Origin of the sequence: Rathayibacter sp. VKM Ac-2929, assembly GCF_022815495.1 — a bacterium.
Classification (GTDB): Bacteria; Actinomycetota; Actinomycetes; order Actinomycetales; family Microbacteriaceae; genus Rathayibacter; species Rathayibacter festucae.
This window is the reverse complement of sequence record NZ_JALGRV010000001.1, coordinates 400,541-456,375: the sequence shown is the minus strand read 5'-3', so window position 1 is coordinate 456,375 and position 55,835 is coordinate 400,541. Positions and strand designations below refer to the sequence as shown.

Sequence of the window (55,835 nt, the reverse complement as noted above, 5' to 3'; positions counted from 1 at the left end):
GCGCACTGGCCAGCTGGCCGTAGGCGACGGGAGCACCGAGACCCGCTCCGCCGACGTCCTCGAGGGCGAATTCGACGGCGAGGACGGCGCCGCGTCGACCCTGCTTGACGGCGGAGGTCCGGTAGCCCAACTCGAGCTCGGCGGCGGTCAGTCGCACGGGCTCCTGTGCGCCCTCGTCGAGGAAGTCGACCGCGACGAGGGTGTCGGAGAGCTCCTGGCCGTAGGCGCCGATGTTCTGCACCGGCGACGCGCCGACCGTTCCGGGGATGCCGCTGAGCGCCTCGAGTCCCGCCCAGCCGCGCTCGACGGTCGCGGCGACCAGGCCGTCCCACGACTCGCCCGCCTGCACGCGGAGGTGGACAGCGCCGGGCCGGTCCGTCTCGAGCCGCTCGATCCCGGTCGTGCGCACGCGCACCACGGTCCCCTCGACTCCGTCGTCGCCGACGAGGAGGTTGGAGCCGCCGCCGAGCAGCAGCCAGGGCTCGTCGTCGGCCCACACCTCGCGGAGGGCGGCGACCAGCTCGGCCTCGGTGGCCGGCTCGAGCAGGCGCTCGGGGACTCCCCCGACGCGCAGCGTGGTGAGGGTGGAGAGGGCGGGTGTCGTCATCGGTGCGGGATCAGGCCAGCGAGACGCGCGCCTGCGCCTTGCCGAGCACCGCCTGGCCGCCGTACGTCACGGCGAGGTCGATGCGCGCGATCCCGGCCTCGGCGTCGAGCGCCCCGATCTTCGCGACGACGTCGAGCTCGGCGCCCTCCTTCGGGTCGACGACGACGGGCCGCGTGAAGCGGACCTGGTAGTCGACCACGCGGCCGGGATCGCCGACCCAGTCGACGACGACCTGCACGGCGGTGCCCATCGTCAGCATGCCGTGGGCGAGCACGCCGGGCAGCCCGACCTCGGCCGCGACGTCGTCGCGGTAGTGGATCGGGTTGAAGTCGCCCGACGCACCCGCGTAGCGCACGAGCGAGCCGCGCTCGAGGTGGAAGCTCCGCTCGCCGACGACGTCGCCGACGGTGAGCTCGGACAGGACGGGGCGCTCGGCGCTCATTCGTCTCCCCTGACGACGAGGGTGGACAAGGCGGTCACGACGTGGGCACCGTCTGCGTCGACCATGGTCGACTGCGTGGTGATCATCGAGTGCGCGCCGAGCTGCTTGATGCTCGCGACCGAGAGGGTCGCGGTCAGCTCGTCGCCCGCGACGATGGGGCGCGAGTAGCTGAAGCGCTGGTCGCCGTGGACGACCCGGCTGAAGTCGATGCCGGCGTCCGGAGCGGCGAGCAGCTGGGCGAGTGTGAACTCCTGCACCACCACGGCGAAGGTCGGCGGGGCGACGACGTCGCGGTAGCCGGCGCTGCGCGCGGCCGCGGGGTCGAGGTGGAGAGGGGACTCGGCGGAGACGGCGCGCGCGAACTCGCGCACCTTCTCGCGGCCCACTTGGTAGGGCTCCGTCGGCGCGAACACGCGCTCGGTGAGGTCGGGGTTCACTGGCACCCGGCCATCTTAGGCGCTGGCCTCGGAAGCCTCCGGGGCCCCTGGCGCCCTCCGAGGTCCCTCCCCCTCGACGAGGGTCATGCACGTATGACCATCGACAATTACCCACGCGCGTATGGGTGACCGCGGACGATTCTTCTCCGAAGCTGGCGAGCATGTCCACACCTGACCCCGAACGCGACTGGATGACCTACGCCCGCGAGCTCGGCACGAACCTCCACCGCGCCCGGATGGCCAAGGGCGAGAGCCAGGAGCGCATCGCCCACGCCGCCGGACTGGCGGGCTACACCTACCAGAAGTTCGAGAAGGGCGAGTCGAAGCCGGGCTCGCCCGCGAACCCGCAGCTGAAGACGCTCTTCGCCCTCTGCGAGGCCCTCGACATCGAGCTCTCCGACCTGCTGCCGCCGAACCCGCCCCGCTCATCCGGCTCCGCCGGGACCGAGTAGCCGCAGCGTCGCCTCGACGCCGCGCGCCAGCCGCGCCGCCGCGCTGAGATCGAGGTCCACCGCGCCGAGCCCGTCGGATTCGAGGCGCAGCCGCTCCTCGCCCCGGCCGCCGGGCCGGCACAGCGAGACGTGCACGACGGCGGCGACGGGCTCGCCCGCCGCACCCTCCCCGCACCAGAGCACGAGCGGGAGCGACTGCGCCCGGGAGCGGTGCAGCCGCTCCTCGGGGCACTCGATCTCGTCGTGCTCCCCTGCGCACCAGCGGGGGCACTCGTCGTCGTCTCGCCTGTTCTGTCGTCCGTCCATGTTCCGCACCAATCGTTCGAGGCGCACAGCACACCAGGCGGCACCGACATCGCGGCGGGCCCGCCGACCGGATCCCCCGGGGATGTGGACAGGCACCCGGCACCTCCCCCCTGTGGAGGAATGCTGTCACTGTGCCATACCGGGATGGTGGCCCCGCGGGCCGCGTCAGCGGTGGACGATCAGCCAGGTCGCGACGGCCGTCGTGGCGCCGCGGTTGATCATCCGGTGGCCGCGCTCGCAGGGGAACGTGATCGCGTCCCCCGCTGCGAGGACGACCGTCTCGTCCTCGAACTCGACGGTGAGCTCGCCGAGCGTGACGGTCCCGATCTCGATCCCGTCGTGGCGCAGGAACCGGCGCTGCGCGGTCGAGGTCGCCCCCGGCGGATAGGTCGATTCGAAGAAGTCGACCGCGTCGACGGGCTGCGGCGCCAGCCGGCGGAAGAGCACACCGCCCTCGAGGAGGACGGGAGCGACCTCGCCCGCGCGGACGACGGCCGTCGTCAGCCCCGCGCCCTCTCCGCCGCTCGGCCCGCCCGGCTCACCGACCGCCGCGCCGCCGGCGGCGGTCTCGTCGAAGACGACGGAGAGCGGGACGCCGAGGGCGCCGACCATCGCGATGAGGCGCCCGACCGACGGCTGCATGGCCCCCCGCTCGATCTGCGAGACGGCGCTGGCCGAGATGCCGAGCTCGCGGGCGAGTGCGCGCAGCGACATCCCTGACGCGAGACGCAGCTCGCGCAGGCGCGCGCCGACGCCTTCGCGGACCGCCCCGGGGAGCGCGGCGGCGACGTCCGGAGCCGCGGAGACCGCGGAATCCCGGGCGGTCTCGTCGGTGGGCATGCGGGACGCCGTCCTCTCCTCGGTGATCGTCACACAGCTGTAACGGGGGCGAAACGAACGCGGCCCGGCGGAGCCCTAGGTTCTCCCGTGTGAAGTCATCACTTCACACGATCCGAACGCCCACCGCTCGCGCGGAGGCGGCCGATCGCCACGGCCGACCGCCTCGACCACCCTGACACATCCGCTCCGCGCGCCGACCCGCGCACCCGCCCGAGAGGTGGATCCACCATGACCGACCGCGCCACTGCACCCCGCATCGACCCGTCGACCGCGCCGCCTGCCGAGGGCGCCGGGCTCGCCGGCCCCTCGCTCGTCAAGCCGGGCTACGACGACCGCCTCGCCAACGAGGACCTCGCCCCGCTCGTCAAGCAACGCTGGTCGAGCTACAACATCTTCGCGTTCTGGATGTCGGACGTGCACAGCGTCGGCGGCTACGTCACCGCCGGCTCGCTCTTCGCACTCGGCCTCGCCGGCTGGCAGGTGCTGGTCGCCCTCGTGGTCGGCATCGTGATCGTGCAGATCTTCTGCAACCTCGTCGCGAAGCCCAGCCAGGTCACCGGCGTGCCCTACCCGGTGATCAACCGGGCGATCTTCGGCGTCCGCGGGGCGAACATCCCCGCGATCATCCGCGGGCTGATCGCCATCGCCTGGTACGGCGTGCAGACCTACCTCGCCGCGCAGTCGCTCAACATCGTGTTCCTCAAGTTCTTCCCGGCGATGGCCTCCTGGAACACCCCCGAGGCCTCCTTCCTCGGCCTCTCCGCCCTGGGCTACCTCTCCTACGCGATCCTCTGGGTCGCCCAGGCCGCTCTCTTCTGGCGGGGCATGGAGTCGATCCGCCGCTTCATCGACTGGGCCGGCCCCGCCGTCTACGTGGTGATGCTCGTGCTCGCGATCTACCTCGTCTCGCAGGCCGGCTGGGAGAACATCTCGCTGAACCTCGGCTCGGGCGAGCCCCTCGACCTCGGCGCCTCGATCCCCGTGATGATCTCGGCGGTCGCCCTGGTCGTCTCCTACTTCTCCGGCCCGATGCTGAACTTCGGTGACTTCTCCCGCTACGCCCGCAGCTACCGAGCGGTGAAGAAGGGCAACCTCCTCGGCCTGCCGATCAACTTCCTCTTCTTCTCCCTGCTCACCGTGATCACCGCCTCCGCGACGGTCCCCGTCTTCGGCGAGCTGATCACCGACCCGATCGAGACCGTCGAGCGGATCGACACCTGGTTCGCCGTCCTGCTCGGCGGGCTCACCTTCGTCATCGCGACGATCGGCATCAACATCGTCGCCAACTTCATCTCGCCCGCGTTCGACTTCTCCAACGTCAACCCGAAGAAGATCAGCTGGCGGATGGGCGGCATGATCGCCGCCGTCGGCTCGGTGCTGCTCACCCCGTGGAACTGGTACTCCAACGACACCGCGATCCACTACACGCTCGGCATCCTCGGCGCCCTGATCGGCCCGCTGTTCGGCGTCCTGATCGCCGGCTACTACCTGGTCAGCCGTCAGCGCGTCTGGGTCGACGACCTCTACACGATGAGCGAGAAGGGCCGCTACTGGTTCTCCCGCGGCTTCAACCCCAACGCCGTCTGGGCCACCGTGATCGGCGGCCTCCCCTCCGTCCTCTCCGTACTCGTCCCGCGCTGGATCGAGGAGGCGGGTGGCCCGTCCTTCACCTGGCTCGGCGACTACAGCTGGTTCCTCGGCTGCGGCCTCGGCTTCGTCGCGATGGCCGTCCTCGAGCGCCGCTCCCCGCGGATCGGCCGCCTCGAGGAGGACCTCGCGAACGTCAGCGACGGCAGCACGGTCTGACCCGAGCCCTCCCCCACCCGCCCCTGACCCGGCCTCGCCGTCCACTCCATCCTCCAGAAGTTGCGGTAGTCGCGCATGACTACCGCAACTTTCGAGGACTGGCCGGTGGTGTGGTGGCCGTTCCACCCCCGCAGCATCCCGAGGAGCGCCCGTGCGCATCACCGTCGTCAACCCGAACACCAGCGAGCGCATGACGGAGGCGATCGGCCGCGCCGCGCGGTCCGTCGCCTCGGTCGGCACCGAGATCGTCGCCGTCACCCCGCCGATGGGGCCGGCCTCCATCGAGAGCCACTACGACGAGGCGCTGGCCGTCCCGGGGCTGCTGCACGAGATCGTCCGCGGCGACGCGGCGGGCAGCGACGGCTACGTCGTCGCGTGCTTCGGCGACCCGGGGATCGACGCGGCCCGCGAGCTCGCCCGCGGACCGGTGATCGGCATCGCCGAGGCCGCGATGCACATGGCGTCCCTGGTCGGCCGGCGGTTCAGCGTCGTCACCACGCTCTCGCGCACGAGCGGACGGGCGTGGGACATCGCGCACCGCGCCGGGTTCGACCGGGCCTGCGCGGGAGTGCACGCCTGCGACATCCCGGTGCTCGAGCTCGACGACCCGCACTCCGACGCGCGCCGGGTGATCCTCGAGGAGTGCGCCGCCGCCCTCGCGACGGACGGCTCCGACGTGATCGTGCTCGGCTGCGCCGGGATGGCGGACCTCTGCCGCGACCTCTCCCGCGAGCTCGGGGTCCCGGTGATCGACGGGGTCGCCGCCGCGGTCCGGCTGGTCGAGGGCCTGGTCGCGATGGGAGTCACGACCTCGCGCCGCGACGAGTTCGCGGCACCGCGCCCGAAGGAGATGACGGGGCTGCTCGCCCCGTTCGCGCTGACCTGAGGCGAGCGCACGACGCGGGACGCACGAGAGGGCCCGGGAGCAGATGCTCCCGGGCCCTTCGTGTGCAGCGGCTAGGACTGCTGCGCGCTCCGGCGACGGCGCGTCACGACGAGCGACGCGAGACCGAGCGCCAGCAGCGCGGCCGCACCGGACGCGAGGCCCGCGGTCTCGACGCCGGTCTCGGCGAGCGCCGAGCCACCGCGGGTGCTGCCGCCCGTGGTGGAGACGGTGGTCGTCGTGCCCTCACCGGGCTGCGGGACGTGAGCGCGGTACTGCAGGTACTCGAGACCGCCCTCGAGGACGCCCAGGGTGCCGACGATCGTGACCATGGCGTCGACGTGGCCGGGGGTCACCGGGTAGCTGTAGGTGCCGCCGGCGTAGGAGGAGGAGTCGAGCACGATCTCGTCGAGCTTCACCACGACGAAGGGGTGGTCCTCGGTCGGGCGGTCGTAGTCGGCCGCCCAGATGACGAAGGTGATGCTGTCGAGGCAGTCGACGGTCTCGACCGACGGCAGGACGACGGTCATGACGCCGTTCGTCGTGCTCGCGGTGACGTCGCCGCTCTTGCTCTTCACGATGCGTCCGTCGTTCGGGGCGAGGCACGCGTGGTAGGCGGCCGCGTCGGCCTCGTACTGCTCGGCCGAGACGTCGGGGACGTCGAGGTGGATCTGCTCGCCGATGGTCTCGCGGGTGCTGCCCTGGACGTCGCCGTCGAATCCGTAGATCGCCACGAGGATGTCCTGATCGCCGGCGGGCAGGTCGCCGAGCCCGAGGGTGACGCCGCGGAAGTCGCGGCCCTCGATCGGGATCGTCGTCAGCAGCTCGAGCGAGTAGCCCAGGTCGGTCGGGCGCTCGTAATCGAGGTTCCAGACGCGCAGCTCCGCGCGCTCCCAGCAGGACGTGGTGCGGATCGGCGGGATCGTCACGCTGACCGCGGCGCCGGACAGGGTGGCCGACACGTCGCCCATGACCTCCTCCGCGACCGGCCCGCCGCCGGGGACGTCGCAGATCGGGTCGATGCCGGGGGCCGGCGTCGCGGTGGGGGTCGCAGTGGCCGACGGCTCCGGCGACGGAATCGGCGATGTCGTCGGGACGGCGGTGGGGGTCGCCGTCGGCGTCGCCGTGGGGGTCGGGGTCGCTGTCGGCTCCGTCGTCGCGGTCGGAGTCGCGGTCGGAACAGCCGTCGGCGTCGGGGTGGTCGGAGTCGCGGTCGGGACAGCGGTCGGAGTCGACGTCGCGACGACGGTCGCGGTCGGCTCCGGAGTGCTGGTCGACGCGGCGGCGGCCGGGGCGATCAGGCCGCCGGCGAGGCCGACGACGAGGGTGAGGCACGCGACACGCGAGCGCGAGCGGAGAGAGGTCCCCCGGAGAGACATGGATGTATTCCTTCTCGAGAATGTGGAAGCGGGATCGGCGCCGAAGCTGCCCCCGTGGCGCCTGGCTGATGTCTATCAGCGGCCTGAACATCCGCACATCCCCCGCGAGGTCGCGTTCTGCATCGATCGCGTAACGGCGCTTCCGGCAGGTCTGGACACACCTCTCGGGCGGCTCGACCGACCGACGACCGGACCCTCCCGCGGGCACGCCGAAGGCCTGGAAGCGACGACTCCCGGGCCCCGGCGGTGAAGCGCGCCGGCACCGACAGTGCGATGGTCCCGGGGCCGGTGGCGACCGAGATCTCGCCGTCGAAGGTCACGGTTCCGGGCGCGGCCGTCGGCTCCGGAGTGGGTTCCGGGGACGTCGTCGGGACGGCCGTGGGGGTCGCAGCCGGCGTCGGCGTTGCGGTGCCGGTCGGCTCGGGAGTCGCGGCCGAAGTCGCGGTCGGGACAGCCGTACCTCGCGCCGCGACGAGTTCGCAGCGCCGCGCCCGAAGGAGATGACGGGGCTGCTCGCCCCGTTCGCGCTGACCTGAGGCGAGCGCACGAGACGAGACGCACGAAGGGCCCGGGAGCAGTCGCTCCCGGGCCCTCTCGTGTGCAGCGGCTAGGACTGCTGCGCGCTCCGGCGACGGCGCGTCACGACGAGCGACACGAGGCCGAGCGCCAGCAGCGCGGCCGCACCGGAGGCGAGGCCCGCGGTCTCGACACCGGTCTCGGCGAGCGCCGAGCCACCCGAGGTCGTGGTCACGGCGCCGGACGCGACGGTCAGGTGGATCTGATCGCCGACGTACTCGCGTCCGGTCTCACCGCCGTCCACGAATCCGACGATGGTGACGCGGACGTCGTTGTGACCGGGAGTGGTCGCAAAGGTCCGCGTCGCGCCGGGGAAGTAGCCGCCGTCGAAGGGGATCGTGCCGAGGAGGACTGGCGTGAAGTCATCGAGCTCGTTCGGCCGCTCGTAGTCGAAGGAGAAGATGCGGATCTCGCCGCGCGGGACGCAGGCGATGGTGCCGATCTCGGGCACGGTCACGGTCACGGAGCGGACACCGGCGGTCGCGGTCACCGGGCCCGAGAGCGACTCGACGACGTAGTTGCGGTTCGCGCCGAGGCAGGCTTCGAGGTCGGTGGCGTAGAGCGTCGCGACCTGCGTGTAGGGCTCGAGGATCCACGTCGGGGACCCGTCCACCGACTGGATGACGGTGACGGTGACGGTGTACTCGCGGCTGGTGCGGACCGGGACGGTCAGGGTCCCGCCGGCGTAGCCCTCGTCTCCGACGACGACCTCGGCGCTGGCGATGTCCTCCGTGGTCTCGGTGAGGGTCGGCATGATCGCGAGGATGATCGTCGACCCATCGGTGCAGTCCGCCAGCTCGGAGGGCGGCACGGTCGCCGTCACGGTCCCCGGCTGGGTCAGGTCGACGGTGAGAGCCGCGGCGTCGAAGGGGAGAGCCGGCGGCACGAACGGGTCGCAGCCGGGCGCGGCGGGCTGCGGCTCGGCAGGCGTCGGCTCGGGAGTCGCGGTCGGGGTCGTCGTCGGCTCGGGGGTCGCGGACGGGGTCGTCGTGGGCACGACCGTGGGAGTCACGGTCGGCGTCGCCGACGGCATCGCGGTTCCGGTCGGCTGCGGAGTCGCGGTCGGGACAGCCGTCGGAGTGGGGGTAGCGGTGGGAGTCGACGTCGCGACGGCGGTCGCGGTCGGCTCCGGAGTGCTGGTCGACGCGGCGGCGGCCGGGGCGATCAGGCCGCCGGCGAGGCCGACGACGAGGGTGAGGCACGCGAGACGCGAGCGCGAGCGGAGAGAGGTCCCCCGGAGAGACATGGATGTATTCCTTCTCGAGAATGTGGAAGCGGGATCGGCGCCGAAGCTGCCCCCGTGGCGCCTGGCTGATGTCTATCAGCGGCCTGAACATCCGCACATCCCCCGCGAGGCCGCGCTTTGCATCGATCGCGTAACGGCGCTTCTGGGAGGATCGAGCCATGGCGATCCTCCGCGACCTGGCCCTCGGCGCACGGCTCTTCGGCAGGGGGTTCGGCACCTGGGTCCGCTCGCCCCGGGCGATGCTCCTCGGCGCGATCCCGCCCCTGATCGTCGGCCTCGTCTTCGTCGGCGTCCTGGTGCTCGTGGTCACCCGGATCGACGCCGTAGTGCGCGCGCTGACGCCGTTCGTGGACGGCTGGGACGACGCCTCGGCCGGCACCGTCCGCCTCCTGCTCTCGATCGCCGCGGTCGGGGCGATCGTCGCACTCGGCGTCGTCCTCTTCGCCGCGGTCACCCTGCTCGTCGGCGACCCCTTCTACGAGCGGATCTGGCGCGGCGTCGAGAACGAGCTCGGCGGTGTGCCCGACGAGCACGAGACGGGCTTCTGGCGCGGACTCGGCCGCACACTGCGCGACTCCTCGGTGCTGGTCGGCACCTCGCTGGCGATCGGCGTCGTGCTGGTGCTGCTCGGGATCATCCCGGTCGTCGGGCAGGTGGTCGGGCTGATCGCCGGCGCGCTCGTCGGCGGCCGGGCGCTCGCCCTCGAGCTGACCGGGTTCGCCGGCGATGCCCGCGGACTCGCACTGCGCGATCGCCGCCGGCTCCTCGGCGAGCGCCGCGCGGTGTCGCTCGGCTTCGGCATCGCGGTGTACCTGGCCTTCCTGATCCCGGGCGGCGCGGTGATCGCGACACCCGCGGCGACGGCCGGGGCGACCCTCCTGCTCCGCACTCTCCGCGGCGAGTCGACCGAGCGGATCGACCCGGCGCCCGACGCCGCGACCGCCTGATCGGGTGGCCGCCCGAGCGGCGCCTCCCCTAGACTTCCCCCGTGCTCACGTCGACCCTCCGCCCCTGGTGGCCCGCCTCCTAGGCAGGCCGACGCGCAGACTCCTCTCGCACACGACCGCCTCGACCGGGCGGTCGTTCTGCATGTCGGGGCCCGGGTGAGGGACACCCCGACCCAAGGACCACGATGACCTCGCTCCTCTCCCGCATCCTCGCCTCCGACGGATCGCTGCCGTTCGCGGTCGTCCTCCGGCAGGGCCGGACGGACGTCGACGTCTTCACCGGCGACGTCGTCGACGTCGAGGGCCTCGCCGACATCCCGCTCGACGGCGCCGACGTGCTGACCCTCGTGCCCTACCGCCAGGTGCGCGAGCGCGGCTTCGCGGCGAAGGACGACGGCGCCCCGCTGCGGAACCTCGTCGTCCGGGAGCGCGAGAGCGTGCCGCTCGCCGAGGTGCTGCGGCTGCTGCCCGAGCGCGAGATCCCGGTGGAGGAGCGCGGCTTCGACGTGCCCGACGAGGAGTACGCGGAGATCGTGCGCCGGGTGATCGACGACGAGATCGGCCGCGGCGAGGGCGCGAACTTCGTCATCAACCGCGCCTTCGTGGCTCACACCGACGCCCCCGCGGTCGAGGCGGTGCTGGCCTGGTTCCGGCGGCTGCTGACCGACGAATCGGGCGCCTACTGGACCTTCGCGATGCACACGCCCGGCGCCGACGGCTCGCCGGCCGTCACCGCGGTCGGCGCGACGCCCGAGCGCCACGTCTCCGTGCGCGACGGCGTAGCGATGATGAACCCGATCAGCGGCACCTTCCGCCACCCCGCGGCCGGCCCGACCGGCGCCGAGGTGCTGGCGTTCCTCGCCGACGTCAAGGAGAGCGAGGAGCTCTTCATGGTGGTCGACGAGGAGATGAAGATGATGAGCGCGGTCTGCCCGAACGGCGGCCGGATCCTCGGGCCGTTCCTCAAGCAGATGTCGCGCCTCAGCCACACGGAGTACCTGCTCGAGGGGCGCACCGACCTCGACGTCCGCGAGGTGCTGCGGCTCACAATGTTCGCGCCGACCGTCACCGGCTCGCCGATGGAGAACGCCTGCGCCGTGATCGCGGAGTACGAGAAGGAGCCGCGCGGCTACTACTCCGGTGTCCTCGCCCTGTTCGAGCCGGAGGAGCACGGCTACACGGTCGACGCGCCGATCCTGATCCGCACCGCGTACCTCCGCGAGGACGGCCGGCTCACCGTGCCGGCCGGTGCGACGCTCGTGCGGCACTCGACACCGGAGGGCGAGGTCGCCGAGACCCGCGCGAAGGCGTCCGGGGTGCTCTCCGCACTGGGGCTGCTCCCCCACCGCGACATGCCGCCGGCGATCGACCTCAACGCGCAGCCCGGCGTGCAGGAGGCGCTCGAGGCGCGCAACGAGCGGCTCGCGTCGTTCTGGCTGCGGCCACAGGCGCCGGAGCACATCGAGGGGCTCGCCGGGCACACCGCGCTCATCGTCGACAACGAGGACCAGTTCACGACGATGCTCGCGCACCAGCTGCGCCATCTCGGCATGGACGCCCGGGTCGAGCGCTGGTCGAGCGTCGAGGACGTGCTGAGCGACGACCTCGTGGTGTTCGGCCCCGGCCCCGGCGACCCGCGCGACGACTCCGAGCCGCGGATCGCGCGCCTGCGGGCCCTGATGACGGAGCGGCTCGCCTCGGAGCGGCCGATGCTCGCCGTCTGCCTCAGTCACCAGATGCTCTCGCTGCTCGCGGGGCTGCCGGTCGAGCCGCTGCCCGCGCCCCGGCAGGGCGTGCGGCTCGCGGTCGACGTGTTCGGTGAGGACGCGGCGATCGGCTTCTACAACACCTTCTCCTCGGTCGCCGGCGTGGACGTGTCGAGCACCCCGCTGCTCGACCTCGAGATCTCGCGCGACCCCGCCACCGGGATCGTGGACGCGCTGCGCGGGGAGGGGATCGCCTCCGTGCAGGGGCATCTCGAGTCGGTGCTGTCGTCCGACGGCCTGCGCACGCTCGAGCGACTGGTCCGCACCGCGACCTCGCAGCCGGCGCGCGCGTGAGCGACGTCCGGCTGATCGCGTCGCCGTCCTACTCCGCCGAGCTGCGGGAGGCGGTGGCCGCGAGCGTCCGGGCGGCGGCGGAGGCGGCGCGCGGCTGGTACGGCCGCGGCGACAAGCTCGCCGCCGACGCGGCCTCGGTCGCGGCGATGCGCGCGGTGCTGGCCGAGGCGCCGTTCGCCGGCGTGGTCGTGATAGGCGAGGGCGAGAAGGACGACGCGCCGATGCTCGCGAACGGCGAGCGGCTCGGCCGGGCGGACTCCCCCTCCTGCGACGTCGCGGTCGACCCGCTCGACGGCACGCGGCTGGCGGCGGAGGGGATCCCCGGCTCGGTCTGCGTCATCGCGCTCGCCCCGCGCGGCACGATGCTCGATCCGCGCGACGTCTTCTACATGGACAAGCTGGTCTGCTCCGGCGCGGGGGCAGGGGTCGTCGGGCTGGACCTCCCGCCCGTCGAGAACGCGCGGCGGCTGGCCGACGCCCTTCGCAAGCCGGTCTCCGAGCTGGTGGTCGCCGTGCTGGACAAGCCGCGGCACGCCGGACTGATCGCCGCCCTCCGGGAGGCCGGTGTCGCGCTGTCGCTGCGCGGCGAGGGCGACGTCTCGGTCGCGATCGAGGCGGCGGATCCCTCCGGCAGCGTCGACCTCGTGCTCGGCATCGGCGGCACCCCCGAGGGCGTCGTCGCCGCCTGCGCCGTCCGCGCCCTCGGCGGCGTGATGGAGGGCCGCCTCGCCCCGCAGACCGCCCTCGAGCGCGCGAACGCCCTGGCCGCCGGCCACGACCTGACCCGCCTGCTGACCCTCGACGACCTCGTCTCCTCCCCCGACGTCCTCTTCGCCGGCTGCGAGGTCTGACGCTTCTCCGCGAGATGCCACTTGTGCACGCCTTTCACGGCGTGTCGCTTGCACAAGTGGCATCTCGCGGAGGCGGTGGTCAGGGGGCGGCGACGCCGTGGCGCCAGTAGCCGATGAAGGTGATGGCGCGCTTGTCGACGGCGCGGTCGGCGACGAGGTGGCGGCGGGCGCCGGTGGCGAGGGAGGACTCGCCGACGGCGAAGACGGAGGGGCGGCCCGCAGGCAGGGTCGCGTCGCGGAGGACGGCGAGCGCGTGCTCGCCGGGACGGGCGTGCGCGTCGGCGCGCGGCAGCCAGTGCAGAGTGACGGCGTCGGACGCGACGACGGGCTGGCGGTCCGCCTCGGAGGGCAGCTCGAGGAAGACGTGCGCGGCGCGGTCCTCGGGCAGCGAGGCGAGGATGCCCGCGACCGCCGGCAGACCCGTCTCGTCGGCGACGAGCAGGCACCAGTCGGAGCCGTCGGCCCGGCGGTAGCCGAGCCCCTGGTCGAGGATGCCGACCCGGTCGCCGACCGCGGCGGTGAGGGCGAAGGTCACGGCGGGCCCCGACTCCCCCGGCTCGCCGTGCACGACGAAGTCGACGTCGATCTCGGGTCCGCCGTCGGCGCCCTCGGTCCGGTAGCGGCGGACGGTGTAGTTGCGGACCACCGGCCGCTGCGCCTTCGGCATCGCGAGGTACTGCGCGTACCAGAGCGCGCTCGAGCGAGTCGGCAGCCGCAGCGCCTCCTGCCCGGGCCGCGGCAGGAAGAGGCGGAACCACTGGTCGTGGCCGAGCGGGTGCAGCAGCGCGACCCCGGGCCCGCCGAAGGTGACGCGCTGCATCCCCGGCGTCACGCGCGCGGTGCGGACGACCTCGACGGTGACGACCTGCGGATCGGTGGGGCGGGTCGGGGCGGACGAGCGGGCCATGCGGAGCCTCCGTACTGCGGGCGGACGCACCGCCGGGTTTGGTGAGGCTTACCTTACCCAGCCGCTCCTCGCCTATTGGGGAGCGCGCCGACGATGAGCTCCGCGAGATGCCACTTGTGCACGCCTTTCACGGCGTGTCGCGTGCACAAGTGGCATCTCGCGGGAGGGGGGCAGCGGGGACGACGAAGGCCCCGGCTCGACGTGCGAATCGGGGCCTTCTCGATGTAGCGGGAGCGGGACTTGAACCCGCGACACCACGATTATGAGCCGTGTGCTCTAACCACCTGAGCTACCCCGCCGCACGTTTCCGGAGGCTGGCCTGCCGGGAACGGAGCCCCCTGTGGGAATCGGACCCACTACCTCTTCCTTACCAAGGAAGTGCTCTACCAATGAGCTAAGGGGGCGCACCTGCGGGTCTGACTGCCCCTCTCGGGGCGTGCCCGCGATTTGGCACCGTTAGACGATAGCACCTCCACGGGGCCGTGTTGACCGCGGGGTGGAGGGGGTGGTCCGGGTGGGGTGGATCTCGATACGCCCGCTTCGCGGGCTACTCGATCAACATGAAGGCGCGGGCGGAGCAGCCGCGCAGCGGGGTCTCATGCCGGTCGAGCAGCCGCGTAGCGGCGTATCGAGACCCGCCTACGAGCGGCTCGCCGTGTCGAGCGCGGCCAGCTCCTCCACCGTCAGCTCGAGCGTCGCGGAGGCGAGGAGGGCGGGCAGCTGCTCCATGACGCGGGCGCTCGCGATCGGGGCGGCGACGCCGTCCTGCGAGCGCAGCCAGGCGAGGGCGACGGTCGCGACCTCGGCGTCGTGGGCGGCCGCTGCCGCGTCGAGGGCGGCCAGCACGCGGCGCCCGCGGGCGTCGAGGTACTGCGCGGCGCCCGAGGCGCGCGGGCTGTCCGGCGTCGAGCCGTCGCGGTACTTGCCCGTCAGGAAGCCGGACGCGAGTGCGTAGTACGGGACGACGGCGAGCCCGGCCTCGCGGGCGAGCGGCAGGACGTCCGCCTCGATGCCGCGCTCGACGAGGTTGTAGTGCGGCTGCAGGGCGACCGGCGCGTGCAGGCCCTCCTCCTTCGCGAGGCGCAGCCACTCCGCGATGCGGTCGGCGCTGAAGTTCGAGACTCCGATCGCGCGGACGAGGCCCTCGTCGACGAGCTCGGAGAAGACCCGGACGATGTCCTCGAGCGGGACGGCGTCGTCGTCGAAGTGCGCGTAGTAGAGATCGATCCGGTCGGTGCGCAGGCGCTGGAGCGATGCGCGGGCGGCCCGACGGACGTTGTCGGGCGCGAGGCCGAGGAACTCGGGGTGCCGGCTCACCTTGGTCGCGATCACGACGTCGTCGCGCGAGCCCGAGCGGCGCGAGAGCCACTCGCCGATGATCGTCTCGGACTCGCCGCCGTGGTTGCCGGGGACCCAGGCCGAGTAGGAGTCGGCGGTGTCGATGAAGTCGCCGCCCGCGGCGACGTAGCCGTCGAGGACGTCGAAGGAGGTCTGCTTCCCGGCGGTCCAGCCGAAGACGTTGCCGCCGAGGGAGAGCGGGAAGACCTCGATGCCGGAGTCGCCCAGGGGCGTGCGGGTGAGGGAGTCGTGGGACGGAGCTGCGCTGTCGATCGTCATCCCCCGATTCAACTCGCCGCGGGCCGCACTGCCGATCCCCCGCCGCGCATGCGGAGCAAGCACTCAGCCACGGAACGGGGGGCGGGCGTCAGCCGCCGAGCGGGTAGTCGGCGTAGGCGAAGCGCGCCCCGTCCGGCGACCAGCCCGCGACGTTGATCGTGCCCTGGCCGCCGAACAGCGACTGCACCACCCGGCCCGGAGAGGTGTCGCCGGCCGGGCGCCCCTCGAGCGCGAGCAGCCGCAGCTCGACCGGCAGGTTCTCCGGGTGCCCGGCCGTCCCAGCGGGGTAGGCGAGGTACAGCAGGTGCGCGCCGTCCGGCGACTCGTGCGGGAACCAGTCGACCGTGTCCGACTCCACGGTCCGCTCGACCCCGGAGCCGTCGGGCCGCATCCGGAACAGCTGGGCGACGCCGCCCTCGCGCTCGGAGTTGAAGTGCAGCCACTCGCCGTCGGCGGAGAAGTCGACGCCGTCGTCCGGGTGCTCGTCGTCGGTCAGCGCGGTGAGCGGGCCGCCCTCGGCCGGCATCGTGTAGACGTTGGTGACCCAGCGGCCGGTGGCGTCCTCGCCGCCGCCGATCAGCGCGAGCAGCCGGCCGTCGGGCGAGACGCCGTGCAGGTAGTGCTTGAAGCGCGGACCGGGCCCGGCGGAGGTGACCCGCCGGGCGGGCGCCGAGCCGTCCAGGGCCACCGCGTAGAGGTGACCGTCGCGCGCGGAGACGTACGCCGTCCCGCCCTCGGGAGCGAGCATGTGGTCGTTGTTCAGCTCGTCCGGCACCCCGTCGAGCGGGATCGCCTGGAGCCCGGCGGGACCGACCGGCGCGTCCCCGAGCGGCAGCCGGAACAGCCCGCCGTCCCCGTTGACCACCAGGAACGACCCGTCCGGCGACCAGTTCGGTGCCTCCACGAGGAGCGAGTCGGAGGAGAACACCGTGGTGACCTCGCCGCTCGCGACGTCGAGCACGCGGATCCGGCAGGTCTGGGCGGGGAGCAGTGAGCGGGCCATGCGCACCACGGTAAGGGAACGGGGGTCGTCAAGCCCGTCCGCACTCAGGTTCCCGCCGCCTGCCCTCCCTTATCCTTGTCTGGACAACTGTGCTGAGTGGAACCGGGGAGGACTGTGTGATGCTCCTCACCCTCGCGATCACGTTCGCCCTCGCGGTGATCACGCCGTGGATCGTCGACCGCTTCGGTCCGAAGGTCTTCTACGCCCTCGCCCTCGTGCCGGCCGCGACCTTCGTCTCGACCGCCGCCTCGCTGCCGACGATCCTCGCCGGCGGAGAGCTGCGCGAGGAGGTCCCGTGGATCCCCTCCCTCGACATCTCGCTCTCGTTCCGGCTGGACGCGCTCTCGATCGTCCTCGCGCTCGTCGTCAGCGGCGTCGGCGCCCTCGTCCTCGCCTACTGCGGCAGCTACTTCAAGCGCGACGAGCCGTCGCTCGGCCGGTTCGCCGCCCTGCTCTTCGCCTTCGCCGGCGTGATGTACGGGCTGGTCACCGCCGACGACGTGATCATCCTCTTCGTCTTCTGGGAGGCGACGAGCGTCCTCTCCTACCTGCTGATCGGGCACTACAGCGGTCGCAAGGAGAGCCGCGGAGCCGGCCTCCAGGCCCTGCTGGTCACCACCCTCGGCGGCCTGGCGATGCTCGTCGGCGTGATCATCCTGATCGTCGAGTCGGGCACCTCGAGCCTCGCGGGCATCGTCGCCGCGGCCCCCTCCGGCCCGATCGTCTCCGTCGCGCTCGTCCTCGTGCTGCTCGGTGCCTTCTCCAAGTCGGCGCTGGTCCCCTTCCACTTCTGGCTGCCGGCCGCCATGGCCGCGCCCACCCCGGTCAGCGCCTACCTGCACGCCGCCGCGATGGTGAAGGCCGGCATCTACCTGGTCGCCCGCCTCGCGCCGGGCTTCGCCGACGACGCCGTGTGGCTCCCCGTGATCGTCAGCGTCGGCGTCTGGACGATGCTCGTCGGCGGCTGGCGCTCGCTCCGCCAGTACGACCTCAAGCTCGTCCTCGCCTACGGCACCGTCAGCCAGCTCGGCTTCCTCACGGTCGCGGTCGGCTTCGGCTCGCGCGACGCGGCCCTCGCCGGCCTCACCCTGCTGATCGGGCACGCGCTGTTCAAGGCGCTGCTGTTCCTCGCCGTCGGCATCGTCGACCACCGGGCCGGCACCCGCGACCTGCGCAAGCTCAGCGGCCTCGGCCGGCAGGCCCCGGTGCTCGCCGGCGCCGCGCTGCTCGGCGTGCTCTCGATGGCGGGCATCCCGCCGCTGCTCGGCTTCGTCGCGAAGGAGGCGGTCTTCACCAGTCTGCTGTCCGCGATCGAGCAGGGCTCGTTCTGGGCCTGGGTCGCACTGATCGGCCTCGTCCTCGGCTCGATCCTCACCGTCGCCTACTCGGCCCGCTTCTTCTGGGGCGCGTTCGCCCGCAAGAAGGGCCTCGAGGACACCCACCTCCACGCGGAGCCGTGGACCTTCACCGCGCCCACCGTCGTCCTGGCGGTCGTGAGCCTCGTCGGCGGCATCGGCGCCTCGCTGCTCGACCCGCTCGTCGCGGTCTACGCCGACACGCTCCCCTACGGCGCCCCCGACGCCGACCCGCAGCTCGCCGCGGCGGCTGAGGAGTCCGACCACGGCGGCTACCACCTCGCGCTCTGGCACGGTTTCGAGCCCGCCCTCGCGCTCAGCGCGATCGTCATCGCGATCGGCCTGCTGCTCTTCGCCAAGCGGATCGCGGTCGCGCGGATCCAGTCCAGGGTCCCGAACACCATCGACTCCGCCGAGGGCTACTGGGCCACCGTCCGCTGGCTCGACCGCGTCGCGAGCACCGTCACCGAGTTCGTCCAGCGCGGCTCGCTCCCCCGCTACCTCACGGTGATCTTCGCGGTCTTCGTGCTGGGAGTCGGCGGCGCCGCCGCGCTCAACCGCACCTGGCCCGGCGACCTCGTCTTCTGGGACTCGCCCGGCCAGCTCGCCGTCGCGGCCGTGATGATCCTCGCCGCGATCCTCTGCGCCGTCGCGCGCAACCGCGTCGCCGCCGTGCTGCTCGCCGGCGCGACCGGCTACGGGATGGTCGCCCTCTTCGCCATCCAGGGCGCCCCGGACCTCGCGCTCACCCAGGCGCTGATCGAGACGATCACCCTGGTCGTCTTCGTCCTCGTGCTGCGCCGCCTCCCCACCCGGATCGCGCAGAAGCACCAGCCGATGCGCAAGCGCCTGCGCGCCGTCATCGGCATCGCGGTCGGCGCCGTGATGGCCCTCGCGGCGACGATCGCCCTCGGCGCCCGCACCGCGACCCCGATCTCCGTCGACCTCCCCCGCCTGGCCTACGAGGAGGGCAAGGGGCGCAACATCGTCAACGTCCTCCTCGTCGACATCCGCGCCTGGGACACCATGGGCGAGATCTCCGTGCTGGTCGTCGTGGCGACCGGTGTCGCGAGCCTGATCTTCCTCTCCAGCCGGGCCGGCGGCGCTCCGCGCCTCGAGCACCAGAGCGCGGCCGACCGCGAGGAGCGCGCGACCGACCTCACCGCCCCCTCGGCCGACGCGGAGAAGACCGGCGACCGCGGCTCCTGGCTGGTCGCCGGCCGCACGCTCCGCCCCGAGAACCGCTCCATCGTCCTCGAGGTGCTGGTGCGCCTGCTCTTCCACCCCGCGATGATCGTCTCCGTCTACCTGCTCTTCACCGGTCACAACACCCCGGGCGGAGGCTTCGCGGGCGGCCTGCTCGCCGGTCTCGCCCTCGTCGCGCGCTACCTGGCCGGCGGCCGGTTCGAGCTCGGCGAGGCCGCGCCGATCGACGCGGGCAAGGTCCTCGGCCTCGGGCTGCTCTTCGCGGTCGGCACGGCCGTCTCCTCGCTCGCCTTCGGCCTCGAGGTGCTCGAGTCCAGCTGGCTCGACCTCTACCTGCCGGTGCTCGGCGAGCTGCACCTCGGCACCTCCACCCTCTTCGACATCGGCGTGTACCTGATCGTGATCGGCCTGACCCTCGACATCCTCCGCAGCCTCGGCGGCGAGGTCGACCGCCACGGCGAGGAGGCCGAGCAGGGCGACCCCTCCGGCGACGGCGTCACCCACTCGACCGACAGCACCCCCGGCCCCGGCGCCGGCACCGTCGACGGCCTCGAGACGAAGCTGCCGACCGGCTCCACCGTCGTCGGCGGACCGGGCAGGGGGGACGACGCATGAGCATCACCCTCGTCCTCGTCGTCGTGATGGCGGTGCTGTACGCCGCGGGCGTCTACCAGATGCTCGAGCGCAGCCTCACCCGGATCCTGATCGGCTTCCTCCTGGTCGGCAACGCGACGAACATCCTGATCCTGCTGATGGCGGGCCGCTCCGGCGTCGCGCCGTTCGTCACCGACGACGGCCGCTCCTACGAGCAGATCGCCGAGGAGATGGCCGACCCGCTGCCGCAGGCGCTGATCCTGACGGCGATCGTGATCACCTTCGGGGTGTCCGCCTTCCTCCTCGCGATGATCTACCGGCGCTGGCGCCTCGCCAACGCCGACCAGGTCGAGGACGACGAGACCGACGCCTCCGTCCGCGCGGACGCGGCGGGCATCTCGGCGCAGACCACCGCGGACGACCGGGCCCTGGACGTCCTGCTCGAATCGAGCGACGAGGGCACCGCTGCGAAGCACGGCGAGAGCGCCATGACCGACGACAGGAAGGAGGACCGATGAACGTGCTGATCCCCCTCGTCGTGACCCTCCCCCTGCTGGGAGCCGCCGTCGCCCTCGTGCTCGGCCGGCACCGCCGCGCGCAGATCACGGTCAACATCGTCACGCTGTCCGCTGTCCTGGTGATCTCCTCCGTGCTGCTCGTCCTGGTCCTCACCGGCCAGGAGGGCGGCAGCGCGGTCTACGTCGGCGGCTGGGAGCCGCCGTGGGGCATCGTGCTGGTCGTCGATCCGCTCGCCGCCCTGATGCTGGTGATCACCTCGGTCACGCTGCTCGGCGTCCTGCTGTTCTCGGTCGGCCAGGGCCTGGTCGACGGCAACCGCGAGACGCCGGTCACGATCTTCCACCCGACCTACCTGATCCTCTCGGCCGGCATCCTCAACGCCTTCGTCGCGGGCGACCTCTTCAACCTCTACGTCGGCTTCGAGATCCTGCTCGCGGCGAGCTACGTGCTGATCACCCTCGGCGGCACGGCGCCGCGGATCCGGGCGGGCACGACCTACGTGGTCGTCAGCCTGGTCTCGAGCGTGTTCTTCCTCTCCGCGATCGGCCTGCTCTACGGCGCCACCGGCACCGTCAACATGGCGCAGCTGTCGATCCGCATCGCGGAGCTGCCCGCCGACGTCCAGCTCGTGCTGCACGTGGTGCTGCTGCTCGGCTTCGGGATCAAGGCCGCGGTCTTCCCGCTGTCGTTCTGGTTGCCGGACTCCTACCCCACCGCTCCGGCGCCGGTCACGGCCGTCTTCGCCGGCCTGCTCACCAAGGTCGGCGTCTACGCGTTGATCCGCACCGAGACGCTGCTCTTCCCGGGCGGCAGGCTCACGGAAGTGCTGATGGTGGTCGCGCTGCTGACGCTGGTGGTCGGCATCCTCGGCGCCGTCGCGCAGGCGGACATCAAGCGGATGCTCTCCTTCACCCTGGTGTCGCACATCGGCTACATGGTCTTCGGCATCGCGATCGGCACGGAGGCGGGCTACGCCGCGACGATCTTCTACGTGATCCACCACATCACCGTGCAGACCACGCTGTTCCTCGCGACCGGGCTGATCGAGCGCGTCGGCGGCACCACCTCGATCCTCCGCCTCGGCGGTCTGCTGAAGGCCTCGCCGCTGCTCGCGCTGCTCTACTTCATCCCCGCGATGAACCTCGGCGGCATCCCGCCCTTCACCGGCTTTCTCGGCAAGGTCGGCCTCTTCGTCGCCGGCACCGAGTCCGCCGCGGAGCAGCCGTCCTGGCTGATCTGGGCGGTCATCGCCGCGGGCGCGGTCACCTCGCTGCTCACCCTCTACGCGGTCGCCCGCGTCTGGAACATGGCGTTCTGGCGCCGCCAGGAGGAGGTGCCCGGCTACGAGTCGCCGCTGATCGACCAGCTGCAGGAGGACCCGCACGACACCGGCACCGTCCGCACCCGGCACTCCCCGCCGATGATGGTCCTCGCGACCGCCGGCATGGTCGTCTTCGGCGTGGGCCTCACGATCGCCGCCGGCCCGCTCTACGACGCCAGCGAGCAGGCCGCCGCCGCGGTCGCCGACCCGTCCACCTACATCGCCACGGTCTACCGCGACTCGTCCTTCGGAGAGGAGGGCCCCCGATGAGCCCCCGCCGCCGCGTCGACTTCTGGAACCGGTTCGCGATGTTCGTGACGCTCGTCGGCATCTGGGTGCTGCTCTGGGACGACGTCTCGGTGCTCTCGATCGTCTCGGGCTTCCTGGTCGCGCTGATCATCACCCGCGTCTTCTACCTGCCGCCGGTGGAGTTCTCCAACCGGGTGAACCTCTGGCACCTGCTGGTCTTCCTGCTGCGCCTCGCGCTGGACATCGCGGTCGCATCCGTCCGCGTCTCGTACCAGATCCTCACCCTGCCGGTCCCGGTGCACAACGCGATCGTGGCCGTGCACCTGCGCAGCCGCTCCGAGGGGATGCTGGTCTGGACGACCGAGGCCGTCTCGCTCGTCCCCGGCTCGCTCGTGATCGACGTCGACCCCCAGTTGAACGTCCTCTACCTGCACGTGCTCGGGGTCACCCACGACGAGGGCCATCGGATCGACGAGGTCCGCCGCACGGTCCTGCGCACCGAGGCGCGCATCGTCCGCGCGATCGGCTCGCGCGAGGACGTCGCCCGGGTCAGCGAGCCGCTGGGCGAGAACGCGGGGGTGCTCCGATGATCGAGTGGCTCGTCTGGATCCTGGTGCCGATCTTCGGAGCGGCCGCCCTGCTCTCGCTCGTGCGCATCCTGATCGGCCCGTCGGTCCTGGACCGCGTGGTCGCCGCCGATGTGCTGGTGGCGACGATCCTCTGCGGCCTCGGCGCCGAGATGGCGATCAACCACCACGCGACGACGCTCCCGGTCGCGCTCGGACTCGCGCTGTTCGCGGTGTTCGGCTCGATCAGCGTCGCCAAGTTCATGGCCAACCGCGAGGAGGACTGACATGGACGTGCTCCTCGACGTCGTCACCGCCGTGCTCGTCACCGTCGGCGCCCTGCTCTCGCTGGTCGCCGCGATCGGCCTGCTCCGCTTCGGCGACCTGCTCTCCCGGATGCACGCGGGCACCAAGCCCCAGGTGCTCGGCATCATCTGCGTGATGCTCGCCGTCGCGATCCGGAACCCCGGCTTCGCCGCCGCGGGCACCGTCGTCCTGGTGATCGGCTTCCAGCTGCTGACCGTGCCGATCTCGGCGCACATGGTCGGCCGCGCCGCCTACCGGGCCGAGGCCGTCTCCACCGGGTTCCTCGTCTCGGACGAGCTCGCCGACGCCGTGCAGCGCGCGGACGACGCCTCGCGGGCGACCGGTCCGGAGACGGCGCACGCGTCCGAGGAGGCCGCCGAGCGCTCGAGCGCCCCGCAGCCCGAGGACGAGGACGGCCCGGCCGCGACCGCCTAGCCGCCGGTCATCGTCCGCAGCGCGTAGCCGCCGACGGCGAGCGTCACCGCGAACAGCCCGCCGATCAGCAGCACGAGCAGCGGCACCACCCAGAGCAGGGCCCTCCGGCGTCGGGCGCGGGCGGCTTCCGGGGTCTCTTCGCTCACCCATCGACCCTAGGCCAGGCGGCGCCTGCGCCGGGCCGGGCGCTTCCGGGGCGCCCGCTACCCTTGATGCCATGACCCTGGACTCCGCTCTCTCCGGCGCGCCCGAGAACTCCCCTGCTCCCGGGAGCTCCCCCGTCTCGTTCCCGGAGGCGGCCGGCCGGCCCGGTGCGGAGTGGTGGCGCACCGCGGTCATCTACCAGATCTACCCGCGCTCGTTCGCGGACGCCGACGGCGACGGCATCGGCGACCTCCCCGGCATCACCTCGCGCCTGGACAGCCTGGCCGAGCTCGGCATCGACGCGATCTGGCTCTCGCCGTTCATGACCTCGCCGCAGAAGGACGCCGGCTACGACGTCGCCGACTACTGCGACGTCGACCCGCTCTTCGGCACGCTGGCCGACTTCGACGCGATGCTCGCCCGCGCCCACGCGCTCGGGATCCGGGTGATCGTCGACCTCGTCCCCAACCACTCCTCGAGCGCGCACCGCTGGTTCCAGGCCGCCCTGGCCGCTCCCGCCGGCAGCGACGAGCGCGGGCGCTACCTCTTCCGCGACGGCCGCGGCCCCTCCGGCGAGCTGCCGCCGAACAACTGGGAGTCGGTCTTCGGCGGACCCGCCTGGACCCGGGTCACCGAGCCCGACGGCACCCCCGGCCAGTGGTACCTGCACCTCTTCGACACCTCGCAGCCCGACTTCGACTGGACGGACGAGTGGGTGCGCGAGCGCTTCCGCGAGGTCCTGCGCTTCTGGCTGGACCGCGGCGTCGACGGCTTCCGCGTCGACGTGGCGCACGGGATGATCAAGGCCGAGGGCCTGCCCGACTACACCCCGCCCGCCGACAGCGGCTCGATGGGAGGCGTGGCGCCGGGCGACGACGCCGAGCCCGTCACCGCTCCCTACTGGGCGCAGGACGGCGTGCACGAGATCTACCGCGACTGGCACGCGCTGCTCGCCGAGTACCCGGCCGACCGCGTGCTCTGCGCGGAGGCGTGGGTGCAGCCGCTCTCGAAGCTCGCCCGCTGGGTGCGTCCCGACGAGATGCACCAGGCCTTCAACTTCGCCTACCTCGAGACGCCGTGGAGCGGACCCGCGCTGCGCGACATCATCGACTCCTCGCTGAGCTCGTTCGCCGCGGTCGGCGCACCCTCGACCTGGGTCCTCTCGAACCACGACGTCGTGCGCCACGCCAGCCGCCTCGCCCTCACCTCCGACAACCCGCAGGGCTACGGCATCGGCCCGCGCACCCCGGGCCTGCCCGACCCGGTGCTCGGCCTCCGCCGCGCGCGGGCCGCGACCGCGCTGATGCTGGCGCTGCCCGGCTCCGCCTACGTCTACCAGGGTGAGGAGCTCGGCCTGCCCGAGGCGATCGACCTGCCCGACGCTGCACGTCAGGACCCGACCTGGTTCCGCACGAACGGCGAGCGCTACGGCCGCGACGGCTGCCGCGTGCCCCTGCCCTGGGAGGCCGACGCGCCCGCCTACGGCTTCAACGACTCCGGCGACTCCTGGCTCCCCCAGCCCGGCGACTGGGCGCCGTTCGCGCGCGACCGCCAGACCGGCGTCGAGGGGTCGACCCTCGAGCTCTACCGGGAGCTCCTCGCGGTGCGCCGCGCGGAGGACCTCGGCTCGGGCACGATCGAGTGGCTCGAGGGCTACCCGGAGGACGTCGTGGCGTTCCGCAACGGCGGCGTCACCGTGATCGCGAACACCGGCTCGTCGCTGGTGGAGCTGCCGGTCGGCACGGTCGTGCTCTCCTCCGAGGAGCTGCACGAGCCGGCGCTGCCGGGTGACACGACGGTCTGGCTACGCCAAGACTGACGTCCCAGAGTTCGATCTGCAGGTGATCCGCCGCCGCGGGCTGCGCTGCCGCGGCGGAACGGGCGCTGCGACGCGGATCGCCTGCAGATCGAACGGGAGCGGGCGGGCCCGCGGCGGCTCAGCGCCCGGCGTTCGCCTTGAGCCAGAGGTAGGAGTCGACCTTGGTCACGCCGTCGAGGCGGATCTCGAAGTGCAGGTGCGGCCCGGTCGACATGCCGGTCGTGCCGACGAGGCCGAGCAGCTGGCCGACCTTGACCGGGTCGCCCTCGTTGACCGCCGCGCTGCCGTGCTGCATGTGCGCGTAGACGCTCGAGACGAGCTGGCCGTCGATCTCGTGGTCGACGATGACGTGCACGCCGAGCGAGCCTTCGCCGTCGATCACGGTGCGGACCACGCCGTCGGCGATCGCCTGGATCGGCGAGCCGTTGCCCGGGTTGAAGTCGGTGCCGCCGTGATTGACCGAGCAGCCCGCGCAGTTGCGGTAGCCGAAGCGGTCGCCCACCGGCACGCCGACCGCGAAGGGCCACTGGATCGAGGCGTTGGGGTCGTTGGTGAAGCCGGCGTCGGAGGTGCGGCCGATGGCGGCGACGTCCGTCTGCGTCTTGCGCTCCTGCACGCCGAAGCCGTCGCGGGCGACGGTCTCGGCGCTGACCTCGCCGGTGGTGAACGACTGCGCTCCGCGGTCGACGGTGCCGCCGGGCGCGACGACGAGGTTCTGCGCCTGCACCTCCTCGGCCGTGAGGAGCGACGTGGCCGGCAGCGAGGTCGCCGCGACCATCGCGGCGACGAACGAGAGCGCGACGAGACCGCCGATCCGGCGGCTGGAGCGCACGGGCCGGAGCGGTGCGACGCGAGGTGCGGAGACGGGCGCCGGTGGCGCGGAGCGGACGGAGGCGACCCGCAGCTCGGCGTCGCGGAGCTCGGCCGGGGCGACCGGCACTCCCTCGTCCTGCGCGTCGGCGGCCAGTGCCTGGGCGCGCTCGCGCTCGCGCAGCTCGCGACGGGTGAGGGGTGGGACGGATTCGCCGGGGGTCGATGCGGAGGCAGCGGGCAAGGGCGAATCGGGGCTCACGAAATCCGGATCTTCCGTCGGGGGCAGGGGACGAGCGGCGCTCCGCCAGGGAGTCGAAGCGCTTCTCGGGGGTCCGCGACCGCATCCTGTGCGAATGTCACGAATTCATAAAGGATAACCACGGACTCCCGATCCGGCCAGAGCGGGTCGCGCAGAGGCCGGATCCTCGTCGCCGGATCCGCGCTCGGCGCTCGGATCCTGCGCGATCATGCGCGCGCATGCACCGACTCCGCGCGGAACCGGTCCCCGATCAGACCTCGTCGGCGCGCAGCCGCCGCAGCAGAGCCTCGAGCTCGCTGAAGACCGGCTCCGGGGCCGCGATCAGCAGCCCGTTGCCCGCCGGGCGGCCGTCGAAGCCGGCGACGATCGCTCCGGCCTCCTCCGCCACGAGGGCGCCCGCCGCGAGGTCCCACGGGTTCAGACCGCGCTCGTAGTACGCGTTCAGCGACCCGGAGGCGACCGCGCAGAGGTCGAGCGCTGCCGAGCCGATGCGGCGGATGTCGCGCACCGAGCCGAGCAGCTCCTGCACGACCGCGCCCTGGCGCATCCGGCGCCCGGCGTCGTAGCCGAAGCCCGTGCCGACCAGCGCCAGCGAGAGCGAGGCGGGCGGAGTGACGTGCAGCGCGACCCCGTCGCGCTCGGCCCCGCCGCCCCGGCTCGCGGTGTAGACCTCGCCGGTCGCGCCGTTCACGACCGCCCCGGCGAGCGCCATCCAGGTCTCCGGCTCCGGCTCGCCCTCGACCACGGCGATGCTGACCGCGTAGGAGGGGATGCCGTAGAGGTAGTTGACCGTGCCGTCGATCGGATCGACGACCCAGGTGAGTCCGCTCGTCCCGCCGCCCGCGCCGGACTCCTCGCCGAGGAAGCCGTCGTCCGGCCGCGCCTCGGCGAGCCGACGGCGGATCAGCTGCTCGACCTCGCGGTCGGCGGCCGTGACCACGTCCTCCGGCGACGACTTCGAGGCGGCGATCTCGACCCCGTCCTGGCGGCGCTGCCGGGCGAGGTGCGCCGCCTCGACGGCGATCGAGCGGGCGATGGCGAGGAGGGAGGCGTGGGCGCTCATGCGTCCAGCCTAGGGACCGGCCGGTCCGGCGGGGACGGACGCAGGCGGGGCAGACGGCGACCGGGCCCGCGGAGGATCATGGGGGCATGAGCGCCGCCGTGACCCCTCAGCCCCCGATCGCCGTGACCGGAGCCACCGGGGCGGTGGGCGGCCGCGTCGCGCGCCTGCTCGCCGACGCCGGCCTCCCCCTCCGCCTCCTCGCCCGCGACCCCTCGCGTGCGCCCGAGCTGCCGGGGGCGACGGCCGTCCGCTCGTCCTTCACCGATCCGGGCGATGCGCTCGACGGCGTCCGGCTCCTGCTGATGGTGTCCGCGGCCGAGAACGAGGACCGGCTCGCCGAGCACCTCTCGATGGTCGCGGCCGCCGCCGCCGCGGGCGTCGAGCACGTCGTCTACACGTCCTTCGCCGGCGCCTCCCCCACCGCCACCTTCACGCTCGCGCGCGACCACGCCGCGACGGAGGAGGCGATCCGCGCCTCCGGGATGTCGTGGACCTTCCTCCGCGACAACCTCTATCTGGACTTCGTGCCCGCGATGCTCGGCGACGACGGCGCGATCCGCGGCCCGGCCGGCACCGGCCGCGCGGCGATCGTCGCCCGCGAGGACGTCGCCCGCGCCGCCGCCGCGATCCTGCGCGCCCCCGAGGAGCACCGCGGCGCGACCTACGAGCTGACCGGCCCCGAGGCCCTCACCTTCGACGAGATCGCGGCCGTCCTCACCGCCGCCGGCCACCCCGCGGTCTTCGTCGACGAGACCCTCGAGGAGGCGCGCGCCTCCCGCCGCCGCTGGAACGCCCCCGACTGGCAGCTCGACGCCTGGATCAGCACCTACACCGCCGTCGCCGCCGGCGAGATGCAGCACGTCTCCGGCGACGTCGAGCGCCTGACGGGCCGCGCCCCGCTCTCCCTCGAGCAGTTCCTCGCGGCGACTCGATCGGCAGCCGGGCAGGGCGCTGCATCGGTCGAGCAGTGATCGGCCGCGCGGCGGACGGTCCTCCCCCTGCTGGTCGAGCAGCGCCACAGGCGCGTATCGAGACCCGCCGTCATGAGCAGGGCGGGTCTGCAGACTCATCCTGCTGACGTGGGTGGATCTCGATACGCCCGCTGCGCGGGCTACTCGATCAGCATGAGCGCACGGCGCCGCGGCGGACGAGCAGCAGTCGACCGCGCGGCGGACGGCCCTCCTCGTGCTGGTCGAGCAGCGCCGCAGGCGCGTATCGAGACCCACGCGCGCGAAGGACCGGGAGACGGAGGAAGCCCCGCTCGCCGCCTCGGGAGGCTGGTGCGGGGCTTCGATCGTGCAGTCGTTCGGTCTCGATGCTGTGGCGAGTGAGGGATTCGAACCCCCGAAGGCTACGCCGTCTGATTTACAGTCAGATCCCTTTGGCCGCTAGGGTAACTCGCCGTCGCGCACCCGACCGGGAGTCAAGCTCTCGACCGAAGGCGCTGGACAAGGATACCCACGTGCTCCCCGGATCGGAAATCGGCCTCAGCCCGCCGCCGCGGCATAGCGTGACGCCGCCTCGGCGACCTTGCCCGCGTAGCTCGTCGCCGGGTTGTACGCCGCGATCGCGTCGCGCCAGCCCGACTGCGTGGTCAGGTCGCCGCCCGCCTGGCAGAGGTAGCGCGCGGCGGTCACCGCCTGCTGATCGACGTTCTGCGGATCCCAGCCGCTCGAGGCCCAGCGCATCCAGGTGGCGGGGATGATCTGCAGCGGGCCCATCGCGCGGTCCGTCTCGGGGTCGCCGTCCAGCGCTCCGCCGTCGTTGTCCTCGACGCGGTCGAACCGCGTGCCGTCCAGCGAGGGCCCGTAGATCGGCTCGGTCGGGCGCCCGTCCTCGCCGAGCTCGCCGCCGAAGATCGTGCCGTGGCGGCTCTCGACGTAGCCGATGCCGGCGAGCGTCGCCCAGTCGAGCCCGCAGCCGGGGTCGACGGAGGAGGTCAGCAGCGCCGCGCCCGCGTAGGCGGTGAGCGCCCGCACCGGGATCCCGCTGCCCTCGGCGGTTCCGGCGAGCCAGTCGCCGCTCGTGAGCTGCCGGACGGGCGTCGCCGCCGTCTCGTCCGGATCCTCGAGCAGTGCCGGGTCGGCTGCGGCGGGCGCGGCGGCGGCCGGCGGCACGGTCACCAGTCCGTCCTCGTACTCCATCGCGGGCTCCGCGGGACGGGTGCAGCCGACGAGCACGAGGCCGAGGAGCGGCAGGATCAGCAGGGCGGGGAGGCGGCGCACGGTCCCTTCGTACCAGGCGCGCCTCCGGATCCGCCCCGCCGGGGCGCGAAAGCTAAGCTCGAAGGCATGGCAGATTCAACGTTCGACGTCGTCAGCAAGGTCGACAAGATGGAGGCGGACAACGCCCTCAACCAGGCCCACAAGGAGGTCGAGCAGCGCTACGACTTCAAGAACGTCGGCGCCTCGATCGCGTGGAGCGGCGAGAAGATCCTGATCAAGGCGAACACCGAGGAGCGGGCGAACGCCATCCTCGACGTCTTCCAGACCAAGCTGATCAAGCGCGGCATCAGCCTCAAGAGCCTCGACTCCGGCGAGCCCTTCGCCTCGGGCAAGGAGTACCGGATCGAGTCGACGCTCAAGGACGGCATCGACCAGGAGCAGGCGAAGAAGATCAACAAGCTGATCCGCGACGAGGCGCCCAAGTCGGTCAAGTCGCAGATCCAGGGCGACGAGCTGCGCGTCTCGTCGAAGAGCCGCGACGACCTCCAGGCGACGATGGCGCTGCTGCGCGGGGCCGACCTCGACCTCGACCTCCAGTTCGTCAACTTCCGCTGAGGGATGTCGCACTCCGAGAGCACGCCGACCCGCCCCGGCATCGACGCCCCCGACGCGCGGGGCCGCACCGGCCTCGACCGCGAGGGCCACGACCTCACCGGCAACCCCGACGTGGTCGTCAAGTCGGTGACCCTCCTCTCCAGCCACTGGTACGTCCTGCGCACCACCGAGTTCGAGTACCGGCACCGCGACGGCCGCTGGACCACCGAGCACCGCGAGACCTACGACCGCGGCAACGGCGCGGCCGTGCTGCTCTACGACCTCGAGGCGCGCTCCGTCGTGCTGGTGCGGCAGTTCCGCTACCCCACCTACGTCAACGGCAACCTCGACGGCATGCTGCTCGAGGTGCCGGCGGGTCTGCTCGACGAGGACGGTCCGGAGGAGGGCGCGCGCCGCGAGGCGTCCGAGGAGACCGGCCTCGAGGTCGGCCGGCTCGAGCACGTCTTCGACGCGTTCATGAGCCCCGGGTCGATCACCGAGATGCTGCACTTCTACGCCGGTCCCTACCGCGCCGGCTCGAGCGACGGCGTCTACGCCGGGCTCGCGGACGAGGGTGAGGACACCGAGCTCGTCGAGCTGTCCTTCGACGAGGCCCTCGCGCAGATCGGCGTCCAGATCATCGACGCGAAGACGATCATGCTGCTGCAGTGGGCGGCCCTGAGCGGCCCGTTCTCGCGCTGACCGAGCAGCCCTCGACGAGCGCGAGTCTCGATACGCCGCTCCGCGGCTACTCGACCACCCTGCACTCCGCGCTGACGGAGCAGCCCTCGACGAGCGCGAGTCTCGATACGCCGCTCCGCGGCTACTCGACCACCCTGCGTTTCATGCTGGTCGAGTAGCCCCGCAGGGGCGTATCGAGACCCGCCACCGCGAGGACGTCGGTCTCCTCCCCGCCCTGCCCCGGCGCCGGAGGCGCCCCCTCCGCTCGAGACGCCCGCTTCGCGGGCTGCTCGATCAGCACAGACGTCCCCTCGCCTCAGGACGACCGTTTCGCGGTCAGGCCGTGTACGCCCGCAGTGCGTCGCCGGTACGGGTCTGCGCACCGGCGACGAGGTCGGCCGGCGTCCCCTCGAAGACGATCGACCCGCCGTCGTGCCCCGCCCCGGGGCCGACGTCGATGATCCAGTCGGCGTGCGCCATCAGCGCCTGGTGGTGCTCGATCACGATCACCGAGGAGCCGGAGTCGACGAGGCGGTCGAGCAGGCCGAGCAGGTTGTCGACGTCGGCCAGGTGCAGGCCGGTCGTCGGCTCGTCGAGGATGTAGACCGAGCCCTTCGAGGCCATGTTGATCGCGAGCTTCAGCCGCTGCCGCTCGCCGCCGGACAGCGTGTTCAGCGGCTGCCCGAGGGTGAGGTAGCCGAGCCCCACGTCCATGAGCCGGGCCAGGATCGTGTGCGCCGGCCCGGATCCGAAGAACTCGGCCGCCTCGACGATGGGCATCGAGAGCACCTCGTGGATGTTCTTCCCGCGCAGCCGGTAGTCGAGCACCTCCGCGGTGAACCGCTTGCCCTCGCACTCCTCGCAGATCGACGAGACGGTCGCGGCCGGGCCGAGCTCCGTGAAGATCAGCCCCGCGCCCTTGCAGACCGGGCAGGCGCCCGCGGAGTTCGCACTGAACAGGGCCGCCTTGACGCCGTTCTCCTTCGCGAAGGCGGTGCGGATCGCATCGAGCACGCCGGTGTAGGTGGCGGGGTTGCTGCGCCGCGAGCCGCGGATCGGCGACTGGTCGGCGACGATCACCCCCGGCCGCTTCGCCAGAGAGCCGTGGATCAGCGAGGACTTGCCCGACCCGGCGACGCCGGTGACGACGGTGAGCACCCCGAGCGGCACGTCGACGTCGACGCCGCGCAGGTTGTGCGTGGACGCGCCGCGGATCTCGGCGACGCCCGTGGGCCGCCGCACCTCGCTCTTGAGCGGCACCCGGTGGTCGAGGTGGCGCCCGGTGAGGGTGTCGGAGTCGCGCAGCGCCTCGACCGAGCCCTCGAAGCGGATCTCGCCGCCGTGCGAGCCGGCTCGCGGCCCGAGGTCGATGACGTGGTCGGCCACGGCGATGATCTCCGGCTTGTGCTCGACGACGAGCACCGTGTTGCCCTTGTCGCGGAGCCGCCGCAGCAGCTCGATCACCCGCGAGACGTCGTGCGGGTGCAGTCCGGCGGTGGGCTCGTCGAAGACGTAGGTGATGTCGGTGAGGCTCGACCCCAGGTGCCGCACCATCTTCACCCGCTGCGCCTCGCCGCCGGAGAGCGTCCCGGACTCGCGGTCGAGCGAGAGGTAGCCGAGCCCGACCTGCACCAGCGCGTCCAGCGTGCCCAGCAGCGCCTCGACGATCGGGGCGACGGAGGGGTCGCGCACCCCGCGCAGCCACTCCGCGAGATCGGTCGCCTGCATCGACGAGCACTCGGCGATGTTCCGGCCCGCGATCAGCGAACCCAGGGCCGCGCGGGTGAGCCGCGCTCCCCCGCACTCCGAGCAGGGGCCGAAGGCGGCCACCCGCTCGGCGAAGGCCCGGATGTGCGGCTGAGCCGCCTCCTTCGCGAGGTACAGGCGGGTCACCTTGACCACGAGACCCTCGTAGGTCATGTTGATGCCGGCGATCGGCATCTTGACGGCCGGCTTGTACAGGAAGTCGTCGAGCTGCTGAGGAGTGAAATCGGCGATCGGCACGTCGGCGGGATAGAGCCCCGATTCGGCGAGGCTCTTCCAGTACCAGCCGCCGACGACGAAGTTCGGGATCGCGTCGAGCGCTCCGCCCCCGAGCGACTTCGAGCGGTCGAGCAGCGCGTCGAGGTCGATGTCGGAGACGCGGCCAGTGCCCTCGCAGCGCGGGCACATGCCCTCGGGCAGGTTGAACGAGAACGCCCCGCTGGTGCCGACGTGCGGATCGCCGATCCGGCTGAACAGGATGCGGAGCATCGTGTAGGCGTCGGTCGCGGTGCCGACGGTGGAGCGGCCGTTCGCGCCCATCCGCTCCTGATCGACGACGATCGTCGCCGACAGCCCGTCGAGAGACTCGACGTCCGGCCGGGCCGGCGAGCCCATGAACTGCTGCAGGAACGCCGAGTAGGTCTCGTTGATCAGCCGCTGCGACTCGGCCGCGATCGTCCCGAAGACCAGCGAGGACTTGCCGGAGCCCGAGACGCCGGTGAACACCGTGATCCGGCGCTTCGGGATGTCGACGTCGACGCCGCGCAGGTTGTTCTGCCGGGCGCCGCGCACCCGGATGACGTCGTGCGGACCCGCGTCGCGCGGCCCCGCCTCTCCGAGGGTCGAGGGGGTCATGCGGTCTCCGTCCGTCAGCGGTGCCCGAATCCTAGGGGAGCCCTCCGACATCCGGGAGACGCCGAAGGGCCCCCGGATCGCTCCGAGGGCCCTTCCGACGGACGCGCCTCAGCTCGAGACGGTCTCGCCGCGCGAGATCGAGATCATGTCCTCGCGCGGGACGACCTTGACGCGGACGCGGCCCTGCGGAGCGCCGAGCGCCTGCTCGTGCTCGTCGAGGCGGTGCCAGCCGTCGAGGTCGGTGTAGGCGACGCCGCGCTCCTCGAGCAGGGCGACGACCGCCGACTCCTCGGGGTGCGCCGGGGTCCACCAGGACGCCTGATCGTTGAGCACGTGCCCGACGGTCTCCATCGCGTCCGACTTGGTGTGCCCGATCAGGCCGACCGGTCCGCGCTTGATCCAGCCGGTGGCGTACACGCCGTGCACCGGCTCGTCGTCGTCGTCCAGCACCTGGCCCTCGCGGTTCGGAATGACGCCGCGCATCTCGTCGAACGGCAGGCCGTCCAGCGGGGAGCCGAAGTAGCCGACGGCGCGGTAGACGGCCTGGACCGCGATCTCGCGGATCTCGCCGGTGCCGCGCGTGCCGCCCTCGCCGTCGGGCTCGGTGCGCTCGTAGCGGATGGCCGAGACGCGGCCGGTGCCGTCGTCGACGAGCTCGAGCGGCTTGGCCCAGAAGTGCAGGTGCAGGCGGCGCGAGGCGGAGCCGACCTCACGGGTGCGCCACTGGTTCAGCACCCGGTTGATCACCATGACCTGCTTGTTCGTCTCGATGGCGGCCTGCGAGGCGGCGTCGAGCACGAAGTCCTCGTCGGCGACGACCATGTCGACGTCGCGCAGCTCGCCGAGCTCGCGCAGCTCGAGCGGGGTGAACTTGACCTGCGCCGGTCCGCGGCGGCCGAAGACGTGCACGTCGGTGACGGGCGAGGCGGCCAGCGCGTCGTAGACGTTCGGCGGCACCTCGGTGGGCAGGAGGTCCTCGGCGTGCTTCGCGAGCATCCGCGAGACGTCGAGCGCGACGTTGCCGTTGCCGATCACGGCGACGGACGAGGCCTCGAGCGGCCAGGTGCGCGGCACGTCGGGGTGCCCGTCGAACCAGCTGACGAAGTCGGCGGCGCCGTAGGAGCCCTCCAGCTCGACGCCGGGGACGTCGAGCGGAGCGTCGCGGATCGCGCCGGTCGAGAAGATGACGGCGTTGTAGTGCCGCTTGAGGTCCTCGAGCGTGATGTCGGTGCCGAAGTGCACGTTGCCGAAGATGCGGATGTCGCCGCGGTCGAGCACCTCGCGGAGCGCCGTGATGATGCCCTTGATCCGCGGGTGGTCGGGGGCGACGCCGTAGCGGACGAGTCCGTAGGGCGCCGGCAGGTGCTCGAACAGATCGATCGAGACGTCGTACTTCTTCTCGGCCTTGATCATGAGGTCGGCGGCGTAGATGCCCGCGGGACCCGCGCCGACGATGGCCAGCCTGAGCTTGGTCATTGCATTCCTCCTGCCGGGGCGCCGAGGCGCGTCTCCGGACTCATTCCTGCGGCGCTCGAATGCGCGCCGCGACGATTCGGTCAGCCGTTGCGGTCGACGACCGTGTCGGCGAAGCGCGTGAGCGCCTTGCGGACCGGCCCGTCGGGCAGCGGGGCGAGGGCGTCGACGGCCTCATCGGCCCAGGCGTGGGCCTCGGCGAGGGTCTGCGCCGTCACGGGGTGGTCGCGCAGCTGCGCGATGGCGTCGGAGATGTCGGCGCTCTGCTCGTCGGTGTGCGCGATCGCGTCGTTCGTGCGGCTGACGTAGCTCTCGATCCGGGCGAGCAGCACGGCCGCGTCGCGGTCGGTCGCGGCGCGCTCCCGCAGGCGCAGGATCGGCAGCGTCGAGACGCCGGCGCGGATGTCGGTGCCCGGGTTCTTGCCGGTCTCCTCCGGCTGCGGCGAGAGGTCGATCACGTCGTCGACGATCTGGAAGGCGACGCCGATCTTCTCGCCGAAGACGCGCACCGCCTCCTCGAAGGGCGCGGGCGCCTCCGAGAAGACGACGCCGGTGCGGGCGGCGGCGGCGATCAGCGAGCCGGTCTTGTCGGCCAGGACGCCGAGGTAGTGCTCGACCGGGTCCTCGCCGGCGCTCGGGCCGACGGTCTCGTGCAGCTGGCCGAGCACGAGGCGCTCGAAGGTGTCGGTCTGCAGCCGGATCGCGCGCTCACCGAGCTCGGTCATCAGCTGGTTCGCCCGGGCGAAGAGCAGGTCGCCGGTGAGGATGGCGACGTTGTTGCCCCAGACGGTCTGCGCCGAAGGAACGCCTCGGCGCTTCTCCGCCTCGTCCATGACGTCGTCGTGGTAGAGCGAGCCGAGGTGCGTGATCTCGATGGCCTGCGCGGCGCTGAGCACCTCGGGGGTGTTGCCCCGGCCGAGCTGCGCGGTGAGCAGGGTGAGCATCGGCCGCACCCGTTTGCCGCCGGCCTCGAGCAGGTAGCGCGTCGAGACGTCGGCGACCGCGTCCGCGAAGGACAGCTGCTGGACCATGCCGGCCTCGACCCGCTCGAGCCCGTCGTCGATCGCGCGCGCGAGAGCGCGGTCCGGAGCGGTCGAGAAGATGCGCTCGGAGAGGCCGAGCTGCGCCGTCAGAGACGGACTGCGGCGGGCGACGGGCGCACTGGCGTTCACACTCAAACCCTAACGTCTCGGCCCGGCAGGCCCCTGGGCGCGCATCAGGTCACCGCGATCGGCTTGATCCCGCGGTGCAGGGCCACGATCCCGGCGGTGAGGTCGCGGTAGGCGACGCGCTCGAAGCCGGCGGCACGGAGCCAGCCCGCGACGACCTTCTGCTCGGGCCAGGCGCGGATGGAGTCGCCGAGGTAGTCGTAGGCCGGGTCGTTGGAGGAGGCGAGGCCGACGATCACGGGCATGACCTTCGTCAGGTAGAAGTCGTAGGCGACGGCGAGCGGCTTGAGCGGCGGGGTCGAGAACTCGCAGATCACGACGCGGCCGCCGGGCTTGACGACGCGGAAGAACTCGGCGAGCGCCGTCCGCGGCTCGGAGACGTTGCGCAGGCCGAAGGAGATGGTGACGGCGTCGAAGGAGTCGTCCTCGAAGGGGAGCTTCATCGCGTCGGCGAGGACGAACTCGATGAGCTCGTTCTCGGCGTGCCGGCGGCGGCCGACCGAGATCATCCCGCGGGAGAAGTCCGCGGCGACGACCTGCGCTCCGGAGCGCGCCAGCGAGGCGCTCGAGGTGCCGGTGCCGGCCGCGACGTCGAGGATCCGCTCGCCCGGTGCCGGGTTGACGGCGCGGGTCGTGGCGATCCGCCAGAGGTGGTCGTTGCCGACGGACAGGACGGTGTTCGTCAGGTCGTAGGCGGGCGCCACCGTGTCGAACATGGCAGCGACCTCGTCGGGCCGCTTGGTGAGGTCTGCCTTTGTCACGATCAACGAGTCTAGGGCGAGGAGCGGAGTGGCGGCTGTGCATCCACTGCCCTTGCACATCCGCTCAGGCGACCGGCGCCGGACCGGCGGAGCCGCGCGGAGGGAGCGGGACGGGGCGGAGGTGCCGGGGCCGCCTTGCTCCGCCTAGCTGCGGCGGCCCCGGACGAGGAAACCGTAGCAGCGGACCCCCGGGCGAGGGTGGTCCCGGCGCACAACGTCTCGCTTTCCGACGCGGGCGTACTGTGGAGCAGTGACATCGACCGGGGCCGGAGCTCCTCCCCTCCACGCCGAGACGACACCGCTCGACGGTCCGCACGAGCTGATCACCCGCGTCGATCCGCGGCAGCCGCTGCTCTGGCAGCGCGGCGGCGCAGGACTGGCCGGGCTCGGCGAGGCGCTGCGGCTGGAGTTCTCCGGCCCGGATCGCATCCGCGAGGCCTCCGCCGCGTGGCGCGAACTGTCGGCTGCGGCCGTCGTCGCGAATCCGCTCGGCGCCCCGGGCACGGGACTGGTGGCCTTCGGGGCCTTCGCCTTCTCCAGCCGGTCGAGCGCGACGAGCGTCCTGATCGTCCCTCGCGTGGTCATCGGCTCGCGGGGCGGGCGGTCGTGGGTGACCCGCATCCGGACGGCCGACGAGACGGCCGGCTCGACGGCGGTCCGCGCTCCGCTGCCCTTCGGCGACGAGTTCCGCCTCCCCCTCCTCCCCGGCGCGATGACGCCGGACGCGTATCGAGCCGCGGTCGCGTCGGCCGTCGGCTCGATCCGCTCGGGCGCCCTCGAGAAGGTCGTCCTCGCCCGGGACCTGCAGGGACGGCTCCCCCGGGACGCCGACCGCCGTCGGCTGCTCCGCGATCTCGCGAACGGCTACCCGGACTGCTGGACCTTCGCGGTCGACGGCTTCCTCGGCGCGAGTCCCGAGACGCTCGTGGGGGTCGACCAGGGCGCGGTCACCGCGCGCGTCCTCGCCGGCACCAGCGCGCGCGGCGGCGACGCGGAGGAGGACGCCGCGATCGTGCGCGCCCTCCTCGCGAGCCCGAAGGACCGCTCCGAGCACGCGTTCGCCATCGCCAGCCTGCTGCGCGAGCTCCGGCCGCACACCGGTGCGCTCACGACCACTCCGGAGCCCTTCGCTCTGAAGCTGCCGAACCTGTGGCACCTCGCGACCGACGTCCGCGGGACGCTCGACGACGCCTCGACCGCGCTCGACCTCGTCGACGCCCTGCACCCGACCGCCGCCGTCGCCGGCACGCCGACCGACCGGGCGCTCGCCCTGCTGGAGGAGCTCGAGCCGTTCGACCGCGGCCGCTACGCCGGTCCGGTGGGCTGGATCGACGGCAACGGCGACGGCGAGTGGGCCGTGGGGCTGCGCAGCGCGCAGGTCACCCCCGACGGCGCGGTCACCGCGTGGGCCGGTGCGGGCATCGTCGCGGACAGCGACCCCGCCACCGAGCTCGCGGAGACGGGCATGAAGTTCCGGCCGATCCTCGACGCCCTGAGCTGACGGCCGCGGCCGCCGGGGCGGGAGATCAGCGCTCGAGCACGATCTCGACGATGCCCGGTCCCTCGCCCGGCGAGGTGAGCGCCTGCTCCAGCTCGCCGCGGGTGGCGACGAGGCGGTGCGACCAGCCGTAGGCCGTCGCCAGGGACGCGATGTCGACGGTCTGCGGCGTGAACTGCACGCGGTCGAAGGCGTCGGGCGCCGAGCTGGTGGCGACCTCGAGGCCGTCGAATATGGTGCCGCCGCCGTCGTTCACCACGACCAGCTGCACCCGGGGCCGGCGCTCGCCCGGGGCGAGCAGCAGTCCGCCCGCCTCGTGCAGGAGCGTGAGGTCGCCGAGGACGACGCGGGTGGCGCCGCCCGAGCCCGCATCGGCGGACTGCGAGGCGACGGCGATGCCGAGAGCGGTCGAGACCGTGCCGTCGATGCCGGCGAGCCCGCGGTTGGAGTGCACGGTGATCCGCTTGCCGGGCAGCGAGCCGTCCGCGACGCGGATGAGGCGGGAGGCACCGAAGAGCAGGCGGTCGTGCGGCCAGGTGACGCGCCAGACCGCGGCGACGACGAACTCGCGGGTGAGCGGCGCGCGGATCGCTGTCAGGGCGTTCCGAGCGTAGCCCCGGCGGTCCTCGATCGACATCGAGCCGCCGTCGGGCGCCTCGGGGATCGCGTCGGGGTCGGCGTCGGCCACGAGCGCGCGGCTCGCCGACACCCAGGAGCCGGCCCAGGCGCGCTCCGACCGCTCGGGCCGCGGCGAGTCCTCGGGACGGACGACGGCGAGGGCGCGGACGCTGCGCGCACGGCGGCCGGGGTTGTAGAACTCGCGGCGACCGCGGTCCACGACGATCACCTCGACGTCCTCGCGGCGCAGCAGCTCCGGGACCTCGCGGGAGAGGGTCGGGTGGCCGAGGACGATCGCCCGGCGGACGCGGCCGCCGAACCCGGGCTCGGCGAGGAGGCGTCGCCAGGCGACGACGAGCTGCGGACCGAAGCGAGCCCCGGAGGAGACCTCGGCGAGCAGTGGCCAGTCGCCGGCGCGGGCGAGCGCCTCGGCCTCGGCCCCGGCCTTGTCGCCGGCGATGACGACGGTGAGGGGCTCGAGCGGGCCGGCGGCGATCGTCTCCGGGGCGACCGCGGCCTCGTCCGGGGCCGGTGCGGCGGATCCGGGCTCGGGCACGTCGAAGGCGGGCAGGCGCGAGGACAGCGGGTCGCGGAAGGCCAGGTTGAGGTGCACGGGGCCGCCCGGGCGGGATGCCGCGGCGTGCGCGCGGTCGGCGAGGGCGCAGGCCGACTCCGCCGGCGTCTGCGCGTCGGGGGCGGCGACGTCCTCGAAGAGGCGGACGGCGCGGCCGAACAGCTCGACCTGGTCGGTGGTCTGATTGGAGCGGATGCCGCGCAGCTCGCCGGGGCGGTCGGCCGTGAGCACGATCAACGGCACGTCCGACGCGTCGGCCTCGAGCACGGCGGGGTGCAGGTTGGCGGTCGCGGTACCGGAGGTCGTGATCAGGACGGCGGGCGAACCGGTCTCGAGTGCGAGGCCGAGGGCGAGGAAGCCGGCGGAGCGCTCGTCGATCCGGACGTGCAGCCGGATGCGGCCGCGGGTCTCGAGCTCGGCCGCGACGAGCGCGAGCGCCTGGGAGCGGGAGCCGGGTGAGACGACGACGTCGCGGACGCCGAGCGCGACAAATCGGGTGAGGAGGTCGACCGCGAAACGGGTGGAGGGGGCGACCGGAGCCGCGTCAGGCATCCCGACGGCCGGTGCCGTCCGACTCGCCGGAGTCGTCGAGATCGGCGAGGTCGCGCTCGAGCTGGGCGATGCGCTCGGCCTGCTCGCGCTCCTTCTCCGGATCGCGCTCGCGGCGGAGGGTGCCGAGGAAGTCGGGGTCGTCGTCCGGAGCCGTGAAACGGCGGCCCTCGGAGCGCTGCTTGCGAGGGCGGCCGATCCAGAACCAGAGGCCCGCGCCGATGATCGGCAGCAGGAGGACCACGAGGACCCACGACCACTTGGGGATCGCGCGCACCGAGTGGCGATTGCTCAGGGCGACGTCGATCACGGTGTAGACCGTGAAGACGGCGAGGGCCACGAGCAGGCCGATGAACAGGCGGATCATGGTGTCCAGTGTACGTCCGGGTTCCTCGAAGGATCCGGGCGCACGGATGCTGGACAGGGAGCTCCCGGGGTGCTCACGGACGCGCATGCAGGGGCCGACGTACACTTGTCCGGTGAAACTGAGCCGCGCGGTCGTCGTCTACTCGCTCCTGCGTCTGGCCATGTTCGCCGGCGTCTTCGTGCTGGTGTACCTGCCGGCGCGCTCCTTCGTCGACTCCGAGCTGACGGCGGCGGTGACCGCCGGCTTCGTCGCCGCCATCGCGAGCATGTCGCTCTCCTACATCGTGCTGCGCAAGCCCCGCGAGCGGATCGCCGAGGCCATCTACGACCGCCGCAAGGACGTCCCGCGCACGCCCACCGACGACGACATCGAGGACGCCGCGGTCGACGCGGCCCGCGACGGCCGCCCGGGCGCCTGACCCCGCCGCGCGATCGGCCTGCTCGCCCCGCCGCTCGGTGACGGTGGGTCTCGATACGCCCCTGCGGGGCTACTCGACCAGCATGAGGCGCACCACACCGGCATGAGGCGCTCGGGAGGCGCACCACACCGGCATGAGCCGCGCGGGACGCGCACCACGCGGTCAGAAGGCGAGGGCCGCGCCGAGGATCGCGGCGTAGGCGAGGCCGCTCAGGCTGGTCAGCTGCAGGGCGAGGATGAGCTCCTTCGCCGTGCGCGCGGTCAGGGTGATGAGGATGGCCGGCAGGACCGCCAGCAGGACGAAGAGCGTCAGCCAGGCGAGCGGGTAGAACAGCGCCAGCACGACCGCGATCCCGAACGGCACCAGCACGAAGGCGCTGTACATCGCCCGCGCGATGGTCGGGCCGACGACGACCGCGAGGGTCCGCTTGCCGGAGAGGCGGTCCGTCGGGATGTCGCGGATGTTGTTGACCATCAGCACGGCGCAGGCGAACAGGCCCGCGGCGACGGCGCCGAGCCAGGACTCCTGGTTCGCGCGGCCGATCTGCACGAACGTGGTGCCGACGGTGGCGACGAGTCCGAAGAACACGAAGACGAAGAGCTCGCCGAGGCCGAGGTAGCCGTAGGGGCGCCGGCCGCCGGTGTAGAACCAGGCGGCGGCGATCGCGGCGGCGCCGATGATCAGGAACCACCAGAAGCCGGACAGGAAGGTCAGCACGAGGCCCGCGACGCCCGCGATCCCGAAGAAGACCAGCGCGACCGTGAGCACCGCGCGGGGCTTCGCGGCACCCGATCCGGTGAGCCGCGAGGGGCCGACGCGGTTCGCGTCCGTGCCGCGGATGCCGTCGGAGTAGTCGTTGGCGTAGTTCACGCCGATCTGCAGGGCGAGCGAGACGACGAGGCAGAGCAGGGCGCGCACCCAGTGCCAGCCCTCGTCGGTGACCTGCGTCGCTCCGGTGCCGATCAGGACGGGGGCGATCGCGAGCGGGAGGGTCCGCAGCCGGGCTCCGGCGATCCACTCGCGCGGGCCGGCGGGCTGCACGACGACGCGGCGGGGGTCGCCGCCGGGGCGACCGCTCCGGGGCTTCGCCGACGGCTTCTTCTTGCGACTCGAACTCGACACGGAGGGAATCCTACCGAGTGGTCCCTGCCCGTCCCGGGCCGTCGGCCGCCGGGCGACGCGTCGTTCTCCGCCCCCGTCCGGGCCTGTCCTCAGACCGCTCCCTCCGCCGCGAGGCTCTCGAGGGTGCGGCGGTCGGGCTTCCCCGAAGCGAGCAGCGGGATCTCCGCGATGGCGAGGACCGCCGCCGGGCCGGCCGCACGGCCGAGCCGCTCGACCACCTCGGAGCGCACCCGCGCCAGGTCGGCGTCCGGCGCGGTCGTCGCGACGACCGGCACCTCGCCCCACTGCGCGTCCGAGCGGCGCACCACGACCGCGTCGGGCAGGAGCCCGTCGCGCAGCACTCGCTCGACCGCATCCAGCGAGACCTTCTCCCCGCCCGAGACGATCACCCGGTCGAGGCGGCCGGTGACACTCAGGCGGCCGTCCTCGATGACGCCGGCGTCACCGGTGCGGTACCAGCGCTCGCCGTCGAGCGAGACGAAGGCGGCGGCGCTGCGCTCCGCGTCGAGTCCGCCGTCCGCGTCGAGGTAGCCCTCCGCGAGGGTCGGGCCGCCGAGGAGGACCTGGCCGTCGACGACGCGGATCCGCACGTCTCGCAGCGGGAGGCCGTCGTAGACGCAGCCGCCGGCGGTCTCGCTCGAGCCGTAGGTGAGCCGGATCCGCACGCCGAGCGCGGCGGCCCGGTCGCGCAGCGTCTGCGGGGTCGACTGGCCGCCGATCAGCAGCGCGTCGAAGGAGGCGAGGACCGCGGCCTCGGCGGGCACGCTCTCCGCGAGGTCGAGCAGCCGGGCGAGCTGCACGGGGACCAGCGACGAGTAGCGCCGCTCCCCCGCGGGCATCGTCCGGGCGAGGGCGAGGAAGGCGGCGGCGTCGAAGCCGCCGGCCGGCAGCACGACCGGGTCGGCGTCGGCGGTCAGCGAGCGGACCAGCACCTGCACTCCCGCCACGTAGTGCGTCGGCAGGCAGAGCAGCCAGCGGCCGGGACCGCCGAGCTCGGCGAGGGTGGCGGAGGCGCTGGTCAGCAGCGCCGAGGTGGCGAGCGCGACGCGCTTGGGCGGGCCGGACGAACCGGAGGTCTCGACGACCACGGCGACGCGCTGCGGGACGGACGCGTCCGCCTCCGGGTCCGCCTCCACTCCCGGAGCGGCGATCCGCACCGCGGGACCGCTGCCGTCGAGCGCCGCGCGGAGGGCGATGAGCACCTTCTCCGGCGCCGGATCGACGGAGGCGAGCGGGCGGGTCATCGCCGCGCCGCCCCGGATCGCGCCGCCCCGGCCCCAGCCGCCATCGTCAGAACTGCCACGGGAAGGGCGACCAGTCGGGCGCCCGCTTCTCGAGGAAGGAGTCGCGCCCCTCGACGGCCTCGTCGGTGCCGTAGGCGAGGCGGGTGGTCTCGCCGGCGAAGAGCTGCTGGCCGACGAGGCCGTCGTCGACCGCGTTGAAGGCGTACTTCAGCATCCGGATCGCGGTGGGCGACTTGGTCAGGATCGTCTCGGCCCACTCGAGGGCGGTCGCCTCGAGCTCGGCGTGCGGGACGACCGCGTTCACGGCACCCATCTCGTAGGCGCGCTGCGCGGAGTACTCGCGGGCGAGGAAGAACACCTCGCGGGCGTTCTTCTGGCCGATCTGGCGGGCGAAGTAGGCGGAGCCGTAGCCGGCGTCGAACGAGCCGACGTCGGCGTCGGTCTGCTTGAAGCGGCCGTGCTCCTTGGAGGCGATCGTCAGGTCGCAGACCACGTGCAGCGAGTGCCCGCCGCCGGCCGCCCAGCCGGGGACGGCGGCGATGACGACCTTGGGCATGAAGCGGATCAGCCGCTGCACCTCGAGGATGTGCAGGCGGCCGTTGCGCGCCGAGTCGATGCCCTCGGCGGTCTCGCCGTCCGAGTAGCGGTAGCCGTCGCGGCCGCGGATGCGCTGGTCGCCGCCCGAGCAGAACGCCCAGCCGCCGTCGCGCGGGCTGGGGCCGTTGCCGGTCAGGACGACGACGCCGATGCGCGGGTTCGTCCGCGCGTCCTCGAGGGCGCGGAACAGCTCGTCGACCGTGCGCGGGCGGAAGGCGTTGCGCACCTCCGGCCGGTCGAACGCGACCCGGGCGATGCGGCCGGACCGGTCGTGGTGGTAGGTGATGTCCTCGAGACCGTCGAACCCGTCGACCGGCGCCCAGCGGCGCGCGTCGAACAGCTCGGAAACCTGCGTGCTCATGGCCTCGACCCTACTGTCGGGGGCTGGGGGCGGGATCGGGGCCGCTGCACCGTGCCGGTCGAGGTGCCCGCGGGGCGTAGCGAGACCTACGGCACCGGCACTGCGGACGACGCGGATCTCGATACGCCCGCTGGGCGGGCTACTCGATCAGCATGAGAACGGACTGCTCCGCCTCTGCATGCTGGTCGAGTAGCCCGCAGGGCGTATCGAGACCCACGGCACCAGGACTGCGGATGGCGGGGATCTCGATGCGCCCGCTGCGCGGGCTGCTCGATCAGCATGAAGTGCGCCCGCTGCGCGGGCTGCTCGATCGGTAGAGAGTGCGCCCGCTCCGCGGGCTCCTCCGTCGGCGCGGACCCCGGGGACGCGAAGAGGGACCCCGCGCAGGCGGGGTCCCTCGACGGGTGGTGCGGTGGTGCTACTTCGCGGCGGAGGTGGTGCGGTTCTCGGCCGACACCATCCAGGCGTACTGCTCGAGGCTCTGGATGATCGCGTGCAGGAGGTCGGCGCTCGTCGGGTCCTCGTCGTCCACCTGGTCGTGCACCTCGCGCATGGTGGCGGCGGTGTTCTCGAGGCGGACGGTGATGAGGTCGACGGTCTCGGCGGTGTCGATCTCGCCGTGCGGGTACTCCGGGAGCGTCGTGGTCGCCGCGACGGTGTCGCTGCGGCCGTCCGGAATGCCGTGCAGCGCGCGCATGCGCTCGGCGATGTCGTCGCTGAACTCGCGCGCGGCCTCGATGATCTCGTCGAGCTGGAGGTGGAGATCGCGGAAGTTCTTGCCGACGACGTTCCAGTGCGCCTGCTTGCCCTGGACGTGCAGCTCGATCAGGTCGACGAGGACGATCTGGAGGCTGTCGAGCAGCTCCTTGGAGGCCTTGAAGCCCTTCTCGGCGTTCTGGCGGCGGCTGGTCTTCGCTCCGGAGCCCGCGGGGGCTTCGACGTGGCGTTCGAGGGTGGTGGTCATGGACCGTTCCTTTCTCTGACAGTGCCGGGATGCGGAAAACCCGACTTCGATTGTGACTCTTTCGGCTGGACGTCGCCCGGACGCGCGGGGTGCGCGACCTGGACGGCGCCGGGACTGCGGGGGCCGGGGGCCCGGGGCTAGATCGTCGCGACCGAGCCCGAGTCGACCCGGTAGTTCGAGCCGTTCACGAACGAGGCGCGCTCCGAGCAGAGGAACGCGATGACCGCGCCGACCTCCTCGGGCCGGCCCCGTCGCTTCAGCTCCATGTAGGGCCGCTCCTCGTCGAGGAAGGACGAGATCGCCTCCTCCTTCGAGGTGCCGTTCTCGTCGGCGCGCTTGTCCATCATCGCGTCGGTCATCGGCGTGTGGATGAAGGCCGGCGACACCGCGTTCACGAGCAGGCCCTCGAGGGCGTAGGAGCGGGAGAGCCCCTTGGCGAGCGCCAGCACGCCCGCCTTCGCCGCGCAGTAGGGCAGCTCGTCGTCGTAGGGCTGCACCGCGTCCTCGGAGGCGGTGAGCACGAGGCGGCCCCAGCCTCCGGAGCGCAGGTCGGGCAGGAACTCGCGGACGAGGCGGACGGGGCCGAGCAGGTCGGTCTCGAGCGTGCTGGTCCAGCCCTCGTCGTCGATCTCGTGGAAGAGGCCCTGGGCGCCGGTGACGCCCGCGCACTGCACGAGGATGTCGATCTCGCCGACGGCCTCGGCCGTCCGCTCGTGCAGGGCGGCGAGCTCGGAGACGCTGGTGACGTCGGCGGCGAAGGCGTGCAGCGTCCCGTCCGCCGCGCCGAGGCGGGCGGCCGCCTCGTCGAGCTTCCCCTGGTCCTTGTCGCTCAGGACGACGGTGACGCCCTCCGCGAGCAGGAGCTGGGCGGTGTGCCAGCCGATGCCGGAGTCACCGCCGGTGACGAGGGCGGTGCGCCCGGAGATGCCGAGGTCCATCTGGTCTTCCTTCCTGCCGTTCCCGGGCACGCCGCGCAGGACGGTCCGGGTGATGAGTCCGGTCTACGCGCCGCGGCGGGAGCCCCTCAACCGGGTTGCGCGAACCCGTCGCCGGGTCTAGCGGTGCGCCGCGCCGATCGTCGGCGGCCCGGACGCCGCCGTCAGCGGTCGCCGACCTTCTCCGGCGCCAGCTCCTCGATCGTGATCGCGGCGTTGATCAGCGCGAGATGACTGAGCCCCTGCGGCAGGTTGCCCCAGAAGGCGAGGTCGTCGACGGCCACCATCTCGGACATGATGCCGACGTCGTTCGGCACCGTCTCGACCAGCTCGTCCATCAGCGCGATCGCCTCGTCGTGCCGGCCGACGCAGGCGAGCGCACCGGCGAGCCAGAACGAGCAGGCGACGAACGGGTGCTCCTCCGCCTCCATGCCGGAGTAGCGGAACAGCAGGGCGCCGCGGCCCAGCTCCTTCACCAGCGCGTCGATCGTCGAGACCATCCGCTCGCCGCGCTCGTAGCCGCTCGGTGCGTGCAGCAGGACGGAGGCGTCCAGCTCCTCGGTGCCCGGGTACATCACGTAGGAGCCGAGCTCCTCGGACCAGCAGTTCTCCTCGATCCAGTCGCGGATGCGATCGCGCTCGAAGCGCCAGCGGTCCGGGCTGCCCGCCACCTGCCCGAGCTCGGCGAGGTGCACGGCGGCGTCGAGCGCCTGCCAGCAGCCCATCTTCGAGGAGGTGTAGTGCTGCTCCTCCTCGAGCTCCCACATCCCGGCGTCGCGGTTGCGCCAGAGGTCGCAGGTGGTGTCCGCGATCCGCGCGAGCAGCCGGCCGGTCTCGATGTCGAGGACGTTGCCCTCGTCGACGTAGATGCGGCAGATGTCGAAGAGGTCGCCGAAGACGCCGAGCTGCAGCTGGCTCTGCGCGCCGTTGCCGGCGAGGACCGGGCCGATGCCCGCGTAGCCGGGGACGTCGTACTCGGTCTGCTCGGTCGGCAGCGAGCCGTCGAGGCCGTAGAAGATGTGCAGGTCGGGGCCGTGCTCCTTGATCGTGCGCAGGAGCCAGGAGAGCGCCGCATGCGTCTCCTCCCGCAGGCCGAAGCGCACCAGCGCGTGCGCCGTGTACGCGGCGTCGCGCACCCAGGCGAAGCGGTAGTCCCAGTTCTTGCCGCCGTTGGGCGACTCCGGGAGCGAGGTGGTGGCGGCGGCCGCGATCGCGCCGGTGGGCGAGTAGATCAGCAGCTTCAGCGCGAGCGCGCTGCGCTGCACCGCTCCGGCCCAGGGTCCGTCGTAGGAGAACTCGTCGGACCAGGACTGCCAGCTGGCGAGCGTGCGGTCGATCCCGCGGTCGACGTTCACCGCGACCGGGAAGTGCAGGGGCTCGTCGTGCGTCGCCGAGACGACCAGGACGTGCCGCTCGCCGCCCGCGGTCGCGACGAAGCCGCCGGCGAGCTCGTCGCCCGCGCCGGAGGGCGCAGACTCGTCGACCGGTCCGTGGTCCTTCCCGGTGACGCCGATCGTGATGTCGCCGGCCCGGATCAGCGAGCGGCCGTCCGCGTTCTGGATCCACGGGGAGAAGGTGCCGAGGCCGGTCCCGGGGCGGACGACCCAGCGCATCCGGACCTCGCCGTCGGTGCACTCGACCCGGCGCGCCAGCTCAGCCCACGGCAGGCGCCCGGCGATGCCCGTCACCAGCGCGTCGGTCACCGTCACGGTGCCGGACTCGGTGGTGAACGTGGTCTCGAGCACGTTCGTGTCGCCCAGGTAGCGGCGGGTCGTCTCCGCGGGCTCCTCCGGGGACAGCTCGATGCAGCCGCCGGTCCTCGCGTCGATCAGCGCGGCGAAGGCGGGGGTCGAGCCGAGGTCGGGGACGGGCAGCCAGTCGACGCTCCCGTCGCTCGCGATCAGCGCGACGGTGCGACCGTCGCCGATCGCCGCGTAGTCGCGCAGGGGTCTGGTCGCTCGGGGTTGGGCCATGCCCTCACGCTAGGCGGCGCGCGGGTCGTCGGCTCGGGCTTGCGAGGTCACCGGGTTGCCGGTACCGGAGGCTCAGGTGGCGGCGACTCCGCCGTAGGCCTGCATCCGCTCCTTGAACTCGGCGCGGTCGCCCTCCTCGAGGATCGCGTTGGCGTAGCCCGCGAGGAACGCGCCGCTGTCCGGCGGCGTCAGCCCGACGTCGTCGAGCATCCGCTCGACCTCTCCGGTGCTGTCGGCGCCGAGATCGACGAGGCCGATCTCGATCGCGGGCACGTCCTCCACCGTGGAGTAGGCGGTGACGACCCAGAGCGCGGCGCCCGCCTCCTCGTCGCTCAGATCGCCCTCGTACTCGTAGCCCACCTCGGACCACTCGGCCGGGGTGTCGGCGACGTCGACGGCGTCGAAGCCGAGCGGCGCGACCGCGGCGGTGAACACGTCGACGACCGCCTGCTTGGCGGCGTCGGAGCCGAGGTCGGCGTCGGCGTAGCTCGTGGCCGAGATGTAGTCGTAGAGGAGCGACGGGCCGCCGTAGCCGTTCTCCGAGCGCTCGTAGTACTCGTCGTCGGCCGAGGTCCAGCCGTCGAGGACGGTCGACTCGATCGCCGCGACGGCCGCCTCGGACTGCGCGATCGCGGCCTCGGCCGACGGCTGCGCGAGCACGAAGGCGGCGTCGCCGTCCTGATAGCCGGGGTAGTCGTAGAGCGGGTCGGCCGGGTCGCCGGCGTCCGGGCCCTCGGTCGCCTCGCCGAACGGCTCGTCGGTGAAGCCGGGCGCCGCGGTCGGCAGGGCGTCGGCGGTCGCGTCGATCGCGGTGCCGATGCCGAGAGCGAGCAGCGTGCCGAGCACGCCGGTGTAGACGACGCCGACGACGATGCTCGCGCCCAGGGCGATCCAGCCGCCGGTGCCGAGCGGCCGGGGCGCTCCGGGGAGGCCGGGCGGGGTGGCGGGGCGCATCGGGGGCGGGCTCACGGGTACCTGGCTCATCGCGTCCCTCCGGGGTCGAGCGTCGTCGACGCCAGTCTCGCACGGGGCGGGCGGCCCGCCGTCGCGCCGATGCCCCCTGGGCAGGCGGCGCTCGGTGTGCCACTCTGGCCCCGCGCGCCGGAGACGACCGACCGCGGTGGGAGGCGTCGTGAACCGGATCGAAGCGGGCTTCGGAGTGGTGGTCGGCGTGATCGCCGTGGGAGCGATGACGGCGCTGGCGTCGGTCGCGGGAGCGGGAGGCGCTCGGGAGGCGGAGGCCACGGTGCAGACGGTCACCGTCGAGGAGACGACTCCGCAGGCGGGCGCCGCGACCGGGTCAGGTCCGAGTGCCGAGACGTCCGCGGGAGTGCCGATCGCCGAGGGGGTCGAGATCTGGAGCACGCCGGCCGCCGACGCACCCCCCGCTCCGGCGGGCACGCCGATCGACTCCGCGGAGGCCGCCATCGCCGTGGTGCGCCCGCTCGAGGGTCCCGGCGTCGACGCGGGCAGTGAGCGCGCCGTCCGGGTCAGCGCCGAGTCCGTCTACGGCGAGAGCGGCTCACTGCGAGCCGCGGGCGAGGAGATCGCCGCACCGCCCGGGCTCTCCCCCGCCGACGGACTCTGGCTCGTCGGCTACACAGGCGACATCCCGGCGCCGTACACGATGGTTCCGCTGACACTCGACCACCTGGTCTACACGATCGACGCCGCGACCGGCCACGTGCTCAGCAGCGCGGGCGGCGAGGGCGGACTGCCCGCGGTCTTCGACGACGCGGGCTGAGCGCCGCCCGTCCCGGCCCGCTCCCCCGGCGGAGGATGATGGCGGGATGGACGATGTCGTGCCCGCTCCCCTCCCTCTCGCCTCCCTTCCCACCCTCGAGGAGGTCGACGCCGGACTCCGCGTCGTCGCGCTGCCGCTGCGAACGCGCTTCCGCGGGGTCGACCACCGCGAGATCGCCCTGGTCCGCGGGCCGGAGGGCTGGACCGAGTTCTCGCCGTTCCTCGAGTACGGGCCCGCGGAGTCGGCCGCCTGGCTGCGCGCCGCCCTCGACTACGGCTGGAACGAGCAGCCCGCGCCGCTGCGCGACCGCATCCCGGTGAACGCGACCGTGCCCGCGGTGGACGCCGGCGAGGTCGCCGCGATCCTCGCGAGCTACCACGGCTGCCGCACCGCCAAGGTGAAGGTCGCGGAGCGCGGGCAGACCCTGGCCGACGACGTGGCGCGGGTCGCCGAGGTGCGCCGGGTGCTCGGTCCGGAGGGGCGCATCCGCGTGGACGCGAACGGCGGCTGGAACGTCGACGAGGCGGAGCACGCGGTGCACGCGCTGGCCTCCGCCGACCTCGAGTACGTCGAGCAGCCGTGCGCGAGCGTCGACGAGCTCGCCGATCTGCGCCGCCGGGTGAAGTGGATGGGCATCCCCGTCGCCGCCGACGAGAGCGTGCGCAAGGCCGCGGATCCGCTCGCCGTCGCCCGCGCCGGCGCCGCCGACCTGCTCGTGGTCAAGGCCCAGCCGCTCGGCGGCGTGCGGCGGGCTCTCGACATCGTCGCCGAGGCGGGGCTGCCCGCGGTGGTCTCCAGCGCCCTCGACAGCTCGGTCGGGCTGGCGATGGGAGCGGCGCTCGCCGCGGCGCTGCCCGAGCTGCCCTACGACTGCGGGCTCGGCACGGCCTCGCTGCTCGCCGCCGACGTGACCGAGCGGCCGCTGCGGCCCGTCGACGGCGCGATCCCGGTCGAGCGGGTCGAGGTGTCGGAGGCGCTGCTGCTGCGCCACGCGGTCTCGCCGGAGCGGCTGGCCTGGTGGCGCGACCGCCTCCGCGAGACGTGGGCGCTGCTCTGAGCCGCTGAGGCTGAGCGCTCCGGCCCGCGCCCGATCAGGCGGGCGGCGCGAGCACCGAGATGATCGCCGAGTCGTCCGCCGCCGCGAGTCCCTGAGCCGCACCGAGCAGGAAGAGCTGCTCGGCCGCCGCGGCGACCGGGGTGGCGAGCCCCGCGCCGCGCGCGGCCGTGGTGACGATGCCGAGGTCCTTGACGAAGATGTCGAGCCGGCTCAGCACCTCGGCCCCGCCCTCGTCGCCGGCCTGCAGCATCCGCGGCCCGCGGTTGCCGAGCATGAACGAGCCGGCCGCGCCGGCGGAGAGCGTCTCGAGCGTGGCCGCCGGGTCGAGGCCGAGCTTCGCGGCCAGCGCGAGGGCTTCCGCCCCGGCGGCGATGTGCACGCCGCAGAGCAGCTGGTTGACGGTCTTGAAGGCCTGGCCGTCGCCGGGGCGGTCGCCGATGACGCTGAGGGTCGAGGCGAGCAGGTCGAGCACGGGGCGCGCCTGCTCGCGGGCGGCGGGGGTCGCGCCGACGACGATCAGGAGGTCGCCCTCCCCCGCGCGCACCGGCCCGCCGCTGAGCGGGGCGTCGACCAGGTCGACCCCGTGCTCGGCGAGCGCCGCCGCCACGTCGGTCACCTCGGTGATGCCGACCGTGCTGGTCATGATCACGACGGAGCCGGCGCGCAGCGCGGTCGCGATCCCCTCGGAGTCGGCGCCGCCGAAGAGCACCTCGCGCAGCTGGGCGCCGTTGCGGACGGCGAGCAGCGTCGCGTCGGCGCCGGCCACCGCCTCGCGGGCCGAGCCGAAGGGGGTGATGCCGGCCTCGCGGGCCAGCGCGAGGCGCGGCTCGGCGATGTCGAAGCCGTGCACGGTCAGCGAGCCGGCCAGGCGGGTGGCCATCGGCAGACCCATGGCGCCGAGGCCGAGGACGGCGACGGTGTAGTCCGAGGCGGGGGTGGTGTCGGGCGTGGTCACGGGGTCCTCCAGGGGATCGGGGCGGATGCGGGTGCGCGGTCAGAGCGCGGGAGCGCGGAGCGTCGCGGCGACCTGCGCCAGCGACTCGTCGTCGCCGACGTTGCCGGCGAAGACGATGTAGGGGATTCCTGCGGCCGGCCCCTCGACCGGCTCCCAGAGCGAGACCAGGCCGGGCAGCATCGGGCCCCGCACGATCGCGCGGCGGATGCCGAGGCCCTTCGAGGCGACGTCGCTCGAGGTGATGCCCCCCTTCGCGATGACGAAGCGCGGGCGGACGCGGGCGAGGACACCCTGCACCACGGCGACGACCGCGGCCGAGACGCGCCGGGAGAGGTCGAGGCTCTCCTGCGGGTCGTCGGTGCGGCGGAGCGAGCGGCTGGTGTGCACGGCGACGTCGCCGTCCGCGAGGGCGGCGACCGCCTGCTCGACGAGCTCGGCGAGGTGCGCGGGCGCCCGGTCGGGGTCGACGGCGCGGTCGACGTCGAGCTCGAGGGTCGCGCGGAGCGAGCCGGTCGCCGCGAGCCGCGCCAGCTGCCGCGAGGTGAGGCCGACGTGCGAGCCGACGACGACGAGGCCGCCGCGGGACCGATCGGCCGCGCCGGATCCGCTCGGGAAGACCTCGTCCGCGGTGAGCGGTGGGCGCACCGCCTGGCCGATGCGCGCCCGGACGAACGGCGGGCCGACCCGGTAGAGCACGCGGAGGCCCGCCTCCTCCGCCCGCGCGAGCCCGAGGGCCAGCAGCCGGAGGTCGTCCTCGGTGACGGCGTCGACGACCACCGGCACGGCGCCGCGGAGCGGAGCCAGCACGGCCGCGATCGCGTCGGCGCCCGCGCGGATCGTGTCGAGACCGAGCGCGACGACCCGGTCGGCCGGCCAGCGGCCCTCCGTCTTCTCCGCCACCCACTCGCGCAGGTCGGAGTGCGCGTAGCCGAAGGTCGAGTCGCGGGCGAACTCCGTCTCGGCGACCGGCTGGAGCCCGTCCGTGCCGCGCATGTAGTGGACGCCGCCGATCGTCACCCGGCCGGCATCCGGGAAGGCGGGGACCAGGAGGACGGTGTCGACCGCGCCGTCGAGGGCGTCGGTGATGGTGTCGGGCTCGAGGGGGAAGTGGCCGCGCAGCGTGGAGTCGCCGCGACTGACGAAGGCGATCGGGACGTCGAGGGCGCGGGCGGCGGCGAGCGCGCTCGCGACGATCTCCCGGTTGCGCTCGGCGGCGTCCTCGGGCGCGAGGCTCCGGGTGTTGCTGAGGACGTAGACGGCCGGTGCGCGGGTGGCGAGCGCCCAGCGGAGGTCCTCCTCCGCCCAGCTGGTCAGCACCGGCAGATCGGCGACGGACTGCGTGCCGGTCGGGTCGTCGTCCAGCACGACCAGCACCGGCGTGCGCGCCGTCCGCGTGGCGGCGACGGCGGCGGCCTCGACCGGCACCTGCGCGGGGTACTGCTGCAGCAGCGTCGTCTCCGAGATCACCGGTACTCCTTCGTCCTGGGGTATCAGATATCTTACAAGTAGTCCGCCTCTCGGGGGAAGGGTGCACGGCAGCAGGTTGAGCGGCCTCTGCAGCGCGCCCACCCATGCTGATCGAGTAGCCCGCGCAGCGGGCGTATCGAGATCCACCACCGCCAACAGGCCGGTCCGAAGACCCGCCTCTCAGCGACGACTGGTCTCGATACGCCCCTCCGGGGCTACTCGACCAGCATGATCGCCGTGCAGTGGGCGTGCCTGCGCGAGTAGCCTCCGGGCATGACGAGCCCCCTCACCACCCGGCGGCAGCTGCTCGAGGACCTCATCGAGCACGCCGCGCTCGACGACGTCGACATCGCGACGATGTTCGGCTCCCCCGCGATCCGGCACCGCGGGCGGATCGTCTGCTTCCTCGGCGCGGACGACCGGCTGATCGTGAAGCTGACGCGGCCGGACACGTTCGAGCTGGTGGAGCGCGGCGACGCCGACCCGGTCGTGATGGGCAGGCGGACCCTCCGCGAGTGGGTGAGCGTGCCGCGCGAGTCTCCCGACACCGCGGCGCTGGAGCGCTGGCGGCCGCTCGTCGTCGCCGCACTCGGCTACGCGCGGGCCGCCCTCGTGGAGTCGGTGTCGGGACCGGAGGAGCCGTCGCCGGAGAGCACGTAGCGCCGAAGATCCTCGGCCGTCTGCGCGATGTGGTCGGCCATCGCCGCGCGGGAGGCGTCCGCGTCCGCGGCCCGGATCGCCTCGAGCACCGCGCGGTGCTTGACCAGGGCGTTCCGCTGGATCTGCACCAGCGCGGAGGTCTGCTCGCGCTTCGCCCGCATCACCTTGGCGAGCGGCGCGAAGACGGCGGCGACGAAGACGTTGCCGGTCGCGGCGAGGATCACGTCGTGGAAGGCGATGTCGGCGGCGACGAAGCCCGCGAGGTCGCCGCTCTCGTGCGCGGCGGTCATCCGCGCGAGCTCCTCCTCCAGCCGTGCGAGGTCGGCGTCGGAGCGGCGGACCGCGGCGAGTGCCGAGGCGCCGGTCTCGATCATCTCGCGCACCTCGATCAGGTGCAGCGACGCCGCGGCGGAGTCCACGCCCGAGGCGGTCGCCCGCAGGATCGGCTCCAGGTCGCTCCAGCGCGCGACCGGGTTCACCGTGCCGCGCTTGCCCCGGCGCGCGTCGATGACGTTGAGGCCCTGGAGGCGGCCGAGCGCCTCGCGCATGGTCGCCCGACTCACGTCGTGCGCGAGGGCCAGCTCGCCCTCACTCGGCAGCTCGGAGCCGATCGGGATGCGGCCGGCGACGATCTCGTCGAGCAGCGCGTCGGCGACGGTCGCGACGAGGGACGGACGCGGCACGGGCCCCTCCTCGTCTCGGGCACCGGCCGGACGGCGGGCACCGGTTCAGGCTACCCGCGGTCGGGGCGGCGCCGCCGGAGGGCCAGAATGGATCTGCTCCGGCCGCCGATGCCCGCCGCACCCCTCCCCCTTCGAGCATCGGAGTCCCGTGACTGCACCCACCGTCCCCGTCTTCCTCGACTGCGACACCGGCATCGACGACTCGCTCGCCCTGGCCTACCTGCTGCGCTCGCCGCTCGCCGAGCTGGTCGGCATCAGCACCGTCAGCGGCAACACCGACGCCCGCCAGGCCGCCGTGAACAGCCTCGGCCTGCTCGCCCTCGCCGGCCGGACCGACGTCCCCGTCGCGGTCGGCGCGCACGACTTCCTCGAGGAGCCCTACTCCGGCGGGTCCCCGCACGTGCACGGCGAGAACGGCATCGGCGGCGTGCTGCTGCCCGTCGGCGCGGAGCCGGTCGACGAGGACCCCGCGGACCTGCTGCTCCGCCTCGCCCGCGAGCACGGGGGCGAGCTGCGGCTGGTCGCGATCGGGCCGCTGACGAACCTGGCGCTCGCACTGCGCAAGCACCCGGAGCTGCCGTCGCTGCTGCACTCGGTCACCGTGATGGGCGGCGCCGGCCTCGCGCCGGGCAATGTGACCGCGGTGGCGGAGGCGAACATCTGGCACGACCCGGCCGCGGCCGCCGAGGTCGTCGCCGCGGACTGGGACCTCACGCTCGTCCCGCTGGACGTGACGATGAAGCACCTGCTCGACGAGGAGCAGCGCGACGTCCTGATCCGCTCCGCCGACCCGCTGGCGTCCGCGATCGGCCACGCGCTGGACTACTACTTCGACTTCTACGTCGGCCACTTCGGCGACCGGACCGCCGCGCTGCACGACCCGATGGCCGCGGCCATCGCCGTCGGCGCCCTGGAGCTCACCTCCGCTCCGCGCGTCCCCGTCGAGGTCGACACCTCCTTCGGTCCCGGCCGCGGCCAGACCCTCCCGGACCTCCGCGGCCTCTACCGCGACGTGCACCCCGAGGGCGCCCGCACCCGCTTCGTCCTCGCGCTGGCGGAGCCGTTCGCGCCCCACCTCATCGACGTGATCACGGGCGCCTGACCGCCTCCGCACCCCCTGCCGATCGAGTGGCGCGCACCGCGCGCGTCTCGAGATCCGCCACTGCCCGAGGTCGAGTCTGCAGACGCAGCCTCCTGGCAACAGCGGGTCTCGATACGCCCCTGCGGGGCTACTCGACCAGCAGAAGGGTGAGGCCGCCCCGCGATCTCGCGGACCGTGCCCCTCATGCTGATCGAGTAGCCCGCGCAGCGGGCGTATCGAGATCCGCCGACGCCAGCAGGCGAGTCTGCAGGCCCGCCCTGCTGACAACGGTGGGTCTCGATACGCCCCTGCGGGGCTACTCGACCAGCAGAAGGGTGAGGCCGCCCCGCGGTCTTCAAAAGGGTGAGGCCGCCCCGCGGCCCTGCGGACCGCGCCCCTCATGCTGATCGAGTAGCCCGCGCAGCGGGCGTATCGAGATCCACCGACGCCAGCAGGCGAATCTGCAGACCACCCTGCTGAGAACGGTGGGTCTCGATA

Annotated in this window: 53 protein-coding genes and 3 tRNA genes (1 of these 56 cut by a window edge); 23 read left to right on the top strand and 33 right to left on the bottom strand. The window is 73.0% G+C overall.

Annotation, left to right across the window (positions count from 1 at the left end; all coding sequences use genetic code 11):
• The 3 genes in view from MT355_RS02050 to MT355_RS02040 are tightly spaced (at most 10 nt apart) and all read right to left on the bottom strand, a layout consistent with a single transcriptional unit that may run on beyond the window.
• On the bottom strand, window positions 1–607 hold the 5' portion of the coding sequence (locus tag MT355_RS02050; protein WP_132437570.1) for a UDP-N-acetylmuramate dehydrogenase. Its footprint begins 521 nt before the window's first position; only the first 607 of its 1,128 coding nucleotides appear in the window; the start codon lies at window positions 605–607; its stop codon lies beyond the left edge, outside the window.
• Between the two features lie 10 nt (window positions 608–617).
• Window positions 618–1,049, bottom strand: a complete 432-nt coding sequence (locus MT355_RS02045) for a MaoC family dehydratase (protein ID WP_243598345.1) — start codon at window positions 1,047–1,049, stop codon at window positions 618–620.
• Complete coding sequence (locus tag MT355_RS02040; protein WP_243598344.1) at window positions 1,046–1,492, bottom strand: MaoC family dehydratase N-terminal domain-containing protein; 447 nt, start codon at window positions 1,490–1,492, stop codon at window positions 1,046–1,048. The genes MT355_RS02045 and MT355_RS02040 overlap by 4 nt, the downstream gene beginning before the upstream one ends.
• A gap of 155 nt (window positions 1,493–1,647) precedes the next feature.
• On the opposite strand from MT355_RS02040, the gene MT355_RS02035 reads away from it, so the two are divergent.
• The gene (locus tag MT355_RS02035; RefSeq protein ID WP_243598343.1) at window positions 1,648–1,938 is read left to right on the top strand and encodes a helix-turn-helix domain-containing protein; all 291 of its coding nucleotides are present in this window, start codon (window positions 1,648–1,650) and stop codon (window positions 1,936–1,938) included.
• Here MT355_RS02035 and MT355_RS02030 read toward each other — a convergent pair.
• The gene (locus MT355_RS02030; RefSeq protein ID WP_123737396.1) at window positions 1,912–2,244 is read right to left on the bottom strand and encodes a hypothetical protein; all 333 of its coding nucleotides are present in this window, start codon (window positions 2,242–2,244) and stop codon (window positions 1,912–1,914) included. The two genes, MT355_RS02035 and MT355_RS02030, sit on opposite strands and share 27 nt — an antisense overlap.
• Window positions 2,245–2,409: 165 nt before the next feature.
• A complete protein-coding gene (locus MT355_RS02025) occupies window positions 2,410–3,084 on the bottom strand; it encodes a helix-turn-helix domain-containing protein (RefSeq protein ID WP_243598342.1) in 675 nt (224 codons plus the stop codon).
• A 228-nt stretch (window positions 3,085–3,312) separates the two neighbouring features.
• Here MT355_RS02025 and MT355_RS02020 point away from each other — a divergent pair, with 228 nt between their 5' ends.
• Complete coding sequence (locus MT355_RS02020; RefSeq protein ID WP_243598341.1) at window positions 3,313–4,890, top strand: NCS1 family nucleobase:cation symporter-1; 1,578 nt, start codon at window positions 3,313–3,315, stop codon at window positions 4,888–4,890.
• Window positions 4,891–5,041: 151 nt separating this feature from the next.
• A complete protein-coding gene (locus MT355_RS02015; RefSeq protein WP_243598340.1) occupies window positions 5,042–5,776 on the top strand; it encodes an aspartate/glutamate racemase family protein in 735 nt (244 codons plus the stop codon).
• A gap of 71 nt (window positions 5,777–5,847) precedes the next feature.
• Here the strand turns inward: MT355_RS02015 and MT355_RS02010 are convergent, their stop codons facing one another.
• A complete protein-coding gene (locus MT355_RS02010) occupies window positions 5,848–7,152 on the bottom strand; it encodes an LPXTG cell wall anchor domain-containing protein (protein WP_243598339.1) in 1,305 nt (434 codons plus the stop codon).
• Between the two features lie 607 nt (window positions 7,153–7,759).
• Entirely contained in the window at window positions 7,760–8,974 is a 1,215-nt protein-coding gene (locus MT355_RS02005; protein WP_243598338.1) for a hypothetical protein, read from the bottom strand.
• 158 nt (window positions 8,975–9,132) lie between these two features.
• On the opposite strand from MT355_RS02005, the gene MT355_RS02000 reads away from it, so the two are divergent.
• The 3 genes from MT355_RS02000 (at window position 9,133) to MT355_RS01990 (ending at window position 12,832) form a co-directional block, all read left to right on the top strand.
• Entirely contained in the window at window positions 9,133–9,921 is a 789-nt protein-coding gene (locus MT355_RS02000; protein WP_243598337.1) for an EI24 domain-containing protein, read from the top strand.
• A 185-nt stretch (window positions 9,922–10,106) separates the two neighbouring features.
• The gene (locus MT355_RS01995) at window positions 10,107–11,981 is read left to right on the top strand and encodes an anthranilate synthase family protein (RefSeq protein WP_243598336.1); all 1,875 of its coding nucleotides are present in this window, start codon (window positions 10,107–10,109) and stop codon (window positions 11,979–11,981) included.
• Entirely contained in the window at window positions 11,978–12,832 is an 855-nt protein-coding gene (locus MT355_RS01990) for a fructose-bisphosphatase class II family protein (RefSeq protein WP_243598335.1), read from the top strand. Before MT355_RS01995 ends, MT355_RS01990 begins: the two co-directional genes overlap by 4 nt.
• Window positions 12,833–12,911: 79 nt before the next feature.
• Here the strand turns inward: MT355_RS01990 and MT355_RS01985 are convergent, their stop codons facing one another.
• The 5 genes from MT355_RS01985 to MT355_RS01965 form a co-directional block, all read right to left on the bottom strand.
• Complete coding sequence (locus tag MT355_RS01985; protein ID WP_243598334.1) at window positions 12,912–13,739, bottom strand: siderophore-interacting protein; 828 nt, start codon at window positions 13,737–13,739, stop codon at window positions 12,912–12,914.
• Window positions 13,740–13,964: 225 nt separating this feature from the next.
• Window positions 13,965–14,038, bottom strand: a tRNA-Met gene (locus MT355_RS01980).
• Between the two features lie 33 nt (window positions 14,039–14,071).
• A tRNA-Thr gene (locus tag MT355_RS01975) sits at window positions 14,072–14,143 on the bottom strand.
• Window positions 14,144–14,378: 235 nt separating this feature from the next.
• Entirely contained in the window at window positions 14,379–15,356 is a 978-nt protein-coding gene (locus MT355_RS01970; protein WP_243598333.1) for an aldo/keto reductase, read from the bottom strand.
• Between the two features lie 88 nt (window positions 15,357–15,444).
• The gene (locus MT355_RS01965) at window positions 15,445–16,359 is read right to left on the bottom strand and encodes a biopolymer transporter Tol (protein ID WP_243598332.1); all 915 of its coding nucleotides are present in this window, start codon (window positions 16,357–16,359) and stop codon (window positions 15,445–15,447) included.
• A 119-nt stretch (window positions 16,360–16,478) separates the two neighbouring features.
• On the opposite strand from MT355_RS01965, the gene MT355_RS01960 reads away from it, so the two are divergent.
• From MT355_RS01960 to mnhG, 6 genes are read left to right on the top strand one after another with little or no spacing between them, the layout of a single operon-like run.
• The gene (locus MT355_RS01960; RefSeq protein WP_243598331.1) at window positions 16,479–19,535 is read left to right on the top strand and encodes a Na+/H+ antiporter subunit A; all 3,057 of its coding nucleotides are present in this window, start codon (window positions 16,479–16,481) and stop codon (window positions 19,533–19,535) included.
• Window positions 19,532–20,032 carry a Na(+)/H(+) antiporter subunit C gene (locus MT355_RS01955; protein WP_243598330.1) on the top strand — a complete coding sequence of 167 codons (501 nt, stop codon included), beginning with the start codon at window positions 19,532–19,534 and terminating at the stop codon, window positions 20,030–20,032. The genes MT355_RS01960 and MT355_RS01955 overlap by 4 nt, the downstream gene beginning before the upstream one ends.
• Window positions 20,029–21,624: a Na+/H+ antiporter subunit D gene (locus MT355_RS01950; RefSeq protein ID WP_243587622.1), complete on the top strand. Its 1,596-nt coding sequence runs from the start codon at window positions 20,029–20,031 to the stop codon at window positions 21,622–21,624. The genes MT355_RS01955 and MT355_RS01950 overlap by 4 nt, the downstream gene beginning before the upstream one ends.
• Window positions 21,621–22,193 (top strand): Na+/H+ antiporter subunit E, encoded by a 573-nt coding sequence (locus tag MT355_RS01945; RefSeq protein WP_243598329.1) that lies wholly within the window; start codon window positions 21,621–21,623, stop codon window positions 22,191–22,193. The genes MT355_RS01950 and MT355_RS01945 overlap by 4 nt, the downstream gene beginning before the upstream one ends.
• A complete protein-coding gene (locus MT355_RS01940; RefSeq protein WP_123447850.1) occupies window positions 22,190–22,456 on the top strand; it encodes a monovalent cation/H+ antiporter complex subunit F in 267 nt (88 codons plus the stop codon). The genes MT355_RS01945 and MT355_RS01940 overlap by 4 nt, the downstream gene beginning before the upstream one ends.
• Window position 22,457: 1 nt before the next feature.
• The gene (gene mnhG / locus MT355_RS01935) at window positions 22,458–22,910 is read left to right on the top strand and encodes a monovalent cation/H(+) antiporter subunit G (RefSeq protein WP_243598328.1); all 453 of its coding nucleotides are present in this window, start codon (window positions 22,458–22,460) and stop codon (window positions 22,908–22,910) included.
• On the opposite strand, the gene MT355_RS01930 is transcribed toward mnhG, so the two are convergent.
• Window positions 22,907–23,056 (bottom strand): hypothetical protein, encoded by a 150-nt coding sequence (locus MT355_RS01930; RefSeq protein ID WP_159422145.1) that lies wholly within the window; start codon window positions 23,054–23,056, stop codon window positions 22,907–22,909. The two genes, mnhG and MT355_RS01930, sit on opposite strands and share 4 nt — an antisense overlap.
• A 71-nt stretch (window positions 23,057–23,127) precedes the next feature.
• Here MT355_RS01930 and MT355_RS01925 point away from each other — a divergent pair, with 71 nt between their 5' ends.
• Entirely contained in the window at window positions 23,128–24,873 is a 1,746-nt protein-coding gene (locus MT355_RS01925; protein ID WP_243598327.1) for an alpha-amylase family glycosyl hydrolase, read from the top strand.
• A 118-nt stretch (window positions 24,874–24,991) separates the two neighbouring features.
• Here MT355_RS01925 and MT355_RS01920 read toward each other — a convergent pair whose 3' ends face one another.
• Window positions 24,992–25,927 carry a M23 family metallopeptidase gene (locus MT355_RS01920; protein WP_279391991.1) on the bottom strand — a complete coding sequence of 312 codons (936 nt, stop codon included), beginning with the start codon at window positions 25,925–25,927 and terminating at the stop codon, window positions 24,992–24,994.
• 268 nt (window positions 25,928–26,195) lie between these two features.
• A complete protein-coding gene (locus tag MT355_RS01915) occupies window positions 26,196–27,008 on the bottom strand; it encodes an inositol monophosphatase family protein (protein WP_243598326.1) in 813 nt (270 codons plus the stop codon).
• An 86-nt stretch (window positions 27,009–27,094) separates the two neighbouring features.
• Between MT355_RS01915 and MT355_RS01910 the strand changes: the two genes are divergently transcribed.
• Window positions 27,095–27,979, top strand: a complete 885-nt coding sequence (locus MT355_RS01910; protein WP_123737417.1) for an SDR family oxidoreductase — start codon at window positions 27,095–27,097, stop codon at window positions 27,977–27,979.
• Between the two features lie 350 nt (window positions 27,980–28,329).
• On the opposite strand, the gene MT355_RS01905 is transcribed toward MT355_RS01910, so the two are convergent.
• Both MT355_RS01905 and MT355_RS01900 read right to left on the bottom strand, forming a co-directional pair.
• Window positions 28,330–28,411 (bottom strand) — tRNA-Tyr (locus MT355_RS01905).
• 84 nt (window positions 28,412–28,495) lie between these two features.
• Window positions 28,496–29,233, bottom strand: a complete 738-nt coding sequence (locus MT355_RS01900) for a hypothetical protein (RefSeq protein WP_243598325.1) — start codon at window positions 29,231–29,233, stop codon at window positions 28,496–28,498.
• A gap of 66 nt (window positions 29,234–29,299) precedes the next feature.
• Here MT355_RS01900 and MT355_RS01895 point away from each other — a divergent pair, with 66 nt between their 5' ends.
• The 3 genes from MT355_RS01895 to MT355_RS01885 are packed head-to-tail and all read left to right on the top strand — an operon-like array spanning window position 29,300 to window position 30,627.
• Window positions 29,300–29,788: a YajQ family cyclic di-GMP-binding protein gene (locus MT355_RS01895; protein WP_123447856.1), complete on the top strand. Its 489-nt coding sequence runs from the start codon at window positions 29,300–29,302 to the stop codon at window positions 29,786–29,788.
• A gap of 3 nt (window positions 29,789–29,791) precedes the next feature.
• The gene (locus tag MT355_RS01890) at window positions 29,792–30,469 is read left to right on the top strand and encodes an NUDIX domain-containing protein (RefSeq protein ID WP_160090654.1); all 678 of its coding nucleotides are present in this window, start codon (window positions 29,792–29,794) and stop codon (window positions 30,467–30,469) included.
• Window positions 30,436–30,627 carry a hypothetical protein gene (locus MT355_RS01885; RefSeq protein ID WP_243598324.1) on the top strand — a complete coding sequence of 64 codons (192 nt, stop codon included), beginning with the start codon at window positions 30,436–30,438 and terminating at the stop codon, window positions 30,625–30,627. The genes MT355_RS01890 and MT355_RS01885 overlap by 34 nt, the downstream gene beginning before the upstream one ends.
• A 157-nt stretch (window positions 30,628–30,784) precedes the next feature.
• Here the strand turns inward: MT355_RS01885 and MT355_RS01880 are convergent, their stop codons facing one another.
• From MT355_RS01880 to ubiE, 4 genes are all read right to left on the bottom strand, one after another.
• The gene (locus MT355_RS01880; RefSeq protein WP_243598323.1) at window positions 30,785–33,067 is read right to left on the bottom strand and encodes an excinuclease ABC subunit UvrA; all 2,283 of its coding nucleotides are present in this window, start codon (window positions 33,065–33,067) and stop codon (window positions 30,785–30,787) included.
• Window positions 33,068–33,175: 108 nt separating this feature from the next.
• On the bottom strand, window positions 33,176–34,543 hold the full coding sequence (locus MT355_RS01875) for an FAD-dependent oxidoreductase (RefSeq protein ID WP_243598322.1): 1,368 nt from the start codon (window positions 34,541–34,543) through the stop codon (window positions 33,176–33,178).
• Window positions 34,544–34,623: 80 nt separating this feature from the next.
• A complete protein-coding gene (locus tag MT355_RS01870) occupies window positions 34,624–35,712 on the bottom strand; it encodes a polyprenyl synthetase family protein (protein WP_243598321.1) in 1,089 nt (362 codons plus the stop codon).
• Between the two features lie 44 nt (window positions 35,713–35,756).
• Window positions 35,757–36,470, bottom strand: a complete 714-nt coding sequence (gene ubiE / locus MT355_RS01865) for a bifunctional demethylmenaquinone methyltransferase/2-methoxy-6-polyprenyl-1,4-benzoquinol methylase UbiE (RefSeq protein WP_243598320.1) — start codon at window positions 36,468–36,470, stop codon at window positions 35,757–35,759.
• 250 nt (window positions 36,471–36,720) lie between these two features.
• On the opposite strand from ubiE, the gene MT355_RS01860 reads away from it, so the two are divergent.
• Window positions 36,721–37,971, top strand: a complete 1,251-nt coding sequence (locus MT355_RS01860) for an isochorismate synthase MenF (RefSeq protein WP_243598319.1) — start codon at window positions 36,721–36,723, stop codon at window positions 37,969–37,971.
• Between the two features lie 25 nt (window positions 37,972–37,996).
• On the opposite strand, the gene menD is transcribed toward MT355_RS01860, so the two are convergent.
• Both menD and MT355_RS01850 read right to left on the bottom strand, forming a co-directional pair.
• Entirely contained in the window at window positions 37,997–39,712 is a 1,716-nt protein-coding gene (menD, locus tag MT355_RS01855) for a 2-succinyl-5-enolpyruvyl-6-hydroxy-3-cyclohexene-1-carboxylic-acid synthase (protein WP_243598318.1), read from the bottom strand.
• The gene (locus tag MT355_RS01850) at window positions 39,705–40,076 is read right to left on the bottom strand and encodes a PLD nuclease N-terminal domain-containing protein (RefSeq protein ID WP_123447864.1); all 372 of its coding nucleotides are present in this window, start codon (window positions 40,074–40,076) and stop codon (window positions 39,705–39,707) included. Before MT355_RS01850 ends, menD begins: the two co-directional genes overlap by 8 nt.
• Window positions 40,077–40,188: 112 nt before the next feature.
• Here MT355_RS01850 and MT355_RS01845 point away from each other — a divergent pair, with 112 nt between their 5' ends.
• Window positions 40,189–40,494, top strand: a complete 306-nt coding sequence (locus MT355_RS01845) for a DUF4229 domain-containing protein (protein ID WP_243598317.1) — start codon at window positions 40,189–40,191, stop codon at window positions 40,492–40,494.
• Between the two features lie 162 nt (window positions 40,495–40,656).
• Here the strand turns inward: MT355_RS01845 and MT355_RS01840 are convergent, their stop codons facing one another.
• The 7 genes from MT355_RS01840 to MT355_RS01810 form a co-directional block, all read right to left on the bottom strand.
• Window positions 40,657–41,616 (bottom strand): 1,4-dihydroxy-2-naphthoate polyprenyltransferase, encoded by a 960-nt coding sequence (locus tag MT355_RS01840; protein ID WP_372487876.1) that lies wholly within the window; start codon window positions 41,614–41,616, stop codon window positions 40,657–40,659.
• A gap of 89 nt (window positions 41,617–41,705) precedes the next feature.
• Complete coding sequence (locus tag MT355_RS01835; protein ID WP_243598316.1) at window positions 41,706–42,860, bottom strand: AMP-binding protein; 1,155 nt, start codon at window positions 42,858–42,860, stop codon at window positions 41,706–41,708.
• A gap of 46 nt (window positions 42,861–42,906) precedes the next feature.
• Complete coding sequence (locus tag MT355_RS01830) at window positions 42,907–43,818, bottom strand: 1,4-dihydroxy-2-naphthoyl-CoA synthase (protein WP_243598315.1); 912 nt, start codon at window positions 43,816–43,818, stop codon at window positions 42,907–42,909.
• A gap of 418 nt (window positions 43,819–44,236) precedes the next feature.
• Window positions 44,237–44,782 (bottom strand): Dps family protein, encoded by a 546-nt coding sequence (locus tag MT355_RS01825; RefSeq protein ID WP_123732843.1) that lies wholly within the window; start codon window positions 44,780–44,782, stop codon window positions 44,237–44,239.
• 137 nt (window positions 44,783–44,919) lie between these two features.
• The gene (locus tag MT355_RS01820; protein ID WP_243598314.1) at window positions 44,920–45,720 is read right to left on the bottom strand and encodes an SDR family NAD(P)-dependent oxidoreductase; all 801 of its coding nucleotides are present in this window, start codon (window positions 45,718–45,720) and stop codon (window positions 44,920–44,922) included.
• Between the two features lie 161 nt (window positions 45,721–45,881).
• Entirely contained in the window at window positions 45,882–47,690 is a 1,809-nt protein-coding gene (locus tag MT355_RS01815) for a glycoside hydrolase family 15 protein (protein ID WP_243598313.1), read from the bottom strand.
• Between the two features lie 72 nt (window positions 47,691–47,762).
• Window positions 47,763–48,659 (bottom strand): hypothetical protein, encoded by an 897-nt coding sequence (locus tag MT355_RS01810; protein ID WP_243598312.1) that lies wholly within the window; start codon window positions 48,657–48,659, stop codon window positions 47,763–47,765.
• Window positions 48,660–48,822: 163 nt separating this feature from the next.
• On the opposite strand from MT355_RS01810, the gene MT355_RS01805 reads away from it, so the two are divergent.
• Both MT355_RS01805 and MT355_RS01800 read left to right on the top strand, forming a co-directional pair.
• Entirely contained in the window at window positions 48,823–49,434 is a 612-nt protein-coding gene (locus MT355_RS01805; RefSeq protein ID WP_243598311.1) for a hypothetical protein, read from the top strand.
• Between the two features lie 46 nt (window positions 49,435–49,480).
• On the top strand, window positions 49,481–50,491 hold the full coding sequence (locus MT355_RS01800) for an o-succinylbenzoate synthase (protein ID WP_243598310.1): 1,011 nt from the start codon (window positions 49,481–49,483) through the stop codon (window positions 50,489–50,491).
• A 34-nt stretch (window positions 50,492–50,525) separates the two neighbouring features.
• Here the strand turns inward: MT355_RS01800 and MT355_RS01795 are convergent, their stop codons facing one another.
• Window positions 50,526–51,446 carry an NAD(P)-dependent oxidoreductase gene (locus MT355_RS01795; RefSeq protein WP_308197287.1) on the bottom strand — a complete coding sequence of 307 codons (921 nt, stop codon included), beginning with the start codon at window positions 51,444–51,446 and terminating at the stop codon, window positions 50,526–50,528.
• Between the two features lie 39 nt (window positions 51,447–51,485).
• Window positions 51,486–52,913, bottom strand: a complete 1,428-nt coding sequence (locus MT355_RS01790; RefSeq protein WP_243598309.1) for a four-carbon acid sugar kinase family protein — start codon at window positions 52,911–52,913, stop codon at window positions 51,486–51,488.
• 273 nt (window positions 52,914–53,186) lie between these two features.
• Between MT355_RS01790 and MT355_RS01785 the strand changes: the two genes are divergently transcribed.
• Window positions 53,187–53,573, top strand: coding sequence for a hypothetical protein (locus tag MT355_RS01785; protein ID WP_243598308.1), 387 nt, complete (start codon window positions 53,187–53,189; stop codon window positions 53,571–53,573).
• On the opposite strand, the gene MT355_RS21490 is transcribed toward MT355_RS01785, so the two are convergent.
• Window positions 53,507–54,256, bottom strand: a complete 750-nt coding sequence (locus MT355_RS21490) for a FadR/GntR family transcriptional regulator (protein WP_243598307.1) — start codon at window positions 54,254–54,256, stop codon at window positions 53,507–53,509. The genes MT355_RS01785 and MT355_RS21490 overlap by 67 nt on opposite strands.
• 148 nt (window positions 54,257–54,404) lie before the next feature.
• On the opposite strand from MT355_RS21490, the gene MT355_RS01775 reads away from it, so the two are divergent.
• Window positions 54,405–55,358, top strand: a complete 954-nt coding sequence (locus MT355_RS01775) for a nucleoside hydrolase (RefSeq protein ID WP_243598306.1) — start codon at window positions 54,405–54,407, stop codon at window positions 55,356–55,358.
• The last annotated feature ends 477 nt before the right edge of the window (window positions 55,359–55,835 follow it).

Coding starts and splice junctions, on each gene's coding strand:
- MT355_RS01890 (WP_160090654.1), top strand. CDS start 29,792: ATGTCGCACTCCGAGAGCACGCCGACCCGCCCCGGCATCGACGCCCCC.
- MT355_RS01785 (WP_243598308.1), top strand. CDS start 53,187: ATGACGAGCCCCCTCACCACCCGGCGGCAGCTGCTCGAGGACCTCATC.
- MT355_RS01945 (WP_243598329.1), top strand. CDS start 21,621: ATGAGCCCCCGCCGCCGCGTCGACTTCTGGAACCGGTTCGCGATGTTC.
- MT355_RS01950 (WP_243587622.1), top strand. CDS start 20,029: ATGAACGTGCTGATCCCCCTCGTCGTGACCCTCCCCCTGCTGGGAGCC.
- MT355_RS02030 (WP_123737396.1), bottom strand. CDS start 2,244: ATGGACGGACGACAGAACAGGCGAGACGACGACGAGTGCCCCCGCTGG.
- MT355_RS01925 (WP_243598327.1), top strand. CDS start 23,128: ATGACCCTGGACTCCGCTCTCTCCGGCGCGCCCGAGAACTCCCCTGCT.
- MT355_RS02010 (WP_243598339.1), bottom strand. CDS start 7,152: ATGTCTCTCCGGGGGACCTCTCTCCGCTCGCGCTCGCGTGTCGCGTGC.
- MT355_RS01875 (WP_243598322.1), bottom strand. CDS start 34,543: ATGACCAAGCTCAGGCTGGCCATCGTCGGCGCGGGTCCCGCGGGCATC.
- MT355_RS01965 (WP_243598332.1), bottom strand. CDS start 16,359: ATGGCCCGCTCACTGCTCCCCGCCCAGACCTGCCGGATCCGCGTGCTC.
- MT355_RS02025 (WP_243598342.1), bottom strand. CDS start 3,084: ATGCCCACCGACGAGACCGCCCGGGATTCCGCGGTCTCCGCGGCTCCG.
- MT355_RS01995 (WP_243598336.1), top strand. CDS start 10,107: ATGACCTCGCTCCTCTCCCGCATCCTCGCCTCCGACGGATCGCTGCCG.
- MT355_RS01895 (WP_123447856.1), top strand. CDS start 29,300: ATGGCAGATTCAACGTTCGACGTCGTCAGCAAGGTCGACAAGATGGAG.
- menD (WP_243598318.1), bottom strand. CDS start 39,712: ATGCCTGACGCGGCTCCGGTCGCCCCCTCCACCCGTTTCGCGGTCGAC.
- MT355_RS02045 (WP_243598345.1), bottom strand. CDS start 1,049: ATGAGCGCCGAGCGCCCCGTCCTGTCCGAGCTCACCGTCGGCGACGTC.
- MT355_RS02000 (WP_243598337.1), top strand. CDS start 9,133: ATGGCGATCCTCCGCGACCTGGCCCTCGGCGCACGGCTCTTCGGCAGG.
- MT355_RS01800 (WP_243598310.1), top strand. CDS start 49,481: ATGGACGATGTCGTGCCCGCTCCCCTCCCTCTCGCCTCCCTTCCCACC.
- MT355_RS01850 (WP_123447864.1), bottom strand. CDS start 40,076: ATGATCCGCCTGTTCATCGGCCTGCTCGTGGCCCTCGCCGTCTTCACG.
- MT355_RS01880 (WP_243598323.1), bottom strand. CDS start 33,067: ATGACCCCCTCGACCCTCGGAGAGGCGGGGCCGCGCGACGCGGGTCCG.
- MT355_RS01825 (WP_123732843.1), bottom strand. CDS start 44,782: ATGACCACCACCCTCGAACGCCACGTCGAAGCCCCCGCGGGCTCCGGA.
- MT355_RS01915 (WP_243598326.1), bottom strand. CDS start 27,008: ATGAGCGCCCACGCCTCCCTCCTCGCCATCGCCCGCTCGATCGCCGTC.
- MT355_RS02005 (WP_243598338.1), bottom strand. CDS start 8,974: ATGTCTCTCCGGGGGACCTCTCTCCGCTCGCGCTCGCGTCTCGCGTGC.
- mnhG (WP_243598328.1), top strand. CDS start 22,458: ATGGACGTGCTCCTCGACGTCGTCACCGCCGTGCTCGTCACCGTCGGC.
- MT355_RS01830 (WP_243598315.1), bottom strand. CDS start 43,818: ATGAGCACGCAGGTTTCCGAGCTGTTCGACGCGCGCCGCTGGGCGCCG.
- MT355_RS01955 (WP_243598330.1), top strand. CDS start 19,532: ATGAGCATCACCCTCGTCCTCGTCGTCGTGATGGCGGTGCTGTACGCC.
- MT355_RS01985 (WP_243598334.1), bottom strand. CDS start 13,739: ATGGCCCGCTCGTCCGCCCCGACCCGCCCCACCGATCCGCAGGTCGTC.
- MT355_RS01960 (WP_243598331.1), top strand. CDS start 16,479: ATGCTCCTCACCCTCGCGATCACGTTCGCCCTCGCGGTGATCACGCCG.
- MT355_RS02035 (WP_243598343.1), top strand. CDS start 1,648: ATGTCCACACCTGACCCCGAACGCGACTGGATGACCTACGCCCGCGAG.
- MT355_RS01815 (WP_243598313.1), bottom strand. CDS start 47,690: ATGGCCCAACCCCGAGCGACCAGACCCCTGCGCGACTACGCGGCGATC.
- MT355_RS02020 (WP_243598341.1), top strand. CDS start 3,313: ATGACCGACCGCGCCACTGCACCCCGCATCGACCCGTCGACCGCGCCG.
- MT355_RS01820 (WP_243598314.1), bottom strand. CDS start 45,720: ATGGACCTCGGCATCTCCGGGCGCACCGCCCTCGTCACCGGCGGTGAC.
- MT355_RS01940 (WP_123447850.1), top strand. CDS start 22,190: ATGATCGAGTGGCTCGTCTGGATCCTGGTGCCGATCTTCGGAGCGGCC.
- MT355_RS01835 (WP_243598316.1), bottom strand. CDS start 42,860: ATGACCCGCCCGCTCGCCTCCGTCGATCCGGCGCCGGAGAAGGTGCTC.
- MT355_RS01910 (WP_123737417.1), top strand. CDS start 27,095: ATGAGCGCCGCCGTGACCCCTCAGCCCCCGATCGCCGTGACCGGAGCC.
- MT355_RS01970 (WP_243598333.1), bottom strand. CDS start 15,356: ATGACGATCGACAGCGCAGCTCCGTCCCACGACTCCCTCACCCGCACG.